The sequence below is a fragment of the Streptomyces sp. NPDC056987 genome, from assembly GCF_042673865.1.
Taxonomy (GTDB): domain Bacteria; phylum Actinomycetota; class Actinomycetes; order Streptomycetales; family Streptomycetaceae; genus Streptomyces.
This window is the reverse complement of sequence record NZ_JBHURV010000021.1, coordinates 55,790-112,819: the sequence shown is the minus strand read 5'-3', so window position 1 is coordinate 112,819 and position 57,030 is coordinate 55,790. Positions and strand designations below refer to the sequence as shown.

The 57,030-nt window shown below is 71.7% G+C and carries 52 protein-coding genes (2 of these 52 only partly in view); 16 read left to right on the top strand and 36 right to left on the bottom strand.

Annotated elements, in window-relative coordinates:
- Together ACFTZC_RS23870 and ACFTZC_RS23865 are read right to left on the bottom strand one after the other, a co-directional pair.
- On the bottom strand, positions 1-1,297 hold the 5' portion of the coding sequence (locus tag ACFTZC_RS23870; RefSeq protein WP_382892849.1) for an ATP-binding protein. It extends 263 nt beyond the left edge of the window; the window shows 1,297 of its 1,560 coding nt (coding positions 1-1,297); its start codon is at positions 1,295-1,297; the stop codon falls past the left edge of the window.
- Positions 1,294-1,956, bottom strand: a complete 663-nt coding sequence (locus ACFTZC_RS23865; protein WP_365811433.1) for a response regulator transcription factor — start codon at positions 1,954-1,956, stop codon at positions 1,294-1,296. Before ACFTZC_RS23865 ends, ACFTZC_RS23870 begins: the two co-directional genes overlap by 4 nt.
- Before the next feature lie 116 nt (positions 1,957-2,072).
- Here ACFTZC_RS23865 and ACFTZC_RS23860 point away from each other — a divergent pair, with 116 nt between their 5' ends.
- A complete protein-coding gene (locus ACFTZC_RS23860; RefSeq protein WP_382892847.1) occupies positions 2,073-2,810 on the top strand; it encodes a PepSY domain-containing protein in 738 nt (245 codons plus the stop codon).
- 110 nt (positions 2,811-2,920) lie between these two features.
- On the opposite strand, the gene meaB is transcribed toward ACFTZC_RS23860, so the two are convergent.
- Together meaB and ACFTZC_RS23850 are read right to left on the bottom strand one after the other, a co-directional pair.
- Positions 2,921-3,874, bottom strand: coding sequence for a methylmalonyl Co-A mutase-associated GTPase MeaB (meaB, locus tag ACFTZC_RS23855; protein ID WP_382892845.1), 954 nt, complete (start codon positions 3,872-3,874; stop codon positions 2,921-2,923).
- A 133-nt stretch (positions 3,875-4,007) separates the two neighbouring features.
- Complete coding sequence (locus ACFTZC_RS23850; RefSeq protein ID WP_382892843.1) at positions 4,008-5,210, bottom strand: acetyl-CoA C-acetyltransferase; 1,203 nt, start codon at positions 5,208-5,210, stop codon at positions 4,008-4,010.
- 211 nt (positions 5,211-5,421) lie between these two features.
- Between ACFTZC_RS23850 and mce the strand changes: the two genes are divergently transcribed.
- From mce to ACFTZC_RS23815, 7 genes are all read left to right on the top strand, one after another.
- Positions 5,422-5,850, top strand: a complete 429-nt coding sequence (gene mce, locus ACFTZC_RS23845; protein WP_365811426.1) for a methylmalonyl-CoA epimerase — start codon at positions 5,422-5,424, stop codon at positions 5,848-5,850.
- Positions 5,851-6,009: 159 nt separating this feature from the next.
- Entirely contained in the window at positions 6,010-9,732 is a 3,723-nt protein-coding gene (scy, locus tag ACFTZC_RS23840; protein WP_382892841.1) for a polarized growth protein Scy, read from the top strand.
- A 134-nt stretch (positions 9,733-9,866) separates the two neighbouring features.
- Positions 9,867-10,805 (top strand): cellulose-binding protein, encoded by a 939-nt coding sequence (locus ACFTZC_RS23835; protein ID WP_382892839.1) that lies wholly within the window; start codon positions 9,867-9,869, stop codon positions 10,803-10,805.
- 90 nt (positions 10,806-10,895) lie between these two features.
- Positions 10,896-11,816: an ABC transporter ATP-binding protein gene (locus tag ACFTZC_RS23830; RefSeq protein ID WP_382892837.1), complete on the top strand. Its 921-nt coding sequence runs from the start codon at positions 10,896-10,898 to the stop codon at positions 11,814-11,816.
- Positions 11,817-11,818: 2 nt separating this feature from the next.
- Positions 11,819-12,598 carry an ABC transporter permease subunit gene (locus tag ACFTZC_RS23825; protein WP_382892834.1) on the top strand — a complete coding sequence of 260 codons (780 nt, stop codon included), beginning with the start codon at positions 11,819-11,821 and terminating at the stop codon, positions 12,596-12,598.
- 191 nt (positions 12,599-12,789) lie between these two features.
- Positions 12,790-13,944: an ATP-binding cassette domain-containing protein gene (locus tag ACFTZC_RS23820; RefSeq protein ID WP_382892832.1), complete on the top strand. Its 1,155-nt coding sequence runs from the start codon at positions 12,790-12,792 to the stop codon at positions 13,942-13,944.
- The gene (locus ACFTZC_RS23815) at positions 13,941-14,858 is read left to right on the top strand and encodes an ABC transporter permease (RefSeq protein ID WP_382892830.1); all 918 of its coding nucleotides are present in this window, start codon (positions 13,941-13,943) and stop codon (positions 14,856-14,858) included. The genes ACFTZC_RS23820 and ACFTZC_RS23815 overlap by 4 nt, the downstream gene beginning before the upstream one ends.
- Positions 14,859-14,877: 19 nt before the next feature.
- On the opposite strand, the gene ACFTZC_RS23810 is transcribed toward ACFTZC_RS23815, so the two are convergent.
- Complete coding sequence (locus tag ACFTZC_RS23810; protein ID WP_382892828.1) at positions 14,878-15,207, bottom strand: ATP/GTP-binding protein; 330 nt, start codon at positions 15,205-15,207, stop codon at positions 14,878-14,880.
- A gap of 210 nt (positions 15,208-15,417) precedes the next feature.
- Between ACFTZC_RS23810 and ACFTZC_RS23805 the strand changes: the two genes are divergently transcribed.
- Entirely contained in the window at positions 15,418-16,446 is a 1,029-nt protein-coding gene (locus ACFTZC_RS23805; protein ID WP_382892826.1) for an LLM class flavin-dependent oxidoreductase, read from the top strand.
- Between the two features lie 117 nt (positions 16,447-16,563).
- Here ACFTZC_RS23805 and ACFTZC_RS23800 read toward each other — a convergent pair whose 3' ends face one another.
- Entirely contained in the window at positions 16,564-16,956 is a 393-nt protein-coding gene (locus tag ACFTZC_RS23800; RefSeq protein ID WP_382892824.1) for an SCO5389 family protein, read from the bottom strand.
- A 214-nt stretch (positions 16,957-17,170) separates the two neighbouring features.
- On the opposite strand from ACFTZC_RS23800, the gene nucS reads away from it, so the two are divergent.
- The gene (gene nucS, locus ACFTZC_RS23795) at positions 17,171-17,842 is read left to right on the top strand and encodes an endonuclease NucS (protein ID WP_365811408.1); all 672 of its coding nucleotides are present in this window, start codon (positions 17,171-17,173) and stop codon (positions 17,840-17,842) included.
- 169 nt (positions 17,843-18,011) lie between these two features.
- Here nucS and ACFTZC_RS23790 read toward each other — a convergent pair whose 3' ends face one another.
- The 3 genes from ACFTZC_RS23790 to ACFTZC_RS23780 form a co-directional block, all read right to left on the bottom strand.
- A complete protein-coding gene (locus tag ACFTZC_RS23790; protein WP_382892821.1) occupies positions 18,012-20,867 on the bottom strand; it encodes an ATP-binding protein in 2,856 nt (951 codons plus the stop codon).
- Between the two features lie 249 nt (positions 20,868-21,116).
- Positions 21,117-21,440: an STAS domain-containing protein gene (locus tag ACFTZC_RS23785; protein ID WP_066956508.1), complete on the bottom strand. Its 324-nt coding sequence runs from the start codon at positions 21,438-21,440 to the stop codon at positions 21,117-21,119.
- 229 nt (positions 21,441-21,669) lie between these two features.
- Complete coding sequence (locus tag ACFTZC_RS23780) at positions 21,670-22,518, bottom strand: 3-hydroxyacyl-CoA dehydrogenase family protein (RefSeq protein ID WP_382892818.1); 849 nt, start codon at positions 22,516-22,518, stop codon at positions 21,670-21,672.
- A gap of 302 nt (positions 22,519-22,820) precedes the next feature.
- Between ACFTZC_RS23780 and ACFTZC_RS23775 the strand changes: the two genes are divergently transcribed.
- Positions 22,821-23,393, top strand: a complete 573-nt coding sequence (locus ACFTZC_RS23775) for a cob(I)yrinic acid a,c-diamide adenosyltransferase (protein WP_365811402.1) — start codon at positions 22,821-22,823, stop codon at positions 23,391-23,393.
- A 27-nt stretch (positions 23,394-23,420) separates the two neighbouring features.
- On the opposite strand, the gene ACFTZC_RS23770 is transcribed toward ACFTZC_RS23775, so the two are convergent.
- Positions 23,421-24,008: a hypothetical protein gene (locus tag ACFTZC_RS23770; RefSeq protein ID WP_382892816.1), complete on the bottom strand. Its 588-nt coding sequence runs from the start codon at positions 24,006-24,008 to the stop codon at positions 23,421-23,423.
- A 237-nt stretch (positions 24,009-24,245) separates the two neighbouring features.
- Here ACFTZC_RS23770 and ACFTZC_RS23765 point away from each other — a divergent pair, with 237 nt between their 5' ends.
- The 3 genes from ACFTZC_RS23765 (at position 24,246) to ACFTZC_RS23755 (ending at position 28,222) form a co-directional block, all read left to right on the top strand.
- Positions 24,246-25,487 (top strand): sensor histidine kinase, encoded by a 1,242-nt coding sequence (locus tag ACFTZC_RS23765; RefSeq protein ID WP_382892814.1) that lies wholly within the window; start codon positions 24,246-24,248, stop codon positions 25,485-25,487.
- Positions 25,484-26,134, top strand: coding sequence for a response regulator (locus ACFTZC_RS23760; RefSeq protein ID WP_382892812.1), 651 nt, complete (start codon positions 25,484-25,486; stop codon positions 26,132-26,134). Before ACFTZC_RS23765 ends, ACFTZC_RS23760 begins: the two co-directional genes overlap by 4 nt.
- Positions 26,135-26,428: 294 nt before the next feature.
- Positions 26,429-28,222, top strand: a complete 1,794-nt coding sequence (locus ACFTZC_RS23755; RefSeq protein ID WP_382892942.1) for a glycosyl hydrolase family 18 protein — start codon at positions 26,429-26,431, stop codon at positions 28,220-28,222.
- Positions 28,223-28,340: 118 nt separating this feature from the next.
- On the opposite strand, the gene ACFTZC_RS23750 is transcribed toward ACFTZC_RS23755, so the two are convergent.
- From ACFTZC_RS23750 to glyA, 12 genes are all read right to left on the bottom strand, one after another.
- A complete protein-coding gene (locus ACFTZC_RS23750) occupies positions 28,341-28,787 on the bottom strand; it encodes a DUF2550 domain-containing protein (RefSeq protein ID WP_365811397.1) in 447 nt (148 codons plus the stop codon).
- Positions 28,788-28,929: 142 nt separating this feature from the next.
- Positions 28,930-29,304 (bottom strand): F0F1 ATP synthase subunit epsilon, encoded by a 375-nt coding sequence (locus ACFTZC_RS23745; protein WP_382892810.1) that lies wholly within the window; start codon positions 29,302-29,304, stop codon positions 28,930-28,932.
- A 121-nt stretch (positions 29,305-29,425) separates the two neighbouring features.
- The gene (gene atpD, locus ACFTZC_RS23740) at positions 29,426-30,880 is read right to left on the bottom strand and encodes a F0F1 ATP synthase subunit beta (protein WP_365811393.1); all 1,455 of its coding nucleotides are present in this window, start codon (positions 30,878-30,880) and stop codon (positions 29,426-29,428) included.
- On the bottom strand, positions 30,880-31,812 hold the full coding sequence (locus ACFTZC_RS23735; RefSeq protein WP_382892807.1) for a F0F1 ATP synthase subunit gamma: 933 nt from the start codon (positions 31,810-31,812) through the stop codon (positions 30,880-30,882). Before ACFTZC_RS23735 ends, atpD begins: the two co-directional genes overlap by 1 nt.
- A 20-nt stretch (positions 31,813-31,832) precedes the next feature.
- Entirely contained in the window at positions 31,833-33,428 is a 1,596-nt protein-coding gene (atpA, locus tag ACFTZC_RS23730) for a F0F1 ATP synthase subunit alpha (RefSeq protein WP_382892805.1), read from the bottom strand.
- 157 nt (positions 33,429-33,585) lie between these two features.
- On the bottom strand, positions 33,586-34,401 hold the full coding sequence (locus tag ACFTZC_RS23725) for a F0F1 ATP synthase subunit delta (protein WP_382892939.1): 816 nt from the start codon (positions 34,399-34,401) through the stop codon (positions 33,586-33,588).
- A 2-nt stretch (positions 34,402-34,403) separates the two neighbouring features.
- Positions 34,404-34,961 (bottom strand): F0F1 ATP synthase subunit B, encoded by a 558-nt coding sequence (locus tag ACFTZC_RS23720; RefSeq protein ID WP_382892803.1) that lies wholly within the window; start codon positions 34,959-34,961, stop codon positions 34,404-34,406.
- A 40-nt stretch (positions 34,962-35,001) separates the two neighbouring features.
- The gene (locus ACFTZC_RS23715) at positions 35,002-35,238 is read right to left on the bottom strand and encodes a F0F1 ATP synthase subunit C (RefSeq protein WP_382892802.1); all 237 of its coding nucleotides are present in this window, start codon (positions 35,236-35,238) and stop codon (positions 35,002-35,004) included.
- Between the two features lie 75 nt (positions 35,239-35,313).
- Positions 35,314-36,084, bottom strand: a complete 771-nt coding sequence (gene atpB / locus ACFTZC_RS23710; protein ID WP_382892936.1) for a F0F1 ATP synthase subunit A — start codon at positions 36,082-36,084, stop codon at positions 35,314-35,316.
- 273 nt (positions 36,085-36,357) lie between these two features.
- Positions 36,358-36,795: a hypothetical protein gene (locus ACFTZC_RS23705; RefSeq protein WP_382892800.1), complete on the bottom strand. Its 438-nt coding sequence runs from the start codon at positions 36,793-36,795 to the stop codon at positions 36,358-36,360.
- 274 nt (positions 36,796-37,069) lie between these two features.
- Complete coding sequence (locus ACFTZC_RS23700; protein ID WP_382892798.1) at positions 37,070-38,452, bottom strand: MraY family glycosyltransferase; 1,383 nt, start codon at positions 38,450-38,452, stop codon at positions 37,070-37,072.
- 145 nt (positions 38,453-38,597) lie between these two features.
- A complete protein-coding gene (gene glyA / locus ACFTZC_RS23695) occupies positions 38,598-39,812 on the bottom strand; it encodes a serine hydroxymethyltransferase (protein ID WP_382892934.1) in 1,215 nt (404 codons plus the stop codon).
- A 199-nt stretch (positions 39,813-40,011) separates the two neighbouring features.
- Between glyA and ACFTZC_RS23690 the strand changes: the two genes are divergently transcribed.
- Complete coding sequence (locus tag ACFTZC_RS23690) at positions 40,012-40,524, top strand: GNAT family N-acetyltransferase (RefSeq protein WP_382892796.1); 513 nt, start codon at positions 40,012-40,014, stop codon at positions 40,522-40,524.
- A gap of 27 nt (positions 40,525-40,551) precedes the next feature.
- Here ACFTZC_RS23690 and ACFTZC_RS23685 read toward each other — a convergent pair whose 3' ends face one another.
- The 13 genes from ACFTZC_RS23685 to ACFTZC_RS23625 form a co-directional block, all read right to left on the bottom strand.
- On the bottom strand, positions 40,552-41,202 hold the full coding sequence (locus ACFTZC_RS23685; RefSeq protein WP_382892795.1) for a protein-tyrosine-phosphatase: 651 nt from the start codon (positions 41,200-41,202) through the stop codon (positions 40,552-40,554).
- Positions 41,199-41,846: an L-threonylcarbamoyladenylate synthase gene (locus tag ACFTZC_RS23680; protein ID WP_382892793.1), complete on the bottom strand. Its 648-nt coding sequence runs from the start codon at positions 41,844-41,846 to the stop codon at positions 41,199-41,201. Before ACFTZC_RS23680 ends, ACFTZC_RS23685 begins: the two co-directional genes overlap by 4 nt.
- A gap of 135 nt (positions 41,847-41,981) precedes the next feature.
- On the bottom strand, positions 41,982-42,866 hold the full coding sequence (gene prmC / locus ACFTZC_RS23675; protein ID WP_382892790.1) for a peptide chain release factor N(5)-glutamine methyltransferase: 885 nt from the start codon (positions 42,864-42,866) through the stop codon (positions 41,982-41,984).
- Positions 42,867-42,921: 55 nt separating this feature from the next.
- Positions 42,922-44,001, bottom strand: a complete 1,080-nt coding sequence (gene prfA, locus ACFTZC_RS23670; protein ID WP_382892788.1) for a peptide chain release factor 1 — start codon at positions 43,999-44,001, stop codon at positions 42,922-42,924.
- A 180-nt stretch (positions 44,002-44,181) separates the two neighbouring features.
- Positions 44,182-44,406 (bottom strand): 50S ribosomal protein L31, encoded by a 225-nt coding sequence (rpmE, locus tag ACFTZC_RS23665; protein WP_365811372.1) that lies wholly within the window; start codon positions 44,404-44,406, stop codon positions 44,182-44,184.
- A gap of 155 nt (positions 44,407-44,561) precedes the next feature.
- Complete coding sequence (locus ACFTZC_RS23660) at positions 44,562-45,662, bottom strand: LCP family protein (protein ID WP_382892786.1); 1,101 nt, start codon at positions 45,660-45,662, stop codon at positions 44,562-44,564.
- A 446-nt stretch (positions 45,663-46,108) separates the two neighbouring features.
- A complete protein-coding gene (rho, locus tag ACFTZC_RS23655; protein ID WP_382892784.1) occupies positions 46,109-48,190 on the bottom strand; it encodes a transcription termination factor Rho in 2,082 nt (693 codons plus the stop codon).
- A 452-nt stretch (positions 48,191-48,642) separates the two neighbouring features.
- Positions 48,643-49,560, bottom strand: a complete 918-nt coding sequence (gene thrB, locus ACFTZC_RS23650; protein WP_382892782.1) for a homoserine kinase — start codon at positions 49,558-49,560, stop codon at positions 48,643-48,645.
- 381 nt (positions 49,561-49,941) lie between these two features.
- On the bottom strand, positions 49,942-51,039 hold the full coding sequence (thrC, locus tag ACFTZC_RS23645) for a threonine synthase (protein ID WP_382892780.1): 1,098 nt from the start codon (positions 51,037-51,039) through the stop codon (positions 49,942-49,944).
- Positions 51,040-51,046: 7 nt separating this feature from the next.
- Positions 51,047-52,348 (bottom strand): homoserine dehydrogenase, encoded by a 1,302-nt coding sequence (locus ACFTZC_RS23640; RefSeq protein WP_382892778.1) that lies wholly within the window; start codon positions 52,346-52,348, stop codon positions 51,047-51,049.
- A gap of 128 nt (positions 52,349-52,476) precedes the next feature.
- The gene (gene lysA / locus ACFTZC_RS23635; RefSeq protein WP_382892775.1) at positions 52,477-53,871 is read right to left on the bottom strand and encodes a diaminopimelate decarboxylase; all 1,395 of its coding nucleotides are present in this window, start codon (positions 53,869-53,871) and stop codon (positions 52,477-52,479) included.
- 76 nt (positions 53,872-53,947) lie between these two features.
- Positions 53,948-55,057, bottom strand: a complete 1,110-nt coding sequence (gene nrtL / locus ACFTZC_RS23630; protein WP_382892773.1) for an ArgS-related anticodon-binding protein NrtL — start codon at positions 55,055-55,057, stop codon at positions 53,948-53,950.
- 79 nt (positions 55,058-55,136) lie between these two features.
- Positions 55,137-55,583, bottom strand: a complete 447-nt coding sequence (locus ACFTZC_RS23625) for a response regulator (RefSeq protein WP_382892771.1) — start codon at positions 55,581-55,583, stop codon at positions 55,137-55,139.
- A gap of 155 nt (positions 55,584-55,738) precedes the next feature.
- On the opposite strand from ACFTZC_RS23625, the gene ACFTZC_RS23620 reads away from it, so the two are divergent.
- Entirely contained in the window at positions 55,739-56,164 is a 426-nt protein-coding gene (locus ACFTZC_RS23620) for a hypothetical protein (RefSeq protein ID WP_382892770.1), read from the top strand.
- 39 nt (positions 56,165-56,203) lie between these two features.
- Here ACFTZC_RS23620 and ACFTZC_RS23615 read toward each other — a convergent pair whose 3' ends face one another.
- Positions 56,204-57,030: the 3' portion of an MDR family MFS transporter gene (locus ACFTZC_RS23615; protein ID WP_382892768.1), read on the bottom strand. The gene runs 529 nt beyond the window's last position; 827 of the gene's 1,356 nt are visible here — the last part of the coding sequence; the start codon falls outside the window, past its right edge; the stop codon is at positions 56,204-56,206.

Genomic DNA, 57,030 nt, shown 5'->3' with positions numbered 1-57,030 from the left:
AGGCGCCCACCCGGCGCACCGACGTCTCGACCGAACCGGCCGCGTGCCGCTGGGCGTTGTCGAGGAGATTGCCGAGGACCCGCGCCAGCTGACCGCGCGAGCCCACCACGTCGAACCCCTCCCGGGCCCGCACGGCGACCGGGAAGCGGTCCGTGGCCCGCTGGGAGACCTCCTCGCGGACCAGCGCGCCCAGGTCGGTCCTGGTACGCCCCGGCCGCTCCCCCGCGTCCAGCCGCGCCAGCATCAGCAGGTCCCCGGCGAGCTGCTGGAGCCGTACGGTGTCCGCGACCGCGCCCGGCACGTCCAGCAACCCCGGGTGCGCGTGCCCCACTTCGAGCTGGGTGCGCAGGGAGGCGATGGGGCTGCGCAGTTCGTGCGAGGCGTCCGCGACGAAGCGGCGCTGCCGTTCCACCGCCGCCTCCAGCGCGGTCAGCGTCTCGTTGGTGGTCCGGGCCAGCCGGGCCACCTCGTCCCGGGTGGCGGGCTCGGGCACCCGCCGCGACAGGTCCTCGGAGGCGGTGATGGCCGCCATCTCGCTCCGGATGCCCTCCACCGGCCGCAGCGCGCGCCGCGTGACCAGCCAGGTCACTCCCCCGACGACCAGCAGCAGGACCGGCAGGCCCAGCAGCATCGCGGCGGCGGTCGTGTTCACCGCGCTCCGCCGGTCGGCGAGGGACGCGCCCGCGTGCACGACGACCGTCCGGCCGGTGCGGTCGGTGGCCTCGACGGTCGCGAAGCGGTAGTCGCCCGCCGTGCCCTCGACCGTCGCGCTCCCGTCGCTGTATTCCGTCGTGTCGTCGATCTCCCCCACGGCGGGGTCGTCGTCCCCGCCCTTCCCGCCGCCGTGGTCGTCGCCGCCGTCGTCGTCGGAGTCGTCATCATCCTCGGAGCTGCCGGAGCTGCCGGACCGGTCGGTGCCGGAGCCGCCCGTGCGGGCGGTCCCCGACGGATCCGGCGCCGACCGCGCCGTGTCGACCGCGGGGACACCGGAGCCGCTGATCCGCTGCAGCCCCTCGCTGAGGGTGAGCAGCCGCCCGTCCTCGTCGGTCACCAGTACGGGACTGTCCTCGGCGTCCGGCAGCTCCAGCTTGGCGTACGGGGTCCGGTCGGGGGCCTGCGCGGCGATGTCCAGGGCGACCTCACGGGCCGCCCGGTCAGCGGCGCGCTCCGCCTGGCCGGTGAGGTTCACGCGCAGCGAGAGCAGGACGGCGACGCCCGCGGCCACCAGCGCCACCGCGACGACCGCGGTCGCGCCGAGCGACGCCTTGGCCCGTACGGACGAGAACCGGCCGCTCACCGCGCGACCAGCCGGTATCCGGCGCCGCGCACCGTCTGGATGGACGCGGCGCCGAGCTTGCGGCGCAGCGCGCTGACGTAGACCTCGATGATGTTGGGATCGCCCTCGTAGGCGAAGTCCCAGACATGCTCCAGGATCTCCGGCTTGCCGACCACCTGCCCGGCCCGTACCGCCAGTTGCTCCAGTACGGCGAACTCCTTGGCGGTGAGCGCCACTTCCGTACCGTCGCGGAAGACCCGGCGGGCGGCCGTGTCGACGCTGAGGGCGCCGATGCGCAGCACGGGCGAGGCACCGGCCGTACCGCGGCGGCGCAGCAGGGCCTTGACCCGGGCGACGAGGACGACGTACGAGAACGGCTTGGTCAGGTAGTCGTCGGCGCCCGTGTCGAGCCCCTCCGCCTCGTCGTACTCGCCGTCCTTCGCGGTGAGCATCAGGATCGGTACGTCGTGGCCGGCGGCGCGCAGGGCGGCGCAGACCCGGTAGCCGTTCATGCCCGGCAGCATGATGTCGAGGACAACCAGGTCGTAGACGCCCTCACCGGCGCGGTGCAGCCCTTCGAGGCCGTCGTGGACGACATCGACGGCGAATCCCTCGGCGGTCAGGCCCTTGGCGAGTGACACCGCGAGCCGCTTCTCGTCCTCCACGATCAACAGGCGCATGCGCACAGCTTCGCAAACGGAACCTGAAGATCACTTCAGCTGACTTCAGCCTGGCTTCAGGTTCGGTACGGCAGATTGAAGGCGTTCGACACGGATCGACTCGGGAGGCCCTCCTCATGAAGCGCAACATCGTCATCGCAGCGATCACCGCGGCGGCCCTGATCGGCGGGGGTACGTACACGGCCGCGGTCGCACTGAGCGGCGACCGCGGGAGCGACGACGCGGCACCGGTACTGCCGGTGGTCACCGCGACGCCGTCGCCCTCGGACAGCGCGTCGGACGACCCCGGGGACGACCGCGGCGGCCGGGGCGGCGGCGCGGACGACGACTCCTCGCCGGCCCCCGCCCCGACGCGGACGGCGACCGCGGCCCCGGCCCCCGCGCCGACCGCGCCCCGGCCGGACCTCTCCGCGGCCCAGGCCGTCGCGGTGGCGCTCGCGGCGCATCCGGGTGCGGTGTCCTCGGTGGAGGCGGACGACGACGTGGCGGCCGGCGCCGCCGACCGGTGGGAGATCGATCTGCTCGCCGAGAACGGCCGCTGGCTGGAACTGCGGATCGACGCGGCGACGGGGACGGTTCGGGTGGATCGGGACGCCAACAATGCTGACGATGACGACGATGACAGCGACGACCGCGCGGCCCTGCGCGCCGCCACGGTCGACGTCCGGCGGGCGATGACCGCCGCGCTCGCCTCCGTACCCGGAACGGTGACCTCGGCGGAGCTGGACGACGACCGGGGCGGGCCCTGGGAGGTCGACGTACGCGGCAAGGACGGCCGTACGCACGAACTGAACGTCAACTCGACAACCGGCAAGGTGACGGTGGACCGCGACGATGACGGGGACGACGACTGACGCCGGCCGGTGCGCCGGACGGGCTCGATGTGACGGCCCGTCCGGCGCGTCGGACGCCGCGAAGGCGACGGGCCGGAAGGGCCGGACGGACCGAGGCCTGACGGACCGGGCTACGAGGTGATCCCCGCGACCAGTTCGTCCGCCGCCGTGTACGGGTCCAGCTCCCCCGCCACGATGCGCTCGGCCAGGGCGTCCAGGCGCCGGTCGCCGTGCAGGTCGCCGATGCGCCTGCGCAGCGCGGTGACCGCGATGGTCTCCACCTCGTGGGCCGCGCGGCGGGCCCGGCGCTCGGCGAGGACGCCGTGCTCCTCCATCCAGGCGCGGTGCTTCTCCAGCGCCTCCACCACCTCGTCGATGCCCTCGCCCCGCGCGGCGACGGTCTTCACGATCGGCGGGCGCCAGTCGCCGGGACCCCGGGACTCGCCGAGGCCCAGCATGTGGTTGAGCTCGCGGGCCGTGGCGTCGGCCCCGTCGCGGTCCGCCTTGTTGACCACGTACACGTCGCCGATCTCCAGGATCCCCGCCTTGGCCGCCTGGATCCCGTCGCCCATGCCGGGCGCGAGCAGCACCACCGAGGTGTCGGCCTGCGAGGCGATCTCGACCTCAGACTGGCCGACCCCCACGGTCTCCACGATGATCACGTCGCACCCCGCCGCGTCCAGCACCCGGATCGCCTGCGGGGCCGCCCAGGCCAGCCCGCCGAGATGGCCGCGGGTCGCCATCGAGCGGATGTAGACGCCCGGGTCGGAGGCGTGCTCGGACATCCGGACCCGGTCGCCGAGGAGCGCGCCGCCGGAGAAGGGGGAGGAGGGGTCGACCGCCAGTACGGCGACGCGCCGGCCCGCCCGGCGGTACGCGGAGACCAGTGCCGAGGTCGAGGTCGACTTGCCGACGCCCGGCGACCCGGTCAGGCCGATGACGTACGCGTTGCCCGCGAGGGGGGCCAGCGCCGCCATCACCTCGCGGAGCTGCGGGGACGCCCCCTCGACGAGAGAGATCAGTCGGGCCACGGCCCGCGGCCGGCCCTCGCGTGCCTGAGCCACCAGCCCGGGGACGTCCTGCATCACAGCTCCGTTCCTGTCGTTCTCCGGTACGGCCGGCCACCACATGGCCCGTTCGGTTCTCGCTCGTTCGGGTCACGCTCGTTCGGGTACGGCTCGTCCGCGTGAAGCTCGTCCGCGTACGGTCGGCGTCCCGTCAACGGCGCGGCACGCGGACGATCAGCGCGTCGCCCTGGCCGCCGCCCCCGCACAGCGCAGCCGCTCCGGTGCCGCCGCCGCGCCGCTTCAGCTCCAGCGCCAGGTGGAGGACGAGCCGGGCACCCGACATCCCGATCGGGTGGCCGAGGGCGATCGCGCCGCCGTTCACGTTCACCTTTTCCGGGGACACCCCGAGGTCCTTCATCGACTGCACGGCGACCGCCGCGAACGCCTCGTTGATCTCGATGAGGTCCAGCTCGTCCACGCCGAGACCGGCCTTCTCCACGGCGTGCCAGATCGCGTTCGACGGCTGGGACTGGAGGGAGTTGTCCGGGCCCGCGACATTGCCGTGCGCGCCGATCTCGGCCAGCCACTCCAGGCCCAGCTCCTCGGCCTTCGCCCGGCTCATGACGACGACCGCGGCCGCGCCGTCGGAGATCTGCGAGGAGGTGCCCGCCGTGATCGTGCCGTCCTTCGCGAACGCGGGGCGCAGCCGGGCCAGCGACTCGACAGTGGTCTCGGCGCGGATCCCCTCGTCCTGCGAGAAGAGCACCGGTTCGCCCTTGCGCTGCGGGATCTCGACCGGGGTGATCTCCGCGTCGAACACGCCGTTCTTCTGGGCGGCGGCGGCCCGCTGGTGGGAGAGCGCGGCGAACTCGTCCTGCGGGGCGCGGGCGATGCCGAGGCGGGTGTTGTGCTTCTCCGTGGACTCCCCCATGGCGATGGACTCGAAGGAGTCGGTCAGCCCGTCGTACGCCATCGAGTCGAGCATCTCGATCGCGCCGTACTTGTGGCCCTCGCGGGACTTGGGCAGCAGATGTGGCGCGTTCGTCATCGATTCCTGGCCACCGGCGACGACGATGTCGAACTCGCCCGCGCGGATGAGCTGGTCGGCCAGCGCGATCGCGTCGAGTCCGGAGAGACAGACCTTGTTGACGGTGAGCGCGGGAACGTCCATCGGGATGCCGGCCTTGACGGCGGCCTGGCGGGCCGGGATCTGCCCCGCACCGGCCTGGAGCACCTGGCCCATGATCACGTACTGCACCTGGTCGCCGCCGATACCGGCCCGCTCCAGGGCGGCCTTGATGGCGAATCCACCCAGGTCGGCGCCGGAGAAGGTCTTGAGCGAGCCGAGGAGCCGTCCCATGGGGGTACGGGCACCGGCGACGATCACGGAGGTGGTGGTGTTCGTTCCAGACATGGGACGCGATCCCCTTTTGTGTGCGGCGGTGAGCGGCGTGAGGAGGAAGCTTGCGGGAGCGGACGGAAGGAGGAGGAAGGAACCGGGCGGACAGTCGTGTGAACGACGGTTCACTTCAAATGTACTGAGCCGCGTACCCCCGGGTCACCCGGCGGCGCGTGTGATCGCGCGCACGTTGCGTAATCACCCCCCGTACCGCTGCACTGTCACCATGCTGACGCGAATCGACCACATCGGAATCGCCTGTTTCGACCTCGACGCGACGGTCGAGTTCTACCGGGCCACCTACGGCTTCGAGGTCTTCCACACCGAGGTCAACGAGGAGCAGGGCGTACGCGAGGCCATGCTCAAGATCAACGAGACGTCCGACGGCGGGGCTTCGTACCTTCAGCTCCTCGAACCCGTCCGGGAGGATTCGCCCGTCGGCAAGTGGCTGGCGAAGAACGGGGAGGGCGTCCATCACATCGCGTTCGGGACCGCGGACGTGGACGGGGACGCTCAGGCCGTGCGTGACAAGGGCGTACGGGTCCTCTACGACGAGCCGCGCACCGGCTCGATGGGGTCGCGCATCACCTTCCTCCACCCCAAGGACTGCCACGGTGTACTCACAGAACTGGTCACCTCCCGCCCGGAGCACTGACCTTAAGGATTCCCGGCCCGGTAGAGTGGCGCTTCCGGGCCGGGGCCGGGCCGGGGCCGCGCCCCTGTCGTCTATCTGTCACCATTCCCCCGGGGGTCCGTTCGCCGAGAACGGTGCCCAATAGGGCAGTTGCGACCAGGGGACGGATGGGACCGCGCAGTGCGGGGCTACGAAAGCCAGCAGGGCCACCGAGCTGAGGACGACCACCTCTCGCGGTTCGAAGCCGAGATGGACCGGCTGAAGACCGCGCGGGAGAAGGCCGTCCAGCACGCCGAGGACCTCGGTTACCAGGTCGAGGTGTTGCGCGCCAAGCTCCACGAGGCACGGCGCGCTCTGGCGACCCGTCCTTCGTCCTCGTACGACAGCGGCGACCTCGGCTACCAGGCCGAACAGCATCTGCGGAACGCCCAGATGCAGGCCGAGCAGATGCGCCAGGAGGCCGAGCGCGAACTGCGGGAGGCGCGCGCCCAGACGCAGCGCATCCTCCAGGAGCACGCCGAGCACCAGGCGCGGCTTCAGGCGGAGCTGCACACGGAGGCCGTCCAGCGGCGCCAGCGGCTCGACCAGGAGCTGGCGGAGCGCCGGCAGACCGTCGAGTCCCATGTCAACGAGAACGTCGCCTGGGCCGAGCAGCTCCGTGCCCGTACGGAGGCCCAGGCCAGGCGGCTGATGGACGAGTCACGCGCCGAGGCCGAGCAGTCGCTCGCCGCGGCGCGCGCGGAGGCCGCGCGGGTCGCCGACGAGGCGCGGCGCCGGCTGGGTTCCGAGGCCGAGTCGGCCCGGGGCGAGGCCGAGCAGCTGCTGCTGCGGGCCCGCAGGGACGCCGAGCGGATGCTGAACGCCGCGTCCACGCAGGCGCAGGAGGCCAGCAGCCACGCCGAGCAGCTGCGCACCTCCACCACCGCCGAGGCCGACCAGGCCCGCCAGCAGGCCACCGAGCTGAGCCGCGCCGCCGAGCAGCGGATGCAGGCCGCCGAGGAGCGGATGCGGGAGGCCCGCGCCGAGGCCGACAAGGTCGTCACGGAGGCGAAGGAGACCGCGGCCAAGCGGCTGGCGGGCGCCGAGTCGCAGAACGAGCAGCGCACCCGTACGGCCAAGTCCGAGATCGCCCGGCTGGTCAACGAGGCGACCAAGGAGGCCGAGGCCACGAAGGCGGAGGCCGAGCAGGCCCTCGCCGACGCCCGCGCCGAGGGCGAGAAGCTGGTCGCGGAGGCCGCCGAGAAGGCCCGTACGGTCGCCGCGGAGGACACCGCGGCCCAGCTCGCCAAGGCGGCCCGTACCGCCGAAGAGGTCCTGACGAAGGCGTCCGACGACGCGCAGGCCACCACCCACTCGGCGAGCGAGGAGGCCGACCGGATCCGCCGTGAGGCGGAGGCCGAGGCGGACCGGCTGCGCGGCGAGGCGGCCGAGCAGGCCGACCAGCTCAAGGGCGCGGCCAAGGACGACACGAAGGAGTACCGCGCCAAGACGGTCGAGCTCCAGGAGGAGGCGCGCCGGCTGCGCGGCGAGGCCGAGCAGCTCAGGGCCGACGCGGTCGCCGAGGGCGAGCGGATCCGCGGCGAGGCCCGCAGGGAGGCCGTCCAGCAGATCGAGGAGGCGGCCAGGTCCGCCGAGGAACTGCTGACGAAGGCGAAGGCCGACGCCGACGACGTACGCAACGGGGCGACGACCGAGAGCGAGCGGGTACGCACCGAGGCCATCGAGCGCGCCTCGACGCTGCGCCGCCAGGCCGAGGAGACCCTGGAGCGCACCCGCGCCGAGGCGGAGCGGCTGCGCGAGGAGGGCGAGGACCTCGCCGAGGTGATGCGGGCCGCCGCCGAGCAGGCCGCCACCGAGCTGCGCGAGGAGGCCGAGCGGGGGGTCGAGGCACGCAAGGCCGAGGCGGCCGGCGAGCTGACCCGGCTGCACACCGAGGCCGAGCAGCGCTTCGCGTCCGCCGAGGAGGCGCTGGCCGACGCGCGCGCCGAGAGCGAGCGGATCCGCCGCGAGGCGGCCGAGGAGGCCGAGCGGCTGCGCGCCGAGACCGCGGAGCGCAGCCGTACGCTCCAGGCGCAGGCCGAGGAGGAAGCCGAGCGGCTGCGCACCCAGGCGGCCCAGGACGCCTCGGAGTCCCGCGCCGAGGCGGAGAACGCGGCGGTACGGCTGCGTACGGAGGCCGCCACGGAGGCGGAGCGGCTCAGGACCGAGGCGCAGGAGACCGCCGACCGGATCAGGGCGGAGGCGGGCGCCGCCGCGGAGCGGGTCGGCGCCGAGGCCGCCGAGGCGCTCGCCGCCGCACAGGAGGAGGCGAGCCGCCGGCGCCGTGAGGCCGAGGAGACCCTGTCGGGCGCCCGCGCGGAGGCGGAGCAGGAGCGCGAGCGCGCCCGCGAGCAGAGCGAGGAGCTGCTCGCGTCGGCCCGTAAACGCGTCGAGGACGCGGCCACCGAGGCACAGCGGCTGGTCGGCGAGGCCGACTACCGCGCCACGGAGCTGGTGGCCGCCGCGGAGCAGACCGCCCAGCAGGTACGGGACGCGGTCGCGGGGCTGCACGACCAGGCCGAGCAGGAGATCCTGGCGCAGCGGGTCGCCGCCGAGCAGGCCGCGGACCAGCTCAGGGCGGAGACGCGCGAGGAGTCGGAGCGGGTCCGCGCGGAGGCCTACGCGGAGCGCGAGCGGGCCGCCGAGGAGGCGCACCGGCTCCGTACCCGCTCCCAGGAGGAGTCGGAGGCCGCGCAGGCGCTCGCCGAGCGCACCGTGGGCGACGCGATCGGCGAGGCGGAGCGGGTGCGCGCCGACACCGCCGAGTACGCGCAGCGGGTACGGACGGAGGCCTCGGACGCGCTGTCGGCGGCGGAGCAGGACGCGTCCCGCAGCCGCGCCGAGGCCCGCGAGGACGCCAACCGGATGCGGAGCGACGCGGCCGGGCAGGCCGACCGGCTCATCGGTGAGGCGTCGGGCGAGGCCGAGCGGATGCGCGCGGAGGCCGCGGAGACGGTGGGTGCGGCGCAGCAGGCGGCGGAGCGGATGCGCGCCGAGGCCGAGCAGCACAAGCGGGAGAGCGAGGCCACGGCCGAGCGGGTCAGGAACGAGGCGCAGGAGGAGACGGACTGGCTGCTGGACGAGGCGCGCAAGGACGCGGCGAAGCGCCGTTCCGACGCGGCCGAGCAGGCGGACCAGCTCGTCAACAAGGCCCAGGAGGAGGGGCTGCGCTCCGCCACCGAGGCCGAGAAGCAGGCCGACGCGCTGGTGGGCGCGGCCCGCAAGGAGGCGGCCCGGATCACCTCGGACGCCACGGTCGACGGCAACTCCCTGGTGGAGCAGGCCCGTTCGGACGCGAACGAGCTGCTGGTCGGGGCGCGCCGGGACGCGACGGCGATCCGGGAGCGGGGCGAGGAGCTGCGCCGGCGCGTCGAGAACGAGATCGAGCAACTCCACGAGCGGGCGCGGCGCGAGACGTCGGAGCAGCTCAGGACGGCGGGCGAGCGCGTCGACAAGTTGATGAAGGCCGCCGACGAGCAGCGCGCCGAGGCCGAGCAGAAGGCCAAGGAGCTGGTCGCGGACGCCAATTCGGAGGCGAGTTCGGTCCGGATCTCGGCGGTGCGCAAGGCGGAGGGGCTGCTCAAGGAGGCCGAGCAGAAGAAGGCCACCTTGGTCAGGGAGGCGGAGCAACTGCGCGCCGAGGCAGCCTCGGAGGCCAAACAGATGGTGGACGAGGGCAAACGAGAGCTGGAAGTCCTGGTGCGCCGGCGCGAGGACATCCAGGCCGAGATCTCCCGTGTCCAGGATGTGCTGGAGGCGTTGGAGTCGTTCGAGGCTCCGTCAGGAGGCGGGAAGGACAATCCCGTCAAGGCGGGCGCTACGGCCGGAACCACCCGTTCGAGTAGCAAGTCTTCTGACAGTTAGTGCCGCAGGGGGGCGACTTGCCACTCAAAAGGCTGGACATTCTCCATATCAAACCTGCATCGGCTCGATGACACGCCGCTTAGGCCCCTAGGATTCCCCCTATCACCTCACCGGTCTCATTCGACAGGAACCCCATGAGCGACACTTCCTCCCCATTCGGCTTCGAGCTCGTGCGGCGTGGTTACGACCGCGGTCAGGTGGACGACCGCATTACCAAACTCGTCGCCGACCGTGACAGTGCACTGGCCCGCATCACCTCTCTCGAAAAGCGCATCGAGGAACTCCACCTTGAGACGCAGAACGCCCAGGCGCAGGTCAACGACGCGGAGCCGTCGTACGCCGGCCTCGGCGCCCGCGTCGAGAAGATCCTCCGCCTCGCCGAGGAGGAGGCGAAGGACCTGCGCGAGGAGGCCCGTCGCGCGGCGGAACAGCACCGTGAGCTCGCCGAGTCGGCGGCCCAGCAGGTGCGCAACGACGCCGAGGCGTTCGCCACCGAGCGCAAGGCGAAGGCCGAGGACGAGGGCGTCCGTATCGTCGACAAGGCGAAGGGCGACGCGCAGACGCTGCGTTCGGACGCGCAGAAGGACGCGCAGTCCAAGCGCGAGGAGGCCGACGCGCTCTTCGAGGAGACCCGTGCCAAGGCCGCCCAGGCCGCCGCGGACTTCGAGACGAACCTCGCCAAGCGGCGTGAGCAGTCGGAGCGCGACCTGGCGTCCCGTCAGGCGAAGGCCGAGAAGCGCCTGGCGGAGATCGAGCACCGCGCCGAGCAGCTTCGTCTGGAGGCCGAGAAGCTGCGTACGGACGCGGAGCGCAGGGCCCGTCAGACCGTCGAGACGGCGCAGCGTCAGTCCGAGGACATCGTGGCGGACGCGAACGCCAAGGCCGACCGGATCCGCAGCGAATCGGAGCGCGAGCTGGCGGCGCTCACGAACCGCCGCGACTCGATCAACGCCCAGCTCACCAACGTCCGCGAGATGCTGGCGACGCTGACGGGTGCCGCGGTGGCCGCCGCCGGTTCCCCGGCGGACGACGAGCCGATCTCCCGCGGGGTCCCGGCGCAGCAGTCGCGCTGAACACCCGGGCCCGCCGCGTACGGGCCTGATCGCACGAAGCCCCCCGTCACTCCGGTGGCGGGGGGCTTCGTGCGCGCTTACGTTGGCCGCATGATCGAGGTAGAGGGGCTGACCAAACACTTCGGCCGCAAGGTCGCGGTCGATCACCTCTCCTTCCAGGTCCGGCCCGGGGTGGTGACGGGCTTTCTCGGGCCCAACGGGGCGGGCAAGTCGACCACGATGCGGATGATGCTCGCTCTGGACCATCCGACCGGCGGCTCGGTCCGGATCGACGGAAGGCACTACCGGGAGCTCGCGGAACCGCTCAAGCACATCGGGGCGCTGCTGGAGGCCGGGTCCGTGCACGGGGGCCGCACCGCCGCCGACAACCTCCGCTGCCTGGCGCAGAGCAACCGCATCCCGGAGAGCCGGGTCGCCGAGGTCCTCGACGTGGTCGGGCTGACGGCGGTGGCGCGGAGGAAACCGAAGGGGTTCTCCCTGGGGATGGGGCAGCGGCTCGGTATCGCGGCGGCGCTGCTCGGCGATCCGAAGATCTTGATGTTCGACGAGCCGGTGAATGGTCTGGACCCCGAAGGAATCCACTGGATCCGCAATCTTATGAAGGCGCTCGCACATGAAGGACGCACGATCTTCGTATCCAGTCATCTGATGAGTGAAATGGCCCTGACCGCAGATCACTTGATCGTCATCGGGCAGGGCGGACTGCTCGCGAACACCTCGATGGCGGACTTCATCCACGCGAATTCCCGGAGTTACGCGCGCGTGCGTTCCCCGCAGCGCGAAGAGTTGAAGGACATGCTGCACGGGGCGGGTTTCCGGGCGCTCGACGCGGGCGGCGGCGCGCTGGAGATCGACGGGGCGACGACGGAGGAGCTGGGCGAGCTGGCCGCCCGGCACGGGATCGTGCTGCACGAGCTGAGCGACCGGCGCGCCTCCCTCGAAGAGGCGTTCATGCGGATGACCGCGGAGTCGGTGGAGTACCACGCCCGCGGGGCCGGCGAGGGGGCCTGACCATGGCATCGGTTCCCGCGGTCCTCCGCTCCGAGTGGACCAAGATCCGTACGGTCTCCTCCACGACGTGGACGCTGATCAGCGCCCTGGTCGTGACGGTGGCCCTGGGCGGGGCGCTCTCGGCGGTGGTGAACTCCCAGTTCGGCACCCTCTCCGAGATGGAGCGGGCGGCCTTCGACCCGACGTACACCAGCTTCTCCGGGATGGTGCTCGGGCAGCTCGCGATGGTGGTCTTCGGGGTGCTGGTGGTCGGCTCCGAGTACAGCTCGGGCATGATCCGCGGTTCGCTGGCGGCCGTGCCGCGGCGCGGCACGTTCCTCTTCTGCAAGATCCTGGTCGCCGGGGTGCCGGCCCTGGTGGTCGGGGTGATCACCGGCTTCGCGGCGTTCTTCCTCGGCCAGGCGCTGCTCGGGACGCACGGCACGGGGATCGGCGAGCCGGACGTCCTGCGCGCGGTGATCGGCAGCGGTCTCTACATGACCTTGATCGCACTCTTCGCGATGGGGGTCACCGCGATGCTGCGCAGCTCGGTCCTCTCGCTCGGCGTCCTGATGCCGTTCTTCTTCCTCGTCTCGCAGATCCTGGCGGCGGTCCCGGGCACCAGGACCGTCGCGCGCTACTTCCCCGACCAGGCGGGACGCCAGATCACGCAGGTGGTACCGGGCGCCGTGAACTCGTCCGCGGCGCCGTACGGCCCGTGGGAGGGGCTGGGGATCATGGCCCTGTGGGTGGTGGCCGCGCTGGCGGGCGGCTACGCCGTACTGAAGAAGCGCGACGCGTAGGGCGACGTACGGGGAGCGGCGTTCGGGCGAGCGCCGGGGGGCGGCGCCGGGAGCGGTGCTCGGGGCGGACTCTCCGCCGGAACGACTTGGCCGGAACCGTCAACGCGTGGATATCCTCCTTACTCAAACGGGGGCCTTCGGCCCGGACCGGCGACTGCCCCGACGACCTGACCTGTCGATGGGGCTGGAGAATGATCGAGGCAGTCGGCCTGACGAAGCGCTACGGCGCCAAGACGGCCGTGTACAACCTTTCCTTCCAGGTACGACCGGGTCATGTGACCGGGTTCCTGGGCCCCAACGGCTCCGGCAAGTCCACGACGATGCGGATGATCCTCGGGCTCGACCGGCCCACCAGCGGCCATGTCACGGTCGGCGGCCACCCCTTCCGGCAGCTCCCGAACGCGCCCCGGCACGTCGGCGCGCTCCTCGACGCCAAGGCCGTGCACGGCGGGCGCAGCGCGCGCAACCACCTTCTCTCGCTCGCCCAGCTCTCCGGGATCCCCGCGGCCAGGGTCGACGAGGTCCTCGGCGTCGTCGGCCTCCAGGGCGTCGCCAAGCAGCGTTCCAAGGGCTTCTCGCTCGGTATGGGGCAGCGGCTGGGTATCGCGGCGGCGCTCCTCGGCGACCCTCAGGTGCTGCTCTTCGACGAGCCGGTCAACGGTCTCGACCCCGAGGGCATCCTCTGGGTCCGCAATCTGATGAAGAAGCTCGCGAGCGAGGGCCGTACGGTCTTCGTCTCCTCGCACCTCATGAGCGAGATGGCGGTGACCGCCGACCACCTCATCGTGATCGGCCGTGGTCAGCTCCTCTCCGACATGAGTGTCAAGGACTTCATTTCGGCCAACTCGGCCGACTTCGCCAGGCTCCGCACGCCGGACGGCGACGGGCCCGAGCAGCGGGAGAAGCTGATCTCCGCGCTCACCGGCGCGGGCGGCCAGGTGCTCTCCGAGCCGGACGGGGCGCTGCGGGTCACCGGGCTGCCGCTGCCCCGGATCAGCGAGCTGGCGCACGGCGCGGACGTACGGCTCTGGGAGCTCTCCCCGCACCAGGCGTCGCTGGAGGAGGCGTACATGCGGCTGACGCAGAGCGCCGTGGACTACCGCTCCACGGCCGACGCCCTCGCCGGCTTCGTCCCGCCGCCCCAGCCGCCCGGCTACGGGCCTCCGCAGGGGTACGGGGCCCCCGGGCCGGGTCAGCACGGCGCCGTGCCGCCCGTGGTCCCCGAGGTGCCGCAGCAGGGCTGGTTCCCCCCGCCGCCGCCCGGACCGAACCCGTACCAGCAGGACGTCCCGGCCCCCGTCGCGGAGCCGATGCCGAAGCGCGACAGCAACGAGGACACCCAGTGACCACTCCGTCGACCCCGTACCAGCAGCCTCAGCCGCAGCCGCCGCAGCAACCCCAGGCCCCTCAGCAGCCCTTCCCGTCCCAGGGACACGTTCCGCACCAGCCGGTGCCGTACGCCTCGCCGATCCCGGCGCGGCGGGCCCACCTCGGCGACGCCCTGGCCTCCGAGTGGACGAAGCTGCGCTCCGTACGGTCCACGATGTGGTCCCTCGGCGTGATGATCCTGCTGATGGTGGGCATCGGGCTGCTCGCGGCGGCGGTCGTCGCCGCCACGCGGAACGCCGTCGGCGGCGACGTCGACGCCACCGGCGAGAACGTGCTCACGCTCGGCTTCTTCGGGGTGCTGCTCAGCTCACTCTGCGTGATGACGCTCGGGGTGCTGACCATGTCCTCCGAGTACGGCACGGGCATGATCCGTACGACGCTCACCGCCTGCCCCAGCCGGGGCCGGGTGCTCGCCGCCAAGGCGCTGGTCTTCTTCGCCGTGGTCTTCACCGTCTCGACCCTGACCACGCTGGTCGTCGCCGCGCTCCAGACCACGATCATCGACGCGACCGCGCCCGCCACCTCCGAGTGGCTCCGCGCGACGGTCGGCGTCAGCCTCTACCTGTCGCTGCTCGGGCTGCTCTCCATGGCGGTCGGCGCTCTGGTCAAGCACTCGGCGGGCGCGATCACCGTGATGGTCGGCCTAGTGCTGGTGCCGCTCGTCCTCGCGATGTTCATGTTCTCCAGATCGCTCAGCGGCGTCCAGGAGTTCCTGTTCGCGTACTCGATCCCGAGCCAGCTCATCCAGTTCTACGGGACCGCCTTCAGCGACGGGGGGCCGAGCGGCTGGACCCCACTGTGGATCATCCTGGGGATGACCGCGATCGCGATGGCGGGCGCGTACCTCTCACTGGACCGGCGCGACGCGTAAGCCCTTCCACCGACCCCGTCTAGTACTTCGGCGCGTTACGGGACCGCTGCACCCGCGAGGTGCGGCGGTCCTTCGCGTTCCAGCAGGACTGGTGCCAGTGCCGCCGGTCGTCGACTCCGCCGTACTCGGGCCAGGCGACCACATGGGCCACGGCGGAGGGGATCTCCTGGTCGCATCCCGGGCAGCGGTACCGCTTGCCGACGGCACTTGCCCCGGCCACGTGGCGAACTGACCAATTCTCGCCCTGCCAGGTTTCCGATCGCTGGAAGCCGCCGTACCGGTCGCCCGACTCGGCGGCTCGGTCGGTCGGTTTCTCGCCGCCTCGGGGGCGGTTGCGACGCGGGGACACGGGACACCTCACGGGGCAGACAGCACGGACCTATTCCAGCCTACGGCCCGCTCCACCGGGCAGACGCCCTGCGAGACGCCCGGACCCCGTCTGCACAGAAGCCACTTACCGGACAATCGCACGAGTTTTGTGTCCGGCCGTGCCTTTGGCACGTGTCAGGCGTTGTTGCCAGTAGGGGGAGTCGCGTCGGCCGCAAGGAGGCAGTAGGCGATGCGTGTTGGAGCTTTTGTACTGGCCGCCCAGTTCCCGGGCCAGGGACAAGGGGAAGCGCTGCACCGGGCGGTGCGCACCGCGGAGCAGGCCGAGGAGTCCGGGCTCGACGCGGTCTGGCTCGCCGAGCACCACTTCGTGCCGTACGGCGTCTGCCCGTCGGCCGTGACGCTGGCCGCGCTGCTGCTCGGCCGTACGCGACACATCCGGGTGGGTACGGCGGTCAGCGTGTTGCCGAACGTGCATCCGGTGGCGCTCGGCGAACAGGCCGCGCTGCTCCACGTCCTCTCCGGCGGGCGTTTCACCCTCGGGGTCGGACGGGGCGGCCCCTGGGTCGACCTGGAGGTCTTCGGGACGGGGCTGAGCGCCTACGAGCGCGACTTCCCGGAGGCCCTGGAGCTGCTGCTGCGCTGGCTGCGGGAGCCGCGGGTGGCGGCCTCCGGGGAGCGGTACGCCTTCCGTGAGGTCCCCGTCGTACCGCGCACCGACGAGCTGACGCGCCCCGGCCGGGGACCCGAGACGATCATGGCCTGTACGTCGCCCAGGAGCGTACGGCTGGCCGCCCGGCACGGGCTGCCGATGCTGCTCGGCATGCACTGCGGCGACGAGGAGAAGGCGGAGATGGTCGCCCTGTGGCGCACGCACGCGCGCGCGTGCGGCCTGGCGCCCGCCGAGATCGAGCGCGCCCCGCATGTGTCGGCCGGCGTGGCGCAGATCGCCGACGCCCGCGCCGGGGCGGTGGAGACGCTGGTCAAGGCGATGCCCGGCTGGCTGCGCCAGGGGCTCGGCGCTCATGTGACGGTCGACGGCCGGTCGCGTTCGATGCGCGACCCGCTGGGGTACACGGAACTGCTCTGCGCCCTGCACCCGGTGGGCTCACCGAGGCTGGCGGCGGACCGGCTCGCGGCCACGGCGGAGCGTACGGGCATCACGCGCTTCGCGCTGCTCGTGGAGGGCTCCGGCGATCTCGCCGCGACGGAGGAGAACGTACGGCGCCTGGGGACGGAGGTGCTGCCGCTGCTCACCTAGGGGCGCGGGAGCGGAGGGCCGGAGGGCCGGAGCGCCGGAGGACTCACGGGACGTCAGGGACGCTGCCGCTCCGGCACCGTGGTCTCACCCACGGCGCGGGAGCGGCAGCCGAAACCGTCAGCAGTCCCGGAGCTCAGGGGACTGGTTGAGCAACTGCGCCCTCACGGAGGTGAAGAGGGCGAGCCGCTCGTCGACCGAGGGGTCCAACGGGAACACCGCGACGCGGTGGCAGTTCTGGAACGCGAGCCGCACTCCGAAGTGACGCTGGAGCGCACCGCGAATGGCATCACTCGCGAGCGCGCGCAGCAGTTGACCACGTGCCTGCTCGTCCGGCGGGGGCGTCTGGTTGTCGGCGAACTGTCCACCGTCCACCTTCAGCTGAGCCACCAGAGAACTGACCATCTCCCATGCGTAGGGCAGGGAGGTCCGGACGCAGTCGACGAATTCCGCTTCGTCGACCTCGCCTCGCTCGGCCTGATCCAACAGTGCCGGTGAGACGTCGAGCGACATGGGTTCTCCTCTCGCGACCCCGCGGGGCACGGGGCCTTACGGGCAGGGAAGGAGGCGACGACGACGCAGCGTGCACGACCGGCGACCTCCCGCATCCACGTTAGGCGCGCCGGGGGGACGGCACCAGGAGAATGGGACCACAACCGGCCAATAACGAACGGGGGCTTCCAGGGCGAATCGCGCGCGGCGGCGGCGGTCGAGTAGCGTGCGGACCATGCGTCTCGTCATTGCCCGCTGCTCCGTCGACTACGCGGGCCGGCTCACCGCCCACCTGCCCTCCGCCCCCCGTCTCATCCTGGTCAAGGCGGACGGCAGTGTGTCCATCCATGCCGACGACCGGGCGTACAAACCGCTCAACTGGATGTCTCCGCCTTGTACGTTGAAGGAGGGTACGGACGAGGACACCGGCGTCTGGACCGTCATCAACAAAGCGGGCGAGAAATTGATCATCACGATGGAGGAAGTCCTCCACGACTCGTCCCATGAGCTGGGCGTCGACCCCGGTCTCATCAAGGACGGCGTGGAAGCACACCTCCAGGAGCTGCTCGCCGACCGCATCGAGACGCTGGGCGAGGGGTACAGCCTCATCCGCCGCGAGTACCCGACGGCGATCGGCCCCGTGGACATCCTCTGCCGCGACGCCGACGGCGCCACCGTGGCGGTGGAGATCAAGCGGCGCGGCGAGATCGACGGGGTGGAGCAGCTCACCCGCTATCTGGAGCTGCTGAACCGCGACCCGCATCTGGCGCCGGTGAAGGGTGTGTTCGCGGCGCAGGAGATCAAGCCACAGGCCCGGGTGCTGGCGACGGACCGGGGCATCGGCTGCGTGGTGCTGGACTACGACGGTATGCGGGGCATCGAGGACGACAAGCTGCGCCTGTTCTGAGCCGCCCGGCCGGTTCGTACCCCACGGGGACCGGCTCGCACCGGCTCGCACCAACTCGTACGGCGGGAGGTCCGGCGGGGCGCGCACACCGCGCCCGGCCGGACCTCCCGCCGTTGTGCCGTAGCGGCGTGACAACGCCTCACCGCCAGGTCGTCACGCCATCACGCCGTCACGCGACGACGCTCGGGTCGGCGGTCCTCTCCTCGCTCAGGCTCGGGTCCGGGCCGCTCACCGTGGTCTGCGGGGCCGACGGCGGAGGCGCCGTGTCCGAGTCCGACGGCTCACCGGTGGGGTCGTCCGTCGGCGGGGTGGTGGGCGTCGAGGGCGACGGGGCCTCCGAGGACTCGCTGGGCGTGTCCGACGGCTCGCCGGACGGATCGGTCGGCTCCTCCGAGGCGGACGGGGAGTCGCCGGGGGACGAGCTGGTGTCGTCGGACGGGGTGCCCGAGGGCGAGGACGAGTCGGAGGGCGACGCGCTGTCCGTGGGGCCCGTCGGGCTCGGGGACTCGGGTCCGGCGGGGACGCCACCGGGGTTACGGGTCGAGGTGTCGACCGGCTGCTCGACCGGCTGGCCGTCGTCGCCGTTGCTGTCGTCCGGTTCCGTGGACTGTTCCGTACGGACCTTGTCCGGCGGCGCGTCGTCGCCGCCGGAGGTCGCGCCGAGGGTCACCACCGTGCCCAGCACGGCCGCGAGTACGGCGCCCGCGCCCGCGGCGACCAGGTTACGGCGGGCACCGCCCAGCGCCGGGCGGCGGCCGGAGCCGCCCGCCCCGGACCGGGCGGCATGGGCCGGGCGGAGACCCGGGCCGGGCGGCAGGACGGGGGTGTCGCGCCGGGTCACCAGCGTCATGTTCTCGCCGGAACCGGTCCCGGAACCGGCCCCGGAGGCGGCGATCGCCCCGGCGCCGGACGCCGGGGTGGAGCCCGGCCCGGAACCGTGGCCGGCGGCCGGTCCCGTCCCCGGGTGCGCGGGCTTCGACAGCCCCGGCAGCTCGGGGAGTCCGGCCGCCCGCGCCGCCGACTCCTCGTGCCGTACGGGCGGGACGGGCACGGCCGGCTTCGCCCCCGACAGCGCGGCCTCGCGGTCGGTGACCAGGGCCAGCGCTCTGCGCCCCGCGACCGTGCCGATCTTGTCGGCGAGGGCGCCGCGCATCCCGATGGACGCCTCCAGCTCGGCGCGGGCCCGGTCCAGGCTGCCGACGCAGAGCGCGAGCACGCCCAACTCGTGGTGGAAGTACGCCTCTTCGGCGACCTCGCCGGCCATCCTGGCGGCCTCGGAGCCGGCCCGCAGGGCCCGTTCCCAGGCGCCCCAGTGCAGCCCCGCGAGGAACGCGGGCGCCGCGCTGCGGGCCAGCAGGACCGCGGCGCTCGGGTGGCCCGCCTCCGTGCCGGGCACCAGCGGGCCCATCGCGGCGAGGATGGCGTCCGCCTCGGCGGCGGCGCGCTCAGGGGTGACCGAGGGGTGCCCCGCCCACCAGGCGTAGTGCTGGGCGGCGGTGAGGGCGTGGGCCACGGCGTCGTCGCCGTACCCCTGCGCCTCCAGCTGCGCGGCGACTCCGGGCGCGAGACGGTAGCGCCCGCCGACCGGGGTGAGCAGCCCGCAGCTCATCAGCTCGCCGAGGGCGGCGTCCGCGTGGGTGTCGCCCACCAGCGCGGGCAGGTGCGCCTGGTGCGGGACCTCACCGCCGAGCGCGACCGCGAAGCGCAGTGTGGCGCGCGCGGACTCGCTCAGCCGGGCGGCGAGCGGCGCGACGGGCGCGGCCCCCTCGCCGAGGGTCGGCAGCGGGACGTCGTAACCACCGGGGACGGCGGGCGGCGCGCTCGCGGCGCCCGGGGCGCCGGAGGTGCGCTCCGGCGTGCGCTCGAAGGGGCGCACGAAGGGCTCGAACTCGTCAACAGCGTCGGCTCCGGCGCGCACCTGGTCGCGCCGGCGCAGCAGCGCACCGGCCTGGACGAAGCGCAGCGGCAGCCCCTCGGACTCGAACCAGAGGTCACCCGCCCAGTTCGCCTCCTCGTCGGTGAGGGGCCGTTCGACGACATGTTCCAGGAGCTCCAGCGAGGAGCCGCGGCCCAGACCGCCGAGGACGACCTCTTCGAGGCGGGCGTCCGGCGAGGGCACGGCGGTCTCGGGGGTGGCGGCGCACAGGTAGGCGCACTCCGGGGTGGCGGCGAGGAGTTCGTCCAGCGCCTCACCGCCCAGCTCCAGGTCGTCGAGGAGCACGATCGCGCCGATGTCCCCGACGCGCGCGAGGAGTTCGGCGCGGTCGGGACGGACGAGCGGCGAGCGGTGGACGGCCGCGTACAGCTCGTACAGCAGCTCGGTGGCGGTGCGCCGGTATCCGGAGAGCCGTACGACGCCGTCGGGCGCGAGCTCCGCGCACTCCGCGCCCACCGCCTCCATCAGCGCGGTGCGCCCGGAGCCGGCGGGCCCGGTGAGCCGTACGGAACGGCCGCGTCCCAGCAGCTCCGCCAGCCTCGCGCGCTCCTCGTGCCGCTCCAGCAGCGGGAGGGCGGGCGCGGCGGGCCCCGGCGGTACGGGCGGCCGGCCGGCCCGCTGGACGTCGGCGCGCTCCTCGGCGGTACGCCGGGCGGGGGCGGTGTGTTCCCGTCCCGGCGGGCGGAGTTCGATCTCGCTGCCGTCGACGGGGTTGACCGTCAGGAGGAGGTCGCCCGAGACGAGCTGGACCGTACGGACGGGCTGCGCCGGGGTGATGGGGCCCGCGCCCTTGATGTGGGCGACGGCCGGGGGCGCGCCGGCCGCCGGGGCCGGGGGTTCGCCGAGCGTGATCTCCAGGCGGGGCGGGCGCGGCGGCTCGGCCGCCGCGCCGCCGCTCCTGGCGGACTCGCCCTCGTGCACGCTCACCACGGCGCGTTCGGCGCCGTACCGCCCGTCACCGGACAGGTGGTCACCTGGCGCGTTGTCACCACGCGGGGTGTCGTTCCGCGCGCCGTCGCCGCGCCCGTCGTCGTCACGCGCGACGTCGCGCCGGCCGTGCTCCTCCGGCCCCCGGTGTATCGGGTCCATCGGGTCCATGGTGAAAAGCCCCCCAGATCATGGCGTGCCGTCGCCCCCGGCCTCACACGCCCATCTGCTGCTTCTGGTCCGGTGCCTGCTCTGTAGGGTCCGTCGATCCGTTGCCGCCCGACCCTAAACCTCCGCCCAGTATCTACGAACAGCCGGGGTGGCACCGTGTTCTGGACATCACGGTCTCGTGAGGATTGTGCGTGGGGTGGTCGCGCGTCCCGCCGGGGGCCGGGCCGGTGTGGGGCCGGGTCAGACCCGAGGGAGCGATTCCGCGGCGATGCCGCCCTCGATGGCGAGGATGCGGTGCAGTCGGGTGGCCACCAGCAGACGCTGCATCTGCGGCGGGACACCCCTCAGCACAAGCCTCCGGCCACACCGCCCGGCGCGTCGGTGGGCTCCCATGATGACGCCGAGTCCGGTGGCGTCCCAGGAGTCCAGTTCGGTCAGGTCCAGCACCAGATCGCCGGCTCCGTCGTCGACGGCCGAGTGCAGGACCGTACGGGCGTCCGCCGCGCTGCGTACGTCGAGGCGGCCCCCGACGACCAGCTCGGCGTGGTCGCCCCTGATGTGCATATGCTCTCCCCGAGGATGCTTCCGTGCTCCGGTCGGTATCTGTCTGTTCTGGTCTGTTCTGGTCTGTTCTGGAATTGTCTGATCTTGCGGTTCTGTTCCGGTCTTCCAACAACTGACTGCGCGACGGCCCGAGAAGTTGCCGTCCGTTGGCGAACCGATACCGAATTCACCCCGTGGGGTGAGGGAAACGGCCGACGCGGCCGGTGCCGTGCCCGGCGCCGGCGGGACCTCAGTGCTTGTAGAAGCCCTGCCCGCTCTTCCGGCCGATGTCACCGGCGTCCACCATCCGGCGCATCAGCTCCGGCGGTGCGAACTTCTCGTCCTGCGTCTCGGTGTAGATGTTGCCCGCCGCGTGGAGCAGGATGTCGATCCCGGTCAGGTCGGCGGTGGCGAGCGGGCCCATGGCGTGCCCGAACCCCAGCCTGCACGCGGTGTCGATGTCCTCGGCGGACGCGACGCCCGACTCGTAGAGCTCCACCGCCTCCACGACGAGCGCGGAGATGAGCCGGGTGGTCACGAACCCCGCCACGTCGCGGTTGACGACGACACAGGTCTTGCCGACCGACTCGGCGAACTCCCTCGCGGTGGCGAGGGTTTCGTCGCTGGTCTTGTAGCCGCGTACCAGCTCGCACAGACGCATCATCGGCACCGGCGAGAAGAAGTGCGTGCCGACGACGCGCTCCGGGCGCCCGGTGACCGCCGCGATCTTGGTGATCGGGATGGCCGAGGTGTTGGAGGCGAGGACGGTGTCCTCCCGTACGAGCTTGTCGAGCGCGCGGAAGATCTCGTGCTTGACGTCGAGCTGTTCGAAGACGGCCTCGACCACGATGTCCGCGTCGGCCACGGCGTCCAGATCGGTCGTCACGGTGATCCGGGCGAGCGCCGCGTCGGCGTCCGCCTCCTCCAGCTTGCCCTTGGCGACGAACTTGCCGTACGAGGCCCGTATGCCGGCCACTCCCTTGGCCAGGGCCTCATCGGTCACATCACGCAGGACGACGTCCCAGCCCGCCTGGGCCGAGACCTGCGCGATACCGGACCCCATGAGTCCGGCTCCGACGACGGCGAGCTTCCTGGCCACAACGCACCCCACGTTTCCCGTTCGGCATCTGTTCAGCTTTAGCGCATATTTACTTTCGCTGTCCCTGCCGGAGGTTAGCGGTCACGGAGCGCCGTGTAACGGCGAAGAGATGCGCGTCACGTCTCACATGACGGACATCACACCGACGCGCCCCGTCCGCGCACACCGTCCTCACACTTCCGCCCGGCGCGCGCCCCCATCACGCGGCGCGCGCGGCGTACTTGAGCGCCGTTCCCCGGGAAAGGCCGACGCCCGCGCCGGGCCGCCGCCCGCCGGGGCCGGTGGCTGATTAGGCTGGCCGAATGGTCAAACTGACGCGCATCTACACCCGTACCGGCGACCAGGGCACCACGGCGCTCGGCGACATGAGCCGTACCGCCAAGACCGATCCGCGGATCGCCGCGTACGCCGACGCCAACGAGGCCAACGCCGCCATCGGCACCGCGATCGCCCTGGGGCAGCTCCCGGAGGAGGTCGTGAAGGTCCTGGTCCGCGTCCAGAACGACCTCTTCGACGTGGGCGCCGACCTCTCGACGCCCGTGGTGGAGGCGCCGGAGTTCCCGCCGCTGCGGGTCGAGCAGGCGTACATCGACAAGCTGGAGGCGGACTGCGACCACTTCCTGGCGGGCCTGGACAAGCTCCGCAGCTTCATCCTCCCCGGCGGCACCCCCGGCGCGGCGCTGCTCCACCAGGCCTGCACGGTGGTGCGACGGGCCGAGCGCTCGACGTGGGCGGCGATGGAGGCGCACGGCGAGGTGATGAACCCGCTGGCGGCGACGTATCTGAACCGCCTCTCCGACCTCCTGTTCATCCTGGCCCGCGTGGCCAACAAGGAGCTGGGGGACGTGCTCTGGGTGCCGGGCGGCGAACGCTGACGGGCCCGCGGGCCGGCGTCCCGCGGGTCAGCGCTTCGTCAACCGATCGGGGCGCTCCACCCGGGTCGGGTCGCCGGAGTCCGCCGGGGGCTTCTTCGGCCACAGCGCGTACGTCAGGGCGATCACACCGTGGATCCCGGCCGCCCGCAGCGCGGTGCCCTGCCAGGCGGTCAGGGACCCGGTGTCGTTCGCGTCGCCCACGTACGCGATCGCGAGCTGGAGCAGCCCGATCGCGATCGCGGCGGCGAGCAGCGTACGGAGCCACAGCGCGCCCTCGTGACGGGCGCGCGCCGCGCCGTACCGTGGGGGCTTCGGCGGGCGCGGGGCGCCCGCGAAGCGGTGCGCGGCATGGCCGTCGAGCCAGGTCACCGTGGAGTGGCCGTAGGCGACGGTGCAGCCGATGTAGAGCGCCGCGAGACCGTGTTTCCAGTCCGGTTCCGCGCCGTTCCTCAGGTCGACGGCCGTGACGACGAGCAGGACGACCTCCAGCAGCGGCTCCAGCAGCAGGACCGCCGCGCCCAGGCGCCTCATCCCCGCCAGGTAGCGCAGCGCGAGCCCGCCGGCCAGCAGCACCCAGAAGCCGACCTCGCAGATGACGATCAGCGTGACGATCACGATGACCTCCCCTTTCCCTCTTCCACTCCAGCCTCCCGGCGGCGTCCGCGCCCCGCGTCGTCGGCGGTGACGAAAGGGGACTGCATCCTTCGGTGTACGTCGTCGGAGCGCGGGCTCCGCCGGAGTGCGGAGGCCGGGGCGCGGCGGGCCGTGTTGGATGGAGGGGTGATCGCCTCCCCGCCCCGGCTTCGCTCCCCCGGACGCCCGCCGCGTGTCCCGCGACCGCACCGCGAGGACATGCTGCTCGCCGCGGGCGGGCTGTGCGGCGGGCTGGCCCTGTGGGGCGTCGGGCTGCACACGCAGGGGGTGCGGCTGCTGCCCGGGGCGTGGGTGCTGGTCCCCCTGGTCGTGATGGCCGGCCTGGAGCTGCTGCGCAGGACCGCGCCGCGGGTGGCGCTGATCGTGGGGACGGTCGCGCTGATCGCGGACCTGCTCACGACGGGCAGTGTGGCGACGGTGCTGATGTTCACCGACATCATCTACGCGGCCGTGCTGTACGGGACTCCGGCCGCCGCCCGCCGTATCCCCCGTACCACCGTGTTCGTCACGGTGGCGATGACGGTCGGGTTCACCGCCTGGTTCCGGACGGCGGACGGCCTGCTGATCGGTGTGGCCACCGGTCTGGTCACCTTCGTCCCCGCCTCCACCGGCGCCCTCGTACGCAACCACCGCGAGGCCGCCGAGACGGCCCGGCTCCGGGCGGAGCAGACGGCGCTGCTGGCGGAGATCGACCGGACGCAGGCGGTGACCGCCGAGCGCTCGCGGATGGCGCGCGAGCTGCACGACATGGTCGCCAACCATCTCTCGGCGATCGCGATCCACTCGACCGCCGCGCTCTCCCTCGACGACGCGCGCACCAGCCGGGACGCGCTCGCCGTCATCCGGGAGAACAGCGTGGCGGGGCTCGCCGAGATGCGGCGGCTGATCGGGCTGCTGCGGGAGGGCGACGGGGAGCGGGAGCCGGCCGCCGCGCCGGCCCTGGACGCGCTGGACGCCCTGCTGGAGCAGGCCCGTACGAACGGCGCCTCCAGTGGGCTCCGCTTCACACTGACCGACCGGCGCGACGCCGGGCGGCGGGACGGAGCGGGCGCGGGCGCGGGAGGCACGGGCGCCGGGGGCACGGAGCCCCGGGGCGTGCTGCCGGCACCGGTCGGGCTGGCCGCGTACCGCATCGTCCAGGAGTCGCTGACCAACGCGCTGAAGCACGCGGCGCCCGGGACGGTCGCCGTCGAACTGGGGCTCACGGGCCGCACCCTGGACGTACGGGTCACCAGCCCGTTCGGCGACCGGCCGGGGCCGCGTGCCCCGGGGTCCGGCGCCGGACTGGTGGGGATGCGCGAGCGCGTCGCCCTGCTGGACGGGGTGTTCGAGGCGGGCCCGGTCACCACCGGGGGCGGAGCGGACAAGGTCTGGGTGGTACGGGCGGAACTGCCCGTCGGACCGGCCGGGCAGGCCGGGGAAGGGGACACGACGCGATGACGATCCGGGTTCTGGTCGCGGAGGACCAGTCGGCGGTACGGGCGGGGCTGGTGCTGATCCTGCGCAGCGCACCCGACATCGAGGTGGTCGGGGAGGCCGCGGACGGTGAACGGGCGGTCGAGCTCGCCCGTGAGCTCCGCCCCGACCTGGTGCTGATGGATGTGCAGATGCCGCGCCTGGACGGGGTGTCGGCGACGGGGCGGGTGGTCGCGGAGGGGCTGGCCGACGTGCTCGTACTGACCACGTTCGACCTGGACGAGTATGTCTTCGGGGCGCTGCGGGCGGGTGCCTCCGGCTTTCTGCTGAAGAACGCCGAGGCGGGTGAACTGCTCACCGCCGTACGGACGGTGGCGCGCGGCGAGGGGCTGATCGCGCCCGCGGTCACCCGGCGGCTGATCGCGGAGTTCGCGGCACCCCGGCCGGTGCGGGCGCCCGGCGGGCCCGATCCCGCGATCCTGGACGTGCTGACGCGCCGTGAGCGCGAGGTGCTCTCCCGGCTGGGCGAAGGGCTGTCGAACGCGGAGATCGCGCGGCGGCTCGACATGGCGGAGGCCACGGTGAAGACCCATGTGAGCCGGATCCTCGGCAAGCTGGAGCTGCGCAGCCGGGTCCAGGCGGCCGTGCTCGCCCAGGAGTTGGGCGTCTGAGGAACCCCGGCGGCGGATGCACCGGGGGCCGACCGGCGGATGCGCCGGGGCCGGCCGGCGACTGCGCCGGGACCTCGGCTTTGGTCTGGACCTATTGACGAGTGGTCCAGACCTTCTTACTCTCACCGCACACACCGCGGTGAGCCCCGCGGTGTGAGCCCGGTCCGGTCCGTACTCCGGTACTCACCCCAGGAGCGCGCCTTGAACACCCGATTCTTCCCCCATCCCCACAGACCCGGAGACAGAGACCCGGGCAGAGACAGAGGCAGACGCGGTTCCCGCGGCGTCGCCGCCCTGACCGCCCTGCTGCTCCCCCTCGCGGCCCTGGTCGGTCTGGCCACCCCGGCCCAGGCCGCCGCCTCCGCCACCGCCACGTACACCAAGGTCTCCGACTGGGGCACCGGCTTCGAGGGCAAGTGGACGGTGAAGAACACCGGAACCACCGCCCTCAGCTCGTGGACGGTCGAGTGGGACTTCCCCTCCGGCACCGCCGTCACCTCCGGCTGGGACGCCGACATCACCGGCTCCGGCAACCACTGGACCGCGAAGAACAAGTCCTGGAACGGGACGCTCGCGGCCGGCGCCTCGATCAGCTTCGGCTTCAACGGCTCCGGCGCCGGCTCCCCCACCGGCTGCAAGCTCAACGGCGCCTCCTGCGACGGCGGTCCCAGTGTGCCGGGCGACAACCCGCCCTCCGCCCCGGGCACCCCGACCGCGAGCGACATCACCAACACCTCGGTGAAGCTGAGCTGGAGCGCGGCCACCGACGACAAGGGCATCAAGAACTACGACGTGCTGCGCGGCGGCTCGAAGGTCGCCACCGTCACCGGCACGACGTACACGGACACCGGGCTGAGCGCGGGCACGGACTACTCGTACACCGTCCAGGCGCGCGACACCGCCGACCAGACGGGTCCGGCCAGCGGCGCCCGCGCGGTCCGTACGACCGGCTCCACCGACCCGGGCAACCCGGGCGCCAAGGTCAAGCTCGGCTACTTCACCGAGTGGGGCGTCTACGACCGGAACTACCACGTCAAGAACCTGGTGACATCGGGGTCGGCGAGCAAGATCACGCACATCAACTACTCGTTCGGCAACGTCACCGGCGGCAAGTGCGTCATGGGTGACAGCTACGCCGCGACCGACAAGGCGTACACCGCCGACCAGTCCGTCGACGGCGTCGCCGACACATGGGACCAGCCGCTGCGCGGCAACTTCAACCAGCTGCGCAAGCTCAAGGCCAAGAACCCGAACATCAAGGTCCTCTGGTCCTTCGGCGGCTGGACCTGGTCCGGCGGCTTCGGCCAGGCCATGCAGAACCCGGCCGCCTTCGCGCAGTCCTGTTACGACCTGGTGGAGGACCCGCGCTGGGCCGACGTGTTCGACGGCATCGACCTGGACTGGGAGTACCCGAACGGGTGCGGCCTGTCCTGCGACACCAGCGGTCCGGCCGTCTTCAAGAACATGATGCAGGCGATGCGCGCCAAGTTCGGCGCGAACAACCTGGTCACCGCCGCCGTCACGGCGGACGCCTCGGCCGGCGGAAAGATCGACAAGGTCGACTACGCGGGCGCGGCGCAGTACATGGACTGGTTCAACGTCATGACGTACGACTTCTTCGGCGCCTTCTCCGCGCAGGGTCCGACGGCCCCGCACTCCCCGCTCACCTCGTACCCGGGCATCCCGCAGGCGGGCTTCAACTCCGCCGAGGCGATCGCCAAGTTCAAGGCGCAGGGCGTGCCGGCCAAGAAGCTGCTGCTCGGCATCGGCTTCTACGGACGCGGCTGGACCGGGGTCACCCAGGCCGCCCCCGGCGGCACCGCGACCGGACCGGCGCCCGGCAGGTACGAGGCGGGCATCGAGGACTACAAGGTGCTCAAGACCAGCTGCCCGGCCAACGGCACGGTCGGCGGTACGGCGTACGCGTACTGCGGCACCAACTGGTGGAGCTACGACACCCCGGCGACGATCCGGTCCAAGATGACCTGGGCCAACCAGCAGAGCCTGGGCGGCGCGTTCTTCTGGGACTTCACCGGGGACACGGCCGACGGTGAACTGGTGACGGCGATCAACAGCGGACTCGGCTGACCGCTCGCTCGCACATCCGACTCACACGGATGACCAGGTACGACAGGGGCGGTGCCGCGCACGCGGTGCCGCCCCTTCCCGCGCCCGTGGAGCGACATCCGCTCCGGCGACGTCTTGCTCAGGCGACGTTCACACGCTGTCCCGGCGGCGCCGCCTCCAGCCAGGCCAGAAAGCCCGTGAGCGCGTCGTCACTCATCGCCAGTTCCAGCTTGACGCCGTCGTGCGTACAGCCCAGGATCACCGCGTCGGAGAGGAGCGCCAGCTCCTCCTCGCCCTCGGGGGCCCGGCGGGCCAGCACCTCGATGGCGGAGCGCTCCAGCGTACGGCGGGGGCGCGGGGCGTACGAGAAGACCCGGAACCAGTTGATGCGGTCGCTGTTGTAGCGGGCCACCCCGTACACCCAGCCCTTGCCGGAGAGGTCCGGCTCCTCGGGGACGTTCCACCGCAGACTGCAGTCGAAGGTGCCACCGGAACGCTGGATCAGCCGCCGGCGCAGCCCGAAGACGAAGAGCCCCACCGCAACCAGTACGACGACCAGTCCGCAGACAAGCAGAGCGAGGACCATCAACACCGACCTCCTCGCCTCATCCAGTTACCGGAACAGGAACCGCATACCGCTGTACCGCACCCGCATCGCCTCAGCCGCGACCCGGTCCGGAGGGGTCCGGAGCGAGCCGCGGCTGAGGGTGAATCCGTTGCGACGACCCCTAATGGGCCGCCACCGCACGCAGCCGGACGGCGGCGCGACGCTCGGCGGCGTCGTCCTCGCCCGACTTGGCACGCTCCAGCGCCAGCTCCGCGCGCTGGGTGTCGATCTCGTCCGCCAGCTCGGCGATCTCCGCGAGCAGCGACAGCTTGTTGTCGGCGAACGACAGGAAACCGCCGTGGACAGCCGCCACGACCGTTCCGCCGTCACTCGTACGAATGGTCACCGGGCCCGACTCCAGCACACCGAGCAGCGGCTGGTGACCGGGCATGACGCCGATGTCGCCGGAGGTGGTACGCGCGACGACCAGCGTGGCCTCGCCGGACCAGACCTGCCGGTCCGCGGCGACCAGCTCGACATGCAGCTCAGCAGCCATGGGTGGCTCCTCGGGTCACCACCCGGCCGTATCGCCGGGTGTTGGCTTCAATTCTATGGGGTGTCGATGAGGGCATTGGAGGGGGGCGGGACGAACCCGCCCCCCTCCCCGAACCGGAGGCTCAGGAAACGCCGAGTTCCTTGGCCTTGGCCTTCAGGTCGTCCAGGCCACCGCACATGAAGAACGCCTGCTCGGGGAAGTGGTCGTACTCCCCTTCGCAGATCGCGTTGAACGCGGCGATCGACTCGTCGAGCGGCACGTCGGAGCCGTCCAGGCCGGTGAACTGCTTGGCGGCGTGGGTGTTCTGCGACAGGAAGCGCTCGACGCGACGGGCACGGTGGACGACGAGCTTGTCCTCCTCGCCCAGCTCGTCGATACCGAGGATCGCGATGATGTCCTGGAGGTCCTTGTTCTTCTGCAGGATCCCCTTGACGCGGCTGGCCGCGTCGTAGTGCTCCTGCGAGATGTACCGCGGGTCCAGGATGCGGGACGTCGAGTCCAGCGGGTCCACCGCCGGGTAGATGCCCTTCTCCGAGATCGGACGCGACAGCACGGTCGTCGCGTCGAGGTGCGCGAAGGTCGTGGCCGGGGCCGGGTCGGTCAGGTCGTCCGCGGGCACGTAGATCGCCTGCATCGAGGTGATCGAGTGACCACGGGTCGACGTGATGCGCTCCTGGAGCACACCCATCTCGTCCGCCAGGGTCGGCTGGTACCCCACCGCGGACGGCATGCGGCCGAGCAGCGTGGAGACCTCGGAACCGGCCTGGGTGAAGCGGAAGATGTTGTCGATGAAGAGCAGCACGTCCTGCTTCTGCACATCGCGGAAGTACTCCGCCATGGTCAGCGCGGAGAGCGCCACCCGCAGACGGGTCCCCGGCGGCTCGTCCATCTGGCCGAAGACCAGCGCGGTCTTGTCCAGCACGCCCGAGTCGGTCATCTCGTCGATGAGGTCGTTGCCCTCACGCGTGCGCTCACCGACACCGGCGAACACCGAGACACCGTCGTGCAGCTTGGCCACACGCATGATCATTTCCTGGATGAGGACCGTCTTGCCGACGCCCGCACCACCGAACAGACCGATCTTGCCGCCCTTGACGTACGGGGTCAGCAGGTCGACGACCTTCAGGCCGGTCTCGAACATCTCGGTCTTCGACTCAAGCTGGTCGAAGGCCGGGGCCTTGCGGTGGATCGGCCAGCGCTCGGTGACCTGCGCCTCGGCCTCCGGCTCGTTCAGGATCTGACCGAGGGTGTTGAACACCTTGCCCTTGGTGATGTCACCGACGGGCACCGTGATGCCGTTGCCCGTGTCGGTCACCGGGGCCTGGCGGACCAGACCGTCGGTGGGCTGCATCGAGACCGCGCGGACCAGGCCCTCGCCCAGGTGCTGGGCGACTTCGAGGGTCAGCGTCTTGAGCTTGCCGTCCTCGGCCGGGTCGGCCACCTCGACGTGCAGCGCGTTGTAGATCTCCGGCATCGCGTCGACGGGGAACTCCACGTCGACGACCGGGCCGATGACCCGGGACACGCGGCCTGCGGCCGTGCTCCCCGGGGTGGCCGCCTCAACTGTGGTCGTCATTAATTTTCACTCCCCGCGGTCGCGTCGGCCAGGGCGCTCGCGCCACCGACGATCTCGCTGATTTCCTGGGTGATTTCGGCCTGGCGGGCCGCGTTGGCAAGCCGGGAGAGGCTCTTGATGAGTTCCCCGGCGTTGTCGGTCGCCGACTTCATCGCGCGACGGGTGGCAGCGTGCTTGGAAGCGGCGGCCTGGAGCAGCGCGTTGTAGATACGGCTCTCGACGTAGCGCGGCAGCAGGGCGTCGAGGACGTCCTCCGCCGACGGCTCGAAGTCGAACAGCGGCAGGACCTCGGCCCCCCGCTTGAGGACCTCGGCGGACTCCTCCGCGGTGCTCGGGGTGAGCGCCAGCGGCAGCAGCCGGTTCTCGATCGGGGTCTGCGTCATCATCGAGATGAACTCGGTGAAGACGATGTGGATCTCGTCCACCCCGCCGTGCGTCGTGTCCTTGGTGATCGCCTCGATGAGCGGGGCGGCCACCGCCTTCGCGTCGGCGTAGGTGGGGTTGTCCGTGAAGCCCGTCCACGAGTCCGCGACCGGACGCTCACGGAAGCCGTAGTACGCGACTCCCTTGCGACCCACGATGTAGGTCTCGACGTCCTTGCGCTCACTGCTGAGCCGGCTCGTCAGACGCTCGGCCGCCTTGATCGCGTTCGAGGAGTAGCCGCCGGCCAGACCGCGGTCGCTCGTGATGAGCAGGACCGCGGCCCGGGTCGGACGCTCGACCTCGGTCGTCAAGGGGTGCTTGGTCGTGGAGCCGGTCGCCACCGCGGTCACCGCGCGGGTGAGCTCGGTCGCGTACGGCGTCGATGCCGCCACCTGGCGCTGCGCCTTGACGATGCGCGAGGCGGCGATCATCTCCATCGCCTTGGTGATCTTCTTGGTCGCGGTGACGGATTTGATGCGACGCTTGTAGACCCGGAGCTGGGCTCCCATGAGTCAGGTCCCTTCCGTCGTCACTTGGAGGCGTTGACGGCCGGCGCGTCGTCCCCGAGGAGCTGCCCGTCCGACGTCTCGAACTGCCGCTTGAAGGCGGCGATGGCGTCCCCGACGGACTGCAGCGTGTCGTCGGACATCTTGCCGCCCTCGGCGATGCTGGTCAGCAGCTCCTTGCGCTCACGGCGCAGGTGCTCCAGCAGCTCGCTCTCGAAGCGGCGGATGTCCTCGACCGGTACGTCGTCCATCCGACCGGTGGTGCCGGCCCAGACGGAGACGACCTGCTCCTCCATCGGGTACGGCGCGTACTGGGGCTGCTTCAGCAGCTCGACCATGCGCTTGCCGCGCTCCAGCGACGCCTTCGAGGCCGCGTCCAGGTCGGAGCCGAAGGACGCGAACGCCTCCAGCTCGCGGTACTGGGCGAGGTCCACGCGGAGCCGGCCGGAGACCTGCTTCATGGCCTTGTGCTGGGCGGAGCCACCGACACGGGAGACCGAGATACCGACGTTCAGCGCGGGCCGCTGGCCGGCGTTGAAGAGGTCGGACTCCAGGAAGCACTGGCCGTCGGTGATGGAGATGACGTTGGTCGGGATGAACGCGGAGACGTCGTTGGCCTTCGTCTCGACGATCGGCAGACCCGTCATCGAACCGGCACCCAGCTCGTCGGAGAGCTTGGCGCAGCGCTCCAGCAGACGCGAGTGCAGGTAGAAGACGTCGCCCGGGTACGCCTCACGGCCCGGCGGGCGGCGCAGCAGCAGGGAGACGGCGCGGTAGGCGTCGGCCTGCTTCGAGAGGTCGTCGAAGATGATGAGGACGTGCTTGCCCTCGTACATCCAGTGCTGGCCGATGGCCGAACCGGTGTACGGCGCCAGGTACTTGAAGCCGGCCGGGTCGGACGCCGGGGCGGCGACGATGGTCGTGTACTCCAGCGCGCCGGCCTCCTCCAGGGCACCGCGCACGGACGCGATGGTGGAGCCCTTCTGGCCGATGGCGACGTAGATGCAGCGGACCTGCTTCTTCGTGTCGCCGGAGCGCCAGTTGTCACGCTGGTTGATGATCGTGTCGACGGCCAGGGCGGTCTTGCCGGTCTGGCGGTCGCCGATGATGAGCTGGCGCTGGCCGCGGCCGATCGGCACCATGGCGTCGACGGCCTTGTAGCCGGTCTGCATCGGCTCGTGGACCGACTTGCGGACCATGACGCCGGGGGCCTGCAGTTCGAGGGCGCGGCGGCCCTCGGTCGCGATCTCGCCGAGGCCGTCGATCGGGTTGCCGAGGGGGTCGACGACGCGACCCAGGTATCCCTCGCCGACCGCCACGGAGAGGACCTCGCCGGTACGGGTGACCGACTGTCCCTCCTCGATACCGCTGAACTCACCGAGGACGATCGAACCGATCTCGCGCTCCTCAAGGTTGAGGGCGAGACCGAGGGTGCCGTCCTCGAACTTCAGCAGCTCGTTCGCCATGGCCGAGGGAAGTCCCTCGACCTTGGCGATACCGTCGCCGGCCACGCTGACCGTACCGACCTCCTCGCGCGAGGCCGCGTCCGGCTTGTACGACTGGACAAAGTTCTCCAGCGCGTCCCGGATCTCCTCCGGCCGGATCGTGAGCTCCGCCATCTGGGTTCCCTGCTCTCCTTGTTGGGCCCGAAGTTTCTTGGGGGTCTTCGTTCTTGCCTCTGGGGGCGACCCCCAGGAATCTTCTGCAATTCTCTGCACGGCCCAACCGGGCCGCTGTCCTGCTCTGTCGCTCTGTAGCTCTGAAAACCTGCCGGCGTCAGCCGGCCAGCCGCCGGGTCGCCTCGTCGAGACGCTCCGCGACCGTGCCGTTGACGACCTCGTCACCGACGCGAACCGACACCCCGCCGAGGACCTCGGGGTCCACGTCGAGGTTCAGGTGCATCGGGTGGCCGTACAGCTTGGCCAGGGCCGCGCCGAGGCGCCGCTTCTGTCCTTCGGTGAGCGGTACCGCCGAGGTGACGACCGCGACCATCCGGTCCCGGCGCGCCGCGGCGAGCCGGGAGAGGGTCTGGAGACCCGCTTCCAGGCTACGTCCCCGGGGCAGCGTCACAAGACGCACTACCAGGCGTTCCGTGGCCGGATTGGCCCGGCCGCCGAGCAGGCTGCGCAGCAGCCCGGTCTTGGCGGCGTCCGTCGCCGACTGGTCGGTGAGCGCGGATCGCAGCGCGGGGCTGGACTCGACGATCCGGCCGAACCGGAACAGCTCGTCCTCGACGTCGTCCAGACCGCCGGCCCGCTGGGCGCCGGTCAGCTCGGCGACGGAGGCCAGCTCCTCGATCGAGTCGACCAGGTCGCGCGGCTGTGACCAGCGGCTGCGGACCATGCCGGTGACCAGGTCGGCGGTGGAACCGCCCACCTGCCCGCGCAGCAGCGAGCCGGCCAGCTCGGCCTTGGACTCGCCGGTCCGCGCCGGGTCGGTCAGGACCCGGCGCAGCGACACCTCACGGTGGAGCAGCGCCGTGACCGCGGCCAGCTCGTCCGCGAGCTTCACCGCGTCGACCGACGTGGAGTCGGTCAGCGCGTCGAGACGCTCACGTGCGGCGGACTGCGCCTCGCGGCTCGCCCCGCGCACCGTCATCGGGTGGCCTCGGCCTTCGAAGCGCCGTCCTCGAGCTCGTCGAGGAAGCGGTCGATGGTGCGGCTCTGCCGGGCGGAGTCCTCAAGGGACTCGCCGACGAGCTTGCCGGCCAGGTCGGTGGCGAGCTTGCCCACGTCCTGACGGAGCGCGCTGGCCGCGGCCTTGCGGTCCGCCTCGATCTGGGCGTGCCCGGCGGCGATGATCTCTTCCCGCTGCCGCTGCCCTTCCGCCTTCATCTCCTGGATGATGGCGGTGCCCTGCTCGGTCGCCTCCTGGCGGAGCCGGGCGGCCTCGTGCCGGGCTTCGGCGAGCTGGGCCTTGTACTGCTCCAGGACGCTCTGGGCCTCGGTCTTGGCGGCCTCCGCCTGCTCGATACCGCCCTCGATGGCCTCCCGGCGCTCCTCCAGAACCTTGTTGATGTTCGGGAGGAGCTTCTTGGCGAGGAAGAAGAAGACGATGGCGAAGGCGATGGTGCCGATGAGCAGCTCGGGGCCCGGAGGAAGGAGCGGGTTCTGCTCCTCCTCGGCCGCGAGCTGAACCAGATTGGCGATCACATCAGTGCCTTTCGTCGGATGTGTGTCAGGTGGCTGATGTTTAGCGACCGAACACGAACGGCATGACGATGCCGATGAGGGCGAGGGCCTCACAGAAGGCGAAGCCGAGGATCTGGTTGGCGCGGATCAGGCCGGCGGCCTCGGGCTGACGGGCCAGGGCCTGCGTGCCGTTACCGAAGATGATGCCGACGCCGATGCCGGGGCCGATGGCGGACAGACCGTAACCGACGGAGCCGAGGGAGCCGGAAACGGCGGCAAGAGTCTCAGTGGCAGCCATGCTGAAATCTTCCTTCTCTGTACGAACCGGTGGGGGTTGGTCACCGGACGAATTAAGTGTTCGGGCGGGTGGTCGTCAGTGGTGCTCGGCGAGAGCACCCTGAAGGTACGTACAGGCCAGCAGTACGAAGACGTACGCCTGGACGGCCTGGACGAAAAGCTCGAAGAGGATCATCGCCATGGTCATCACGAACGAGACACCGGCGGCCGGGATCATGTAGCTGTTCAGCAGGTACCAGCTCGCGACGGTGAACATCACGAGCATCAGGTGACCGGCGAACATGTTGGCGAAGAGTCGCACGGCGTGGGTGAACGGGCGGACCAGGACGTTCGAGAAGAACTCGATGACCATGACCAGCGGAAGCACCGGGCCCAGCGACTTGTCGTAGCCGGTGATGTTCTTGAAGCCGCCGACGAATCCGTGCCGCTTGAAGGTCACCGACATCCACAGCACGTAGACGATGATGGCGAGAACGATCGGGTAGGCGATGACCGACGACACCGGGAACTGGGCCAGCGGAATCACGGACCAGATGTTCATCAGCCAGATGAAGAAGAACAGCGAGACCATCAGGGGGACATACTTCTCGCCCTCCTTCTTGCCCATCGTCTCGTAGACGATCCCGCGGCGAACGAAGTCGTAGCCGGCCTCGCCGATCATCTGGAGCTTGCCGGGCACCACCTTGGGCTTGCCGAAGGCGGCCCAGAAAAGTCCGACGACGAGCACGGTCGTGAGCAGCGCGAGCAGCATCACCTTGTTGAACTCGAACCCGCCCGCCGAGAAGATCGGCTGGAACAGGAAGGAGTGCAGGCCCGGTGCCGGAAAGCCACAGCCGTTGTCGGACAGGATGCGGCAGTTCCAGTCAAAGGCGAGCTGGGTCTGGTCAGCACTCACCGCGGGCTCCTTCAGCGTGGCGCATATGTACGGCAACCTCGTTGTGTCGGCGCGGCGCGCGGCCGCGGTTCGGCACTGGACTGGTGTTACGGATGTGGGAACGGCGGTCGGGCGTTGAGCCTCGCGTAGGAACAGGCGTCAGCTCGGATGCCCGCGCCCGCAATGCCGCAGTTGGCACCGGACGATAGCAGTTTCCCGAACGGGCACTTATCCCGGCCCTACCCCTCACGCCGATGACCCTGACTTCTCGGCCTTTCCGGCCGTCGAGGACTCGGGTTCGACGTAGAGGATCTTGGCCTTCATGTGCGCCCGCGCCTGTGCGGCGATCCAGACGACGGTCGCCACGACGAGCGCGGCGGCGAACGTCTTCGGGTGGAACAGCGTGGTGTCCTTGAAGACACCCACGAAGATCAGCAGCAACAGGAGCTGAGCCGTGTAGAGCATCAGACCCATCGCCTGGAAAAGGTGCGGAAGTGACTTGGCCGTGCGTTCGAGCACCACGAGCCCGATACCCATGAAAACGATCACCACCAATGTGCCGACCGCGGCTCCCAGCGCCCCCTTGCCGCCCGCGACCACACCACTGACGGCCGCGGCGATGACGCCGACGGCAGCGGTGGGCACGGCGGTGTGAAGGAGGTTCCGGACGTCGTTGGACGGCATGGCGGCAGCTCCGCTGAATGGGTGGGGCAGGTGGTGTCGTCACAGACGAGCGTAGGCCCGGTCCGAGAGAGAGTTTCTCGGGCCAACGGACCGTCGCACTACGGTCCTTCGGCTCTGTCGCCGGGTCTCGTGAACAGTATCACAAACTATTTGATGAGGTCTTTACCATGGGGGTGTGCGGACCGTCACACATGAGAGTGAGCCCGCGCGTGTGTGCACGACAGGGGGGCACCTTGTCTGGTATTGGGGTCCGGCGGGGCAAATGAGGGGCGGGTCACTGCCGTGAGCCGGCCTTCCTTCGATCGGGTAGACGCGAACGAGCGCCGATGGCGGTCGCCCCGTTGACGCCGGCCGGAACGGGCGTACGAACTTCAGCGGGCGGCTCGTGCTCGTGTGCGTGGACACAGGCGGCTCCGACCGCCGCACCGTCCGCGTCCCCCTCCGCGCCTTCCAGGGCCTCGGGCGCCTCCACGGCCGCCGCCGTACGCCTGCGGCGCCGGTAGCGGGGCGGCACGTACGCCTGCGCCCACAGCGGCGCCCGGGGGGTGAAGCGCGGCAGCAGCAGCAGGACCAGGCCCACCGCGCTCAGCGCCACCACGACCAGCAGGATCCACATCGACGCCGAGTGCACCGAGTACGCGACCACACCGAACGCGATCAGCGCCGACCAGAAGTACATGATCAGCACCGACCTGCTGTGCGAGTGGCCGATCTCCAGCAGCCGGTGGTGCAGGTGGCCGCGGTCGGCGGCGAACGGCGACTTGCCGTTCCAGGTGCGGCGTACGACCGCCAGCACCAGGTCGGCGAAGGGGATCGCGATGATCGTCAGCGGCAGCAGCAGCGGGATGAAGACCGGCAGCGCCGCGTGGGTGGCCTGGCGGGTGGAGCCCTCGAAGATCTTCAGCGCGTCCGGGTCGACCTGGCCGGTCACCGAGATCGCGCCCGCCGCGAGCACCAGGCCGATCAGCATCGACCCGGAGTCGCCCATGAAGATCCGCGCCGGATGCATGTTGTGCGGCAGGAAGCCCACGCACATGCCGATCAGGATCGCCGCGAAGAGCGTCGCGGGGGCCGCCGCCTCGATGCCGTACCCGTACCAGATCCGGTAGGTGTACAGGAAGAACGCCGCGGCGGCGATGCAGACCATGCCGGCCGCGAGGCCGTCGAGACCGTCCACGAAGTTGACCGCGTTGATGGTGATCACCACCAGCGCCACGGTCAGCAGGGTGCCCTGCCACGAGGTCAGCGCGACCGTGCCGACACCGGGCACCGGGATCCACAGGATCGTCAGACCCTGCATGACCATCACACCTGCGGCGATCATCTGCGCGCCGAGCTTGATCAGGGCGTCGATCTCGAACTTGTCGTCCAGGACACCGATCAGCCAGATCAGCGCGGCGCCGGAGAGCAGCGCGCGCGGTTCGTTCGACAGCTCGAAGACCCCGTTGAGGTTCTGCAGGTTGTCCGCGACGAGCAGTCCGGCGCACAGGCCGAAGAACATGGCGATACCGCCGAGCCTCGGCGTCGGTTCGCGGTGCACGTCGCGGGCGCGGATCTCCGGCATCGCTCCGGTCGCGATGGCGAACTTCCGCACCGGCCCGGTCAGCAAATAGGTCACCGCGGCCGTCACGCAGAGCGTCAGCAGGTAATCACGCACGGGCTGCCCCACAGGAATCGCTGGCCATCTCAGCCCCACACATTAGCCCGCGCCGGACCTCGGGACGGAAATCCGGTCGCCTATGAGACAGGACACGGAGGCGGAGCGGAACGGTTGCACGGGTTCCCCGTACGGAAAGTTCCATTCAGGAAACGGTCGGATACGGCGGGAAACGGCCCACCAGTTCCCTGACCGTGTCACGGAGCGCGCCGCGGGCCGTAGAGGTCCCAGCGGCCCCCTGAGCGTCCTCCCGCACCGCCGAGGCGATGACTGCCCCCGCCCGCCCCATCTCGCCCTCACGCATGCCCTGAGTGGTCACGGCGGCCGTCCCCAGCCGTACGCCGCGCCCGTCCGCGGACGGCAGCGCGCAGGTGTCCACCACCACGCCCGCCGCCGCGAGCCGGCCGCGGGCGGTTCTGCCGTCCACGCCGAGCGGCGTGGGATCGACGGTGAGCAGATGGGTGTCCGTGCCGTCCGTGGTGATCCCGAACCCCTCCTCGGCCAGCGCCTCGGCCAGCGCCCGCGCGTTGGCGACGACCTGGTGCGCGTACGTGGCGTACGCCGGCGTGGCCGCCTCCCCGAAGGCGACCGCCTTCGCGGCGATGGTGTGCATCTGCGCGCCGCCCTGCGTGAACGGGAACACGGCGCGGTCGACGCGCTCCGCGTACTCCGCGCCGCACAGGATCATCCCGCCGCGGGGACCGCGCAGCACCTTGTGTGTCGTGGCGCACACGACGTCCGCGTACGGTACGGGGCTGGGCGCCGCGCCCCCGGCGACCAGCCCGATGGGGTGCGCGGCGTCGGCGATCAGATAGGCGCCCACGTCGTCGGCGATCTCCCTGAAGGCCGCGTAGTCGATATGGCGCGGATAGGAGATCGAGCCGCACACCAGCGCCTTGGGGTGGTGCGTCCGCGCCAGGTGACGGACCTGCGCGTAGTCGATGAGCCCGGTCCGCGCGTCGACCCCGTACCCCACGAAGTCGAACCAGCGTCCCGAGAAGTTGACGGGAGAGCCGTGCGTAAGGTGCCCGCCGTACGGCAGCCCCATGGCGAGGACGGTGTCCCCGGGCCGCAGCAGCGCGGCGTACGCCGCGAGCACGGCGGACGACCCGGAGTGCGGCTGTACGTTGGCGTGCTCGGCCCCGAACAGCGCCCGGGCCCGCTCGACGGCGACCCGCTCGGCGGCGTCCACCAACTCGCAGCCGCCGTGGTGGCGGGCGCCGGGGTAGCCCTCTGCGTACTTGTTGGCGAGCGGGGAGCCGAGCGCCGCGAGCACGGCGGGCGAGGTGAAGTTCTCGGCGGCGATGAGTTGGAGGCTGTCGGCCTGGCGCCGCGCCTCGCCGAGCATGATCTCGGCCATCTCGGGATCCTGGCGGCGCAGGACCTCCAGGGCCGCCTCCGGCGCGCTCCGGGCCGGGCGGGGGCCCGGGTGAGGCTCCGCGTGGGGTTCGATGACGACCGGCATGACGGGCTCCGGGCCTCGGCGGGGGCGTGACGCCTTCCAATGTAGGCCGCGGGGACCCGGCCCGCCCGATGGTGCGTCGGGGACCATGGGGGGCATGACGACGATTCTGCGCGGGAAGCTGGTGACGCTGCGTCCGGTGATGGAGGCGGACATTCCGGCACTGGCGGCGATCCGGGCCACACCCGAGGTGTACGCGCGCTGGCGGGGCGGCGAGGACCACACCGCCGCGGTCGCCGACGACCTGGCGGACCCCGGGGCCGAGGTCTTCGCGGTGGAGTACGGCGGCCGGGTGGCGGGCGCGGTGCAGTGGGGCGCCGAGAAGGAGCCGGACTACCGGCACGCGAGCATCGACATCTACCTCGACCCGGCGGTGCACGGACGGGGCGTGGGCACCGACACCGTACGGACCCTGGCCCGCCATCTCGTCGACGACCACGGGTTCCACCGGCTGGTGATCGACCCGGCGGCCGACAACGCCGCCGCGGTCCGCTGCTACCACAAGGTCGGTTTCCGCCCGGTGGGGATCATGCGGCAGTACGAGCGGGGGCCCGACGGGACCTGGCACGACGGACTGCTGATGGATCTGCTCGCCGGGGAGCTGACGTGACGATCCGGTCAGACCCTGGGACAGGTCCTACGGCTTCGCGGATACGCCGGTGAGCGCCGTGACCACCGGGTCGAGGGCCTGGTGGATCTCCTCGCCGATCGAGCGGAAGAACGTGATCGGCGCCCCGTACGGGTCGTACACCTCGTCCGCCTCCGCCGTCGGCGCCAGCAGCCAGCCGCGGAGCGCCGCCGCGGCGCGCACCAGGGCGCGGGCGCGCTCCACGACACCCTCGTCCAGGGGGTCGGGCAGCGTCGCCGGGTCTATGGCCCGCACCAGACGGGTGAACTCCTTCAGCGTGAACGTGCGCAGCCCCGCCGAGTGCCCCATCGAGATGACCTGGGCACGGTGGTCGCGGGTCGCGGTGAGGACCAGATCCGCGCGGATGACGTGCTCGTCGAGCAGTTCGCGGCCGACGAAGCCGGAGGCGTCCGCACCGAAGTCGGCGAGGACGGCCTCCGCGTTGGCCTCCATGGGGGCGCCCTCGTGCCCCCAGGTGCCCGCGCTCTCCACGATCAGGCCACCGGTCAGCCGCTCCCCCAGGCGGGCGCTCAGGGCGTGCCGGTTGAGCCGCTCGGTGATGGGCGAGCGGCACACGTTGCCGGTACTGACGTGGAGGATGCGGAAGGTGGTGCCGGTGGTCGAGGACTCCGCTATGCCACGCCCCTCAGGGGCGGTCAATTGGCCACCTCAAGGTCGGGTACCACCTTGCGGAGCTCCTCGGCGTCGAGGGCGCCGGCCCGCAGCAGCACCGGCACCTTGCCGGTGACGTCGACGATCGAGGACGGTACGTTCCCCGGCGTCGGGCCGCCGTCGAGGTAGACGGAGACGGAGTCCCCGAGCATCTCCTGGGCCGCGTCGCAGTCCTCGGGGGCCGGGTGTCCCGTGAGGTTGGCGCTGGAGACGGCCATCGGGCCGACCTCGGTGAGCAGTTCGATCGCCACCGGGTGCAGCGGCATCCGGATCGCGACCGTGCCCCGGGTGTCGCCCAGGTCCCACTGGAGGGACGGCTGGTGCTTGGCGACCAGGGTCAGGGCGCCCGGCCAGAACGCGTCGACCAGTTCCCACGCCTGCTCGGAGAAGTCCGTGACGAGGCCGTGCAGGGTGTTCGGGGAGCCGATCAGGACGGGCGTGGGCATGTTGCGGCCCCGGCCCTTGGCCTCCAGCAGATCGGCGACGGCCTCCGAGCTGAAGGCGTCCGCGCCGATCCCGTACACGGTGTCGGTGGGCAGCACGACCAGCTCACCGCGGCGCACGGCGGACGCGGCCTCCCGCAGACCCGTGGTGCGGTCGGTCGCGTCGTTGCAGTCGTATCGCCGAGCCATTTTAGGAAGCCTCCTCGTGCGCGAACACGGTCCGGGTCGTCGCGGTCTGGGTCGTCGCGGTCTGGGTCATCGAAGCGGAAGGATCGTGAGGTACGGAAGAGGCACGAGGCACAGGCGTGGCGTTCACCGAGTCGGTCACGGCAGCGCCTTGCGTGCCGTGGCGAAGCGCGGGCGCTTGTTCAGGTCCGGGTGGTCCGCGGCGTCCGCCCAGCCGGACTCCTCGCTGAAGATCCACGGGACCTGGCCGCCCTGCGTGTCCGCGTGCTCGACGACGACGAGGCCGCCGGGCCGCAGCAGCCGGTGCGCGGTGCGTTCGATGCCGCGGATGGTGTCGAGGCCGTCCTCGCCGGAGAAGAGGGCCATCTCCGGATCGTGGTCACGGGCCTCGGGGGCCACGTACTCCCACTCGGTGAGCGGGATGTACGGCGGGTTGGAGATGACCAGGTCGACCTGGCCGTCCAGCTCGGGCAGGGCGCTCAGGGCGTCACCCTGGTGGACGGTGACCCTGGATCCCTCGGCGTTCTTCCGCGTCCAGGTCAGGGCGTCCTCGGACAGCTCCACGGCGTGCACGCGCGAGCGGGGCACCTCCTGCGCCATGGCGAGCGCGATCGCGCCGGAGCCCGAGCACAGGTCGACCACGACGGGCTCGACGACGTCCATCGCCCGGACGGCGTCTATGGCCCAGCCGACGACCGACTCGGTCTCCGGACGGGGCACGAAGACACCGGGGCCCACCTGGAGCTCCAGATAGCGGAAGAAGGCGCGTCCGGTGATGTGCTGGAGCGGTTCGCGGGCCTCACGGCGCGCCACGGCCTCCCAGTAGCGGGCGTCGAAGTCCGCGTCCTTGACGCGGTGCAGCTCTCCCCGTTTGACGGCGTGCACGTACGCGGCGAGCTCCTCCGCGTCGAAACGCGGCGAGGGCACGCCCGCGTCGGCCAGCCGCTGGGTGGCCTGGGCCACCTCCGCGAGCAGCAGGCTGCGCCGCTGGGAGTCGCTGGGCCCCCCAGAATGTGGCTGCACGCTGGTTCCTCCGGACTGCGAGTGCGGTCACCGGGGGCGGTGACCGCGGATCCTGTTACTGGGCGGCTGCTAGCTTCGCGGCGGAGTCGGCGTCGACACACGCCTGGATGACCGCGTCCAGGTCCCCGTCGAGCACCTGGTCCAAGTTGTACGCCTTGAAACCGACGCGGTGGTCCGAGATCCGGTTCTCCGGGAAGTTGTACGTACGGATCTTCTCGGACCGGTCGACGGTACGGACCTGGCTGCGCCGGGCGTCCGCCGCGTTCTTCTCCGCCTCCTCCTGGGCCGCGGCGAGCAGCCGCGAGCGCAGGATACGCAGGGCCTGCTCCTTGTTCTGGAGCTGGCTCTTCTCGTTCTGGCAGGAGGCGACGACTCCGGTCGGCAGGTGAGTGATGCGTACGGCGGAGTCGGTGGTGTTGACGGACTGGCCGCCGGGTCCCGAGGAGCGGTAGACGTCGATACGGAGATCGTTGGCGTGGATCTCGACATCGACCTCCTCGGCCTCGGGCGTGACCAGCACACCGGCGGCCGAGGTGTGGATACGGCCCTGCGACTCGGTGGAGGGCACACGCTGCACGCGGTGCACGCCGCCCTCGTACTTGAGCCGTGCCCAGACGCCCTGTCCGGGCTCGGTGGCGCCGTTGCCGCCCTTGGTCTTGACGGCGACCTGGACGTCCTTGTAGCCGCCCAGCTCGGACTCGGTGGCGTCGATGATCTCGGTCTTCCAGCCGACGCGCTCCGCGTACCTCAGGTACATGCGCAGCAGGTCGCCGGCGAAGAGGGCGGACTCGTCGCCGCCCGCGCCGGCCTTGACCTCAAGGATGACGTCCTTGTCGTCGCTGGGGTCGCGCGGGACGAGGAGCAGGCGCAGCTTCTCGGTCAGTTCCTCGCGCTGCTTCTCCAGGGCCTTGGCCTCGGCGGCGAAGTCCGGGTCGTCGGCGGCGAACTCGCGGGCCGTGGTGATGTCCTCGCCGGTCTGCTTCCAGGAGCGGTACGTGGCGACGATCGGGGTCAGCTCGGCGTAACGCTTGTTGAGCTTGCGCGCGTTGGCCTGGTCGGCGTGGACCGACGGGTCGGCGAGCTGCTTCTCCAGACCGGCGTGCTCGCCGATCAGTTCCTCGACCGCCTCGAACATTCGGGGGCTCCTGTGTTTCTCGCGTGACTCGCGTGACTCGCGTAGCTCACGTGGCTCGCGTTAAGTGGCTCGCGTTAAGAAGATGCTGCGGCAGGTGCTTCGGCCGTGCTGCGGGACGCCAAAGCGCCGGTCCCGGCGCCCCGCGCGTACGGGGCGCCGAGGACCGGCGCAGGTGGCTCGCTACTTCTTGGCGGAGCCGGCGGCCTTGCCGAAGCGGGCCTCGAAGCGGGCCACGCGGCCACCGGTGTCGAGGATCTTCTGCTTGCCCGTGTAGAACGGGTGGCACTCGGAGCACAGGTCGGCACGGATGGTGCCGGACTCGATCGTGCTGCGGGTGGTGAACGACGCACCGCAGGTGCAGCTGACCTGGGTCTCGACGTACGCGGGGTGGATGTCGCGCTTCAAGGGGTTCTCCTAGTTCCGGGAGGGCACCGGGTCGTACGCGCTGATTGCGCGGACGTGAACCGGGGCCGACGTACCAGTCTGCCAGGACCGGCCGTATCTCCCAAAACCGGGGGGCGCTCGCACGTATTCCCGGGCTTCCCGGGGCTCTGTTCGCGTCAGCCGGTGTTGACGACGCTGTGGGCCGAGCCCTTGTCGCCCGCCGATTCCCTGGTGGCGGAGGCGGGGACCGGCCTGTCCTGCTTGAGGGCCGTCCAGACCTGCTGCGCGGCGGCCGGGAGGGGCAGGACGCGGTTCGGGTCCGCCGGGTCGTAGCGGACCGGGAGGGTGACCATGTGGACGTCCTGGGCGCCGAGGTCCTTGAGCCCGCCGGCGAACCCGACCAGTTTGTCGACCGTGTCGAGCTGGGAGTCGGGGGTGATCGCACGGGTGGCGGTGTCGGCGAGGTCGTAGAGCTTCTTCGGGTCGCTGAACACGCCGACGCTCTTGACCTGCTCGATCAGCGCCTTGATGAAGGACTGCTGGAGCTGGATCCGGCCGAGGTCACTGCCGTCCCCGACGCTGTGGCGGGTCCGTACGAGTCCGAGGGACTGCTCCCCGTTCAGGGTGTGGGTGCCGGGGGCGAGCTTGAGGTGGCTCTTGGGGTCGTCGATCGGCCGCGTGGTGGTGATCTTCACGCCGCCGAGCGTGTCGACGAGTTTCTTGAAGCCGGTGAAGTCGACCTCGATGTAGTGGTCCATGCGCAGTCCGGACATCTGCTCGACGGTCTTGACCGCGCAGGCCGGGCCGCCCACCTCGTACGCCGTGTTGAACATGGCGAGCCGCTGCCCGGCCACGGCGGCGCCGTCGGAGTCCGTGCAGGCGGGGCGGTCGATCAGGGTGTCGCGCGGTACGGAGACGACGCTGGCCCGCTGGTGGCCCTTGTAGACGTGGACGACCATCGCGGTGTCCGAGCGGGCGCCGCCGCCGTCCTGGCCGTACTCCGCGTTGGCGCCGGAGCGGGAGTCCGAGCCGAGGACGAGGATGTTCTCGGAGCCGTTGCCGGAGCCGGCGGGGCGGTCGCGGCCGAGCTGGGCGTTGATGTCGACACCGTTCAGGTTGCCGTTGAGCTTGAAGTAGACGTAGCCGAGCCCGGAGCCGCCGACGAGGACGAGGGCCGCCGCGGACCACGCGGCGATGACGGTGGCGCGGCGGCGCCGGCCCGGCTTCCCGCGGCGTCTGCCGCGGCCTCGTATTCGGCTGCTGTTCCCGTCGCCCATGGTCTCCCTCTGTCCGTCGTGCGGGTCCCGCTACCTCCTGCCGTGGTGACGAGGCGCACTATGTCGCCACTTGTACAGACAGTGAAGCACCAAGATGGGTTGCACAGCATGCGGTGGAGATGTCCGGAAAAGCAACGCGGCCGGACGGCGGCCCGGCGCCCTCCGCGCCACCCGGGCCCTGCCCCGCGTACCGCCGCCCACCTGGGCATTCGGCACGCGCGCCGGGCCCGGGGCGCCCAGGGGGCGTCCAGGGGCCCGCACGGGGCGTGTGGGATAAGTCTCCGGCGGGGGTCGCCCGTACGGGCTCGTCGTCGTACGGGCCCGTACGACGACGCGGGGCGCGGGCGAGGACCCTGCGGACGGGGCCGCACGAACGGGAACCGCCCCGTCACCTGTCGTGACGGGGCGGTTCTCGCCGTACGGCGTACGGGACGCTGCGGGTCCGGTCAGTCGTTGCCGTTGGAGCCCGGGGTCGTCTTCTGGATCTGGAGCAGGAACTCCGCGTTGGACTTGGTCTTCTTCATCTTGTCCAGGAGGAGTTCGATCGCCTGCTGCTGGTCGAGCGCGTGCAGCACCCGGCGCAGCTTCCACACGACGGCCAGTTCCTCGCCGCCGAGCAGGATCTCCTCCTTGCGGGTGGAGGACGCGTCCACGTCGACCGCCGGGAAGATGCGCTTGTCCGAGAGCTTCCGGTCGAGCTTGAGCTCCATGTTGCCGGTGCCCTTGAACTCCTCGAAGATCACCTCGTCCATGCGCGAGCCGGTCTCGACGAGCGCGGTGGCCAGGATGGTCAGCGAGCCGCCGTCCTCGATGTTGCGCGCGGCGCCGAAGAAGCGCTTCGGCGGGTAGAGCGCGGTCGAGTCGACACCACCGGACAGGATGCGTCCGGAGGCGGGCGCCGCGAGGTTGTACGCGCGGCCCAGACGGGTGATGGAGTCCAGCAGGACGACCACGTCGTGGCCCAGCTCCACGAGGCGCTTGGCGCGCTCGATGGCGAGTTCCGCGACGGTGGTGTGGTCCTCGGCCGGGCGGTCGAAGGTCGAGGAGATGACCTCGCCCTTGACCGACCGCTGCATGTCGGTGACCTCTTCGGGACGCTCGTCGACGAGGACGACCATCAGGTGGCACTCGGGGCTGTTGACCGTGATCGCGTTGGCGATGGCCTGGAGGATCATGGTCTTGCCGGTCTTCGGCGGGGCCACGATCAGACCGCGCTGGCCCTTGCCGATCGGTGCGACGAGGTCGATGATCCGCGTGGTCAGCACGCCCGGGTCGGTCTCCAGGCGGAGCCGGTCCTGCGGGTAGAGCGGGGTCAGCTTCTGGAACTCCGGGCGGCCGCGGCCGGATTCGGCCCCCATGCCGTTGGCGGAGTCGAGGCGGACGAGCGCGTTGAACTTCTCGCGGCGCTCGCCGTCCTTGGGCTGACGGACGGCCCCGGTGACGTGGTCGCCCTTGCGCAGGCCGTTCTTGCGGACCTGGGCGAGCGAGACGTACACGTCGTTGGGGCCCGGCAGGTAGCCGGAGGTCCTGATGAACGCGTAGTTGTCGAGGATGTCGAGGATGCCCGCGACGGGGATCAGCACATCGTCGTCGGCGACCTGGGGCTCGCCGGGGCCGAACTCGTCGCGCCCGCGGCGGCCTCGGCGGTCGCGGTAGCGCCCGCGCCGGCCGCGCCGGCCGCCCGCCTCGTCGTCGAAGTCGTCCTGGGGGGCGTTGCTCTGGCCGCCGTGCTGGCCCTGGCCGCCACCGCGGTTGTCGCGGTCGCCCCGGCCGCCCTGCTGCCGGTTGCTGCCGCCGCCCTGCTGCTGGCCGCTCTGGCCGCCCTGCTGGTCGTCGCCCTTGCCCCGGCGGTCGCGCTGCCGGTCGCGGCGTCCCTCGCGGTCCCGGTCGCCGCGCTGGCCGCGGTCCCGGTCGCCGCGGCGTCCGTCGGTCTCGCCCTGGGTGACGGTGCCGGCGGAGGCGGCCACGGCCGCCTCGGTCCGGGCGTCGGGGCGCTCCTCGACCTTGACGTCGGCCGGGGCGTCCACCGCGGCCTCCGCCTTCGTGTCGGGGCTGCCGGCCTGCGCGGTGGCCCTGCGGCGGCGGCGCTCGCCCGCGGGCTGGTCGTCGCTGGCGGGCTGGCCGGGGATGTCGATCTGCTGCTGGGCCACGGCCTGGTCGGCCTGGTTGGCGTTCTCCCCGCCCGACGCGGCGGCTTCGCCCGTACGGGCCTTGGAAGTTGCCCGGCGCTTGGGCTTGGTCTCGGCGTCGGCGCTGCCGTTGGCACCGGCGGCGGTCTTCGCCGCCGCTCCGCCTCCGGCCTGTGCTTCCTTGATGACCTCGATCAACTGGCTCTTGCGCATCCGCGCGGTGCCCCTGATGCCGAGGCCCGACGCGACCTGCTGCAACTCGGCCAGGACCATGCCGTCAAGGCCGGTGCCGGAGCGGCGGCGCCGTGTGGTGGTGCCAGTGGCAGCACCTTCGGCGGGCGCGGTGGTGTCGACAGTGCTGTCGGCAGTCACGCCCATCAGATCGGTGGTGTCGCTCACGAAGGGTCCTTCCCTGGAGCGGACGTCGGCCTTCTGGCTCGGCGACCGGTTGTGCTGCCGGCTGCGGTCCCATGTGGTGGACCGTGCCGGGGCGGTGGTCCCGCCGGGTACGGCGGAGAAATCTGCAAACGTGCGAACAAGCGATGGGTCCGGCCCGAGGTCCCCCTGCTCGGCCCTCCGCTGGGAAAAACGGGGGGTGTCGTGCCGGTTCCGGTGCGTGCTCAAAACTGCTCAGGCAGGCTGCTCAGGCAGTTGGGGAGGCTCCCGGAAGAAGGGCGGTCCCGATGTGGGACACGATGCACCGCGCCTGAAAGACGTCGGCTGCAGACTTGAGGTTAACACTACCGGCTCCAACAAACATTCCCCCTCTCATTCACCGGCAATCTCTTCTGGCTGTTCCTGAGCTGTTCTCGCCAAATGCTCCACGAGTTCCACAGCTCCACGAGCCCTGCCTACGAACCGAGCGGCAGCACGCAGGCACCCGCCGCGTCGAGGGTGAGCCGGTTGGCGGCCCACCCCTCGCCCGCCAGCCGTGCGACCTTGTCGGCCGCACCGTCCTCGACCAGCGCGAGCACCGTGGGGCCCGCGCCGGAGACGACCGCGGGGACGCCGTCCGCGCGCAGTCGGTTGACCAGTGCGATGCTCTCCGGCATCGCGGGGGCCCGGTAGTCCTGGTGGAGACGGTCCTCCGTGGCGGGCAGCAGCAGCTCGGGGCGCCGGGTCATGGCCTCGACGAGGAGGGCCGCGCGACCGGCGTTGGCCGCCGCGTCCACATGGGGGACCGTACGCGGCAGCAGGCCGCGCGCCGTCTCCGTGAGGACCGCCTTGGCGGGGACGAAAACCACCGGAACGATGGAACGGACCGGGTCCATCCTGATGGCGCGGGCGGCTCCCCCGTCCATCCAGGCGAGGGTGAAGCCGCCGAGCAGACAGGCGGCGACATTGTCCGGATGCCCCTCGATCTCGGTCGCCAGTTCCAGCAGCGCCGCGTCGTCGAGCCGGGCGTCCCCGCCTATGGTGACGGCGCGGGCCGCGACGATCCCGGCGCAGATCGCGGCCGAGGAGGAGCCCAGGCCTCGGCCGTGCGGGATGCGGTTGGCGCAGACGACCTCCAGGCCGCGCGGCTGTCCGCCGAGCAGGTCGAAGGCGGTACGGAGGGACCGTACGAGCAGATGGTCCTCGTCGCGGGGAAGCGTCTCGGCGCCCTCACCCGCGATGTCGACGTGCAGCCCCGAGTCGGCGACACGGACCACCACGTCGTCGTAGAGCCCCAGCGACAGGCCCAGGGCGTCGAAGCCAGGGCCGAGGTTGGCGCTGGTGGCGGGGGTGCGCACCCGTACGGCGGCGGCGCGGAACGCGGGACCGGCCATCGCTCTGACGACTCTCCTTGTGACTGCGGTACTGGGCTACCGGCTTGCTGACGTGCTGGCGTGCTGAGGTGTCGCGGTGTCGGTGTCGGTGCCGCGGCAGGTGCGGCGGATTCGCGTGGCTGCGTGGGGTTCCGGGGTGTGCGGGAGGAGGTTTCGAGAGGGACGTACGGAACGCCCGCGGCCACGACGGCGGCAGCACCGCGGCATATGCGGCGGGGCGGATTGGGTACAGCTTATCGAAGGATGGATCGGTGGCGACATAGGGCGCACAGGAGGCGCACGATGCGTGTCGCGTGCCCGCCTGTGCGCCTATGTCGGTCATGTGCGCTTCCCGCCGCCGCACGGGCGGCGGGCGGCGGCGAGGTGCCGCCCGTGGTGGTGTCAGGCGAGACCGAGGCGGGCCGCCGCGGCGACCGCGTCGACCGGCACGGTGACCGGCTGAGGCGCCCCCGCCACGGCCCAGTCGGGGTCCTTGAGCCCGTTGCCGGTGACGGTGCAGACGATGCGCTGGCCGGGGTCGACCTTGCCCTCGTCCGCGGCCTTGAGCAGTCCGGCGACGGAGGCGGCCGAGGCGGGCTCCACGAAGACGCCCTCCTGGGAGGCCAACAGCCGGTAGGCGGCGAGGATCTGGCGGTCCGTCACCTCGTCGATGAAGCCGCCGGACTCGTCGCGGGCGGCCAGCGCGTACTGCCAGGAGGCCGGGTTGCCGATCCGGATCGCGGTGGCGACGGTGTGCGGGTCCTTGACGATCTCACCGCGCACGATCGGCGCGGAGCCGGACGCCTGGAAGCCCCACATGCGCGGCGTGCGCCCCGCCACGCCGTCGGCGGCGTATTCGGTGTAGCCCTTCCAGTACGCCGTGATGTTGCCGGCGTTCCCGACGGGCAGCACATGGATGTCCGGGGCGTCGCCGAGCGCGTCCACGATCTCGAACGCGGCGGTCTTCTGGCCCTCGATACGGACCGGATTGACCGAATTGACCAGCGCCACCGGGTAATGGTCGGAGAGCGAGCGGGCCAGCGTCAGACAGTCGTCGAAGTTGCCCTCGACCTGGAGGATCTTGGCGCCGTGGACCAGGGCCTGGCCCATCTTGCCGATGGCGATCTTGCCCTGGGGCACCAGGACGGCGCAGACCATCCCGGCCCGTACGGCGTAGGCGGCGGCCGAGGCCGAGGTGTTGCCGGTGGAGGCGCAGATGACCGCCTGGGCGCCCTCCTCCTTGGCCCGGGTGATGGCCATGGTCATGCCACGGTCCTTGAAGGACCCGGTGGGGTTGGCGCCCTCGACCTTGAGATGAACCTCACAGCCCGTACGCTCGGAGAGCACCTGCGCCGGGACGAGTGGCGTACCGCCCTCACGGAGGGTGACGACCGGCGTCTTCTCCGTCACCGGGAGGCGGTGCCGGTACTCCTCGATGATGCCGCGCCACTGGTGGACGCCCTCACGGCTGCCCCTGCTGGTCAGGCCATTGCTGGTCATGGGTCCCTTACTCCCCTTCAACACGCATGATGCTGGCGACACCGCGCACGGTGTCGAGCTTGCGCAGTGCCGCGACGGTCCCGGAGAGGGCCGCGTCGGCCGCGCGGTGGGTGACGACGACGAGGGCGGCCTCGCCCGCACCGTCCTGCCGGCCCTTCTGACGGACCGTGTCGATGGACACGCCGTGCTCGGCGAAGACCGTCGCGACCTGGGCGAGCACACCCGGTTTGTCGGCCACGTCGAGACTGATGTGGTAGCGCGTCACCACGTCGCCCATGGGGCTGACGGGAAGCTGGGTGTACGCGGACTCCCCGGGCCCGGTGGCCCCGGCGAGCTTGTTGCGGCAGACGGCGACGAGGTCGCCGAGGACGGCGGAGGCGGTCGGGGAACCGCCCGCGCCCGGGCCGTAGAACATGAGCTGCCCGGCCGCCTCGGCCTCGACGAAGACCGCGTTGTACGCCTCGCGCACGGAGGCGAGCGGATGGCTGAGCGGGATCATCGCCGGGTGGACCCGCGCGGTGACGGAACGGCCGTCGGCGGCCCGCTCGCAGATCGCGAGGAGCTTGACCGTGCAGCCCATGCGCTGCGCGGAGGCGAGGTCGGCGGAGGTGACCTCCGTGATGCCCTCGCGGTGCACGTCGTCGAGGCGTACCCGGGTGTGGAAGGCGATCCCGGCGAGGATGGCGGCCTTGGCGGCGGCGTCGAAGCCCTCGACGTCGGCGGTCGGGTCGGCCTCCGCGTACCCGAGGGCGGTGGCCTCGTCGAGCGCCTCGGAGTAGCCGGCGCCGGCGGTGTCCATCCGGTCGAGGATGAAGTTGGTCGTGCCGTTGACGATGCCGAGGACCCGGTTGACCTTGTCCCCCGCCAGCGACTCGCGCAGCGGCCTGACCAGCGGGATGGCGCCCGCGACGGCCGCCTCGAAGTACAGGTCGCGGCCGTGCCGGTCGGCGGCGTCGTAGAGCGTCGTGCCGTCCTCGGCGAGCAGCGCCTTGTTGGCGGAGACGACGGAGGCGCCGTGCTCGAAGGCGGTGGTGATCAGCGTTCTGGCGGGCTCGATGCCGCCGATGACCTCGACCACCACGTCGATGTCGCCCCGTTTGACCAGGGCGGTCGCGTCGGTGGTGACCAGCGCCGGGTCGATGCCCGCGCGCACCTTGCCGGGGCGCCGGACGGCGACCCCGGCCAGCTCCACCGGGGCCCCGATCCGCGCGGCGAGGTCGTCGGCGTGCGTCGTCATGATGCGCGCCACCTCTGAGCCGACCACACCACAGCCCAGCAGCGCCACCTTCAGCGGACGCGTACGCATCATCCGACCTACGCCTTTCATCCGATTTCATCCGACGCGACCGACACGGTCACGCGGAAGCGTGATTGCCCACCAGTCTCACTCACCGGACGAAGGATTCCGCCCCTCGTCCAGATTGCGAGACATGTATTTCAGTGACCGACATCGAGACGCAGCAGATCTTCCTCCGTCTCGCGCCGGACGATCACCCGGGCCTCGCCGTCCCTGACGGCGACGACCGGCGGCCGGAGCGCGTGGTTGTAGTTGCTCGCCATCGAGCGGCAGTACGCGCCGGTGGCGGGCACGGCGAGCAGGTCGCCGGGGGCCAGGTCGGCGGGGAGGAACGCGTCCCGTACGACGATGTCGCCGCTCTCGCAGTGCTTGCCGACGACGCGGGTCAGCATCGCCTCGGCGTCGGAGGCGCGGGAGACGAGCGCCACGCTGTACTCGGCGTCGTACAGCGCCGTACGGATGTTGTCGGACATGCCGCCGTCCACACTGACATACGTGCGGAGCCCTTCGAGCGGCTTGATCGTGCCCACCTCGTACAGCGTGAAGGCCGTCGGGCCCACGATGGCGCGGCCCGGCTCCACGGAGATACGCGGCGTACGGAGCCCGGCGGCCTCGCACTCGCGGGTGACGATGTCGCTGAGCGCCTTGGCGATGTCGTGCGGCTCGCGCGGGTCGTCCTCGGAGGTGTACGCGATGCCGAGGCCGCCGCCGAGGTCGATCTCGGGCAGCTCCACACCGTGCTCGTCGCGCACCTCGGCGAGGAGCTGGACGACCCGGCGGGCGGAGACCTCGAAGCCGGCCATGTCGAAGATCTGCGAGCCGATGTGGGAGTGGATGCCGGTCAGTTCGAGGCCGTCGAGCTTGAGGGCCCGGCGGACGGCCTCGGCGGCCTGTCCGTCGGCGAGGGCGATGCCGAACTTCTGGTCCTCGTGGGCGGTGGCGATGAACTCGTGCGTGTGCGCCTCCACGCCGACCGTGACCCGGATCTGCACGGGCTGCCGCCTGCCGTGCCGCTGCGCGATGTGCGCGACCCGCACGATCTCCTGGAAGGAGTCGAGGACGATCCGGCCGACCCCCGCCGTGACGGCGCGCTCGATCTCCTCGGTGGACTTGTTGTTCCCGTGGAAGGCGATGCGCTCGGCGGGCATCCCGGCGGAGAGCGCGGTGGCCAGCTCGCCGCCGGAGCACACGTCGAGGTTGAGCCCCTCCTCGTGGAGCCAGCGCACGACGGCGCGGGAGAGGAACGCCTTGCCCGCGTAGAAGACGTCCGCGTCCGCGCCGAAGGCCTCGGCCCAGGCGCGGCAGCGGGCCCGGAAGTCCGCCTCGTCGAGGAAGTACGCCGGGGTGCCGAACTCCTCGGCCAGCTTGGTCACTTCGATCCCGGCGACGGTCACCACACCGTCCTCCGCGCGGCGCACCGTACGCGACCAGACCTTCTCGTCCAGGGCGTTGAGGTCGGCGGCGGGGGCGGTGTAGTGGCCTTCGGGGAGTACGTCGGCGTGGCGGGGGCCTGCGGGGTGTGCGGAACGGCTCATGTGCGTGGCTCTCTTGGCTTCTCTTCAGAGGGGTGCGGAACGGCGTTCACGGGTGCGTGGTGCACGGCTGCTCCGTTCACAGGTGTTCCGGGGCGTCGATGCCGAGCAGGGACAGGCCGCCGGCCAGCACCGTCCCGGCGGCTTCGGCGAGCGCGAGCCGGGACCGGTGGGCGGCCGAGGGTTTCTCGTCGCCGAGGGGCAGCGGGTGGCGGGCGCCCTGGAAGCGCAGGAACGCGTCAGCGGTGTGTTCGAGATGGCGGGCGAGCCGGTCGGGCGCGCGCAGCCGGGCGGCGGCCGCCAGCACGGCCGGGTGGTCGCCGAGGAGCGCGAGGAGCGGGGCCGCGGGGTCCTCGACGGGTCCCGCGTGCTCGTCGTGCCGGTCGTGCTCGTTGTGCTCGTCCTGCCTGTCGCGCTCGTCGTGCCTCTCGTGCTCGTTGACGGGGGCGGCCGGGGTGAGGGCGAGCCGGGCGGCGGCGCGCGCGGTGGCGCGGGTGCGGGCGTACGCGTAGCGCACGAGGAAGAGGCCGTTGCTCTCGCGCTGCACGAGCAGCGCGCGGGCGGCCTCCGGGCCGGTGTACGGCCGGTCGTGCGCGGCGGGCCGCAGCAGCGCCCAGTGGGCGGCGTCGGGGCCGAGCCGGGTGTACAGCTCCTCGGCGGTGGTGCCCGCGGCGACGGGGACGGGGCGCAGCGCCTCGGCGGCGCCGGGGACGACGGCGGCGCCGGCGCCCTGGGTACGGAGCAGCCGCACGGCCGTACGGGTCCACAGGGCGGCCCGGGGCTCCTCCGTGGCCGCCAGGGCGACGGTGGTCCCGGCGAGCGCGTCGCCGTGTCCGTAACGGGCCCCGGCGCGCCGGATCGTACGGAGCAGGCCGGCGTGGGCGCCGGCGCGGCGGCCGGCGGCCAGGGTGAAGTTCAGGAAGCCGGGCCCGGTGATCTCGACATGGGCGATCCCGGCGCCGGGCGCGGTGCGCAGGAGGGTGGTGCGCAGGATCTCGGCGACCTCGCGGGGCGGGCGTCCCGCGGGGCCCGCGAGCCGGAGCGCGACATTGGTGGCGTAGTCGCCCCGGCCGCCGGGACGGGGGCGCTCGACCGCGACCCGTTCGGGCACAGGGCCCGGCAGGGCGTCGTCCTCGACCGCGCGGCACACGGCGTGCAGCACGGTTCGGGAGAGCTCTGCGGGGGTCACGGGTCAAGGGTAGGTCCTGGGTGGGGGCTCCCCGCCAACCGGTTTCGCCATGCGGTACGGGTGTGGTCGGCCGCGGTGGTCAGCCGCGGGTGGAGCCCGCGTGTCCGGCGCCGTGCCTGCCGTCCTGCCTGCCGTCCAGGGACGGCGGGCCCTCCTGGCGGCACAGGCGGCGTACGAGCCGGACCAGGTCGGCCGGTTCGAAGGGCTTGGCGAGGAAACCGTCCACCCCGGCGGCGACGCCGGTGTCCACCTCGTACTGCGTGCAGGCGCTGACGATGGCGATCGGGAGCCGGCTGGTGCGGGGGTCGGCGCGCAGCCGGGCGGCGGTGCGCAGGCCGTCGAGGCGTGGCATGACCACATCGAGGGTGATGACGTCGGGGGCGACCTCGTGGACGACGTCCAGGCATTCGGCACCGTCGGCCGCGGTCACGACCTCGAAACCCTCAAGTTCGAGATTGACCCTGATCAGTTGCCTGATGACCCTGTTGTCGTCGACAACGAGCACCCGGCCGGACGCTCCAGACACAACTCGAGAGTAGGTCCGAAGCCGGTGCCGCGTCCGGGTTTTGCCGACTTCCGCCCCGCGTGGACGACGCGGGCACGGCGCCCGAGCGGGCGCCGTGCCGGGAAGGGCGGTCAGCCGTCGCGCGCCCCCGCGGAGCCCCCATAGAGTCGTGTTCCATGGAGCAGAACGAAGTCGTCCTCAGGGCCATCGGCATTCTCACGCAGTCCGCGGAGTGGATCCGCTCGGCCGACCGCGACGCGGGGCCGGGGGCGGGTGCGGAGCCCGGCGCGGAGCCGGGTCCGGAACCCGGGACGGAGCCGGGGACGGAGCCGGGGACGGGCAACGGCGCGGGGCAGATCGGCTCGCTGCTCGCCGAGGTCTTCCCCTCGTTCACGGTCTCCCCCGAGGCCACCCCGCTGGAGGCGGCGCACTCGGTGACGGAGGCGGCGCTGCCCCCGATCATGCAGCTCATCGGGGCGTTCACCTTCGTCTTCACGGAGCTGGCGCGGGTCCATGACGCGGGCCGTACGGACATCACCTCGGAGGAGCTGCTGCGGGAGCTGGCGCTGCGGATGTCCCTGCCTGACGACACGGGGCGGTGACGCGGGGCCTGTGAGCTGCCCCCTACCCCCACAGGTGCCCTACGGCCGCCCCTCGCGGCGCGGGAGCAGGGCCGTCGCCGCCAGCGGGACCGCGGCGAGGACCAGCCAGGGCACCGCCACCGGCAGGCCGGCGTCGAGCAGGGAGCCGGTGGCCGCGCTGCCGGCCAGGACGACCAGGCCGGAGACGGACGACAGGGCGCCGACGTAGAGACCGAGCCGCCCGGGGTCGGCCAGATCGGGGACCCAGGCGCGGGCGGCCGGGGCGATCAGCATCTGGCCGAGGGTGAGCAGGGCGGTGAACCCCGCCACCGGCACCAGCCCCCCGGCGCCGGTCAGGGCGGCGGGGCGGGCCGCCGCCACGACGGCGAAGCCGGCCGACAGCAGGACCAGGCCCGCGGCCATGGAGCGGCGCAGCCCGAGCCGGTCGGCGGCCCAGCGGGTGACGGGGAGCTGCGCCGTGACGACCAGCAGCGACGACAGCGCGAAGAGCCAGGCCAGCGGCGCCTGGGAGCCCGCCGCGCGCTCCACCTCCGCGGGGACGGCCAGGTAGAGCTGGTTGTACGCGAGGAGGTACGTGCCGTACGCCAGGCACAGCGCGAGGAAGCGGCGGTTGCGGAGCAGGGCCCGGGCGCCGCCGGGGCCCCGGGTGGGCGCCCGGCCCGGTATGTGCTGCGGCAGCAGCCACCAGTGGCCCGCCAGGACGAGCAGGAAGATCACGGAACCGGCGAGGCAGACCGTACGGAAGTCCACCGCGAGCAGCAGCGCGCCGAGCAGCGGTCCGACGAAGGCGCCCGCCTGGCCGGCCACGGTGAACAGCGCGAGCACACCGGTACGGGGGCCGCCGCCCGCCTCCTCCCTGGCCACGG

Bases quoted from the DNA above. Each gene is read 5' to 3' on its own strand.
- ACFTZC_RS23865 (WP_365811433.1), bottom strand. From the start codon at position 1,956: ATGCGCCTGTTGATCGTGGAGGACGAGAAGCGGCTCGCGGTGTCACTC.
- ACFTZC_RS23860 (WP_382892847.1), top strand. From the start codon at position 2,073: ATGAAGCGCAACATCGTCATCGCAGCGATCACCGCGGCGGCCCTGATC.
- meaB (WP_382892845.1), bottom strand. From the start codon at position 3,874: ATGCAGGACGTCCCCGGGCTGGTGGCTCAGGCACGCGAGGGCCGGCCG.
- ACFTZC_RS23850 (WP_382892843.1), bottom strand. From the start codon at position 5,210: ATGTCTGGAACGAACACCACCACCTCCGTGATCGTCGCCGGTGCCCGT.
- mce (WP_365811426.1), top strand. From the start codon at position 5,422: ATGCTGACGCGAATCGACCACATCGGAATCGCCTGTTTCGACCTCGAC.
- ACFTZC_RS23835 (WP_382892839.1), top strand. From the start codon at position 9,867: ATGAGCGACACTTCCTCCCCATTCGGCTTCGAGCTCGTGCGGCGTGGT.
- ACFTZC_RS23830 (WP_382892837.1), top strand. From the start codon at position 10,896: ATGATCGAGGTAGAGGGGCTGACCAAACACTTCGGCCGCAAGGTCGCG.
- ACFTZC_RS23825 (WP_382892834.1), top strand. From the start codon at position 11,819: ATGGCATCGGTTCCCGCGGTCCTCCGCTCCGAGTGGACCAAGATCCGT.
- ACFTZC_RS23820 (WP_382892832.1), top strand. From the start codon at position 12,790: ATGATCGAGGCAGTCGGCCTGACGAAGCGCTACGGCGCCAAGACGGCC.
- ACFTZC_RS23805 (WP_382892826.1), top strand. From the start codon at position 15,418: ATGCGTGTTGGAGCTTTTGTACTGGCCGCCCAGTTCCCGGGCCAGGGA.
- ACFTZC_RS23800 (WP_382892824.1), bottom strand. From the start codon at position 16,956: ATGTCGCTCGACGTCTCACCGGCACTGTTGGATCAGGCCGAGCGAGGC.
- nucS (WP_365811408.1), top strand. From the start codon at position 17,171: ATGCGTCTCGTCATTGCCCGCTGCTCCGTCGACTACGCGGGCCGGCTC.
- ACFTZC_RS23790 (WP_382892821.1), bottom strand. From the start codon at position 20,867: ATGGACCCGATACACCGGGGGCCGGAGGAGCACGGCCGGCGCGACGTC.
- ACFTZC_RS23785 (WP_066956508.1), bottom strand. From the start codon at position 21,440: ATGCACATCAGGGGCGACCACGCCGAGCTGGTCGTCGGGGGCCGCCTC.
- ACFTZC_RS23775 (WP_365811402.1), top strand. From the start codon at position 22,821: ATGGTCAAACTGACGCGCATCTACACCCGTACCGGCGACCAGGGCACC.
- ACFTZC_RS23765 (WP_382892814.1), top strand. From the start codon at position 24,246: ATGCTGCTCGCCGCGGGCGGGCTGTGCGGCGGGCTGGCCCTGTGGGGC.
- ACFTZC_RS23760 (WP_382892812.1), top strand. From the start codon at position 25,484: ATGACGATCCGGGTTCTGGTCGCGGAGGACCAGTCGGCGGTACGGGCG.
- ACFTZC_RS23750 (WP_365811397.1), bottom strand. From the start codon at position 28,787: ATGGTCCTCGCTCTGCTTGTCTGCGGACTGGTCGTCGTACTGGTTGCG.
- ACFTZC_RS23745 (WP_382892810.1), bottom strand. From the start codon at position 29,304: ATGGCTGCTGAGCTGCATGTCGAGCTGGTCGCCGCGGACCGGCAGGTC.
- atpD (WP_365811393.1), bottom strand. From the start codon at position 30,880: ATGACGACCACAGTTGAGGCGGCCACCCCGGGGAGCACGGCCGCAGGC.
- ACFTZC_RS23735 (WP_382892807.1), bottom strand. From the start codon at position 31,812: ATGGGAGCCCAGCTCCGGGTCTACAAGCGTCGCATCAAATCCGTCACC.
- atpA (WP_382892805.1), bottom strand. From the start codon at position 33,428: ATGGCGGAGCTCACGATCCGGCCGGAGGAGATCCGGGACGCGCTGGAG.
- ACFTZC_RS23715 (WP_382892802.1), bottom strand. From the start codon at position 35,238: ATGGCTGCCACTGAGACTCTTGCCGCCGTTTCCGGCTCCCTCGGCTCC.
- ACFTZC_RS23705 (WP_382892800.1), bottom strand. From the start codon at position 36,795: ATGCCGTCCAACGACGTCCGGAACCTCCTTCACACCGCCGTGCCCACC.
- glyA (WP_382892934.1), bottom strand. From the start codon at position 39,812: ATGGCCGAGATCATGCTCGGCGAGGCGCGGCGCCAGGCCGACAGCCTC.
- ACFTZC_RS23690 (WP_382892796.1), top strand. From the start codon at position 40,012: ATGACGACGATTCTGCGCGGGAAGCTGGTGACGCTGCGTCCGGTGATG.
- ACFTZC_RS23680 (WP_382892793.1), bottom strand. From the start codon at position 41,846: ATGGCTCGGCGATACGACTGCAACGACGCGACCGACCGCACCACGGGT.
- prfA (WP_382892788.1), bottom strand. From the start codon at position 44,001: ATGTTCGAGGCGGTCGAGGAACTGATCGGCGAGCACGCCGGTCTGGAG.
- ACFTZC_RS23660 (WP_382892786.1), bottom strand. From the start codon at position 45,662: ATGGGCGACGGGAACAGCAGCCGAATACGAGGCCGCGGCAGACGCCGC.
- thrB (WP_382892782.1), bottom strand. From the start codon at position 49,560: ATGGCCGGTCCCGCGTTCCGCGCCGCCGCCGTACGGGTGCGCACCCCC.
- thrC (WP_382892780.1), bottom strand. From the start codon at position 51,039: ATGACCAGCAATGGCCTGACCAGCAGGGGCAGCCGTGAGGGCGTCCAC.
- ACFTZC_RS23640 (WP_382892778.1), bottom strand. From the start codon at position 52,348: ATGATGCGTACGCGTCCGCTGAAGGTGGCGCTGCTGGGCTGTGGTGTG.
- lysA (WP_382892775.1), bottom strand. From the start codon at position 53,871: ATGAGCCGTTCCGCACACCCCGCAGGCCCCCGCCACGCCGACGTACTC.
- ACFTZC_RS23620 (WP_382892770.1), top strand. From the start codon at position 55,739: ATGGAGCAGAACGAAGTCGTCCTCAGGGCCATCGGCATTCTCACGCAG.